Annotated in this window: 55 protein-coding genes, 1 other RNA gene and 1 pseudogene (2 of these 57 only partly in view); 7 read left to right on the top strand and 50 right to left on the bottom strand. The window is 37.7% G+C overall.

Features of this window, described 5'->3' with window-relative positions:
* Positions 1–1317, bottom strand: the 5' portion of a protein-coding gene (menE, locus tag PYW32_RS06605) for an o-succinylbenzoate--CoA ligase (RefSeq protein ID WP_016175109.1). Its footprint begins 93 nt before the window's first position; 1317 of the gene's 1410 nt are visible here — the first part of the coding sequence; it begins with the start codon at positions 1315–1317; the stop codon falls past the left edge of the window.
* A gap of 3 nt (positions 1318–1320) precedes the next feature.
* Positions 1321–2136, bottom strand: a complete 816-nt coding sequence (gene menB, locus PYW32_RS06610; RefSeq protein WP_016175108.1) for a 1,4-dihydroxy-2-naphthoyl-CoA synthase — start codon at positions 2134–2136, stop codon at positions 1321–1323.
* 138 nt (positions 2137–2274) lie between these two features.
* Here menB and PYW32_RS06615 point away from each other — a divergent pair, with 138 nt between their 5' ends.
* The gene (locus tag PYW32_RS06615; RefSeq protein WP_016175107.1) at positions 2275–2649 is read left to right on the top strand and encodes a PaaI family thioesterase; all 375 of its coding nucleotides are present in this window, start codon (positions 2275–2277) and stop codon (positions 2647–2649) included.
* Between the two features lie 2 nt (positions 2650–2651).
* Here PYW32_RS06615 and PYW32_RS06620 read toward each other — a convergent pair whose 3' ends face one another.
* From PYW32_RS06620 to PYW32_RS06695, 16 genes are all read right to left on the bottom strand, one after another.
* The gene (locus tag PYW32_RS06620; protein ID WP_016175106.1) at positions 2652–3236 is read right to left on the bottom strand and encodes a histidine phosphatase family protein; all 585 of its coding nucleotides are present in this window, start codon (positions 3234–3236) and stop codon (positions 2652–2654) included.
* Positions 3233–3625 (bottom strand): HIT family protein, encoded by a 393-nt coding sequence (locus tag PYW32_RS06625; RefSeq protein WP_016175105.1) that lies wholly within the window; start codon positions 3623–3625, stop codon positions 3233–3235. The genes PYW32_RS06620 and PYW32_RS06625 overlap by 4 nt, the downstream gene beginning before the upstream one ends.
* Positions 3626–3769: 144 nt before the next feature.
* Positions 3770–4618: a DegV family protein gene (locus tag PYW32_RS06630; RefSeq protein WP_016175104.1), complete on the bottom strand. Its 849-nt coding sequence runs from the start codon at positions 4616–4618 to the stop codon at positions 3770–3772.
* An 80-nt stretch (positions 4619–4698) separates the two neighbouring features.
* Positions 4699–5772: an LCP family protein gene (locus PYW32_RS06635; RefSeq protein WP_016175103.1), complete on the bottom strand. Its 1074-nt coding sequence runs from the start codon at positions 5770–5772 to the stop codon at positions 4699–4701.
* A gap of 116 nt (positions 5773–5888) precedes the next feature.
* Positions 5889–6722 carry a prephenate dehydratase gene (gene pheA / locus PYW32_RS06640; protein WP_016175102.1) on the bottom strand — a complete coding sequence of 278 codons (834 nt, stop codon included), beginning with the start codon at positions 6720–6722 and terminating at the stop codon, positions 5889–5891.
* Positions 6723–7229: a shikimate kinase gene (locus PYW32_RS06645; protein ID WP_016175101.1), complete on the bottom strand. Its 507-nt coding sequence runs from the start codon at positions 7227–7229 to the stop codon at positions 6723–6725. It lies immediately after the preceding gene.
* Between the two features lies 1 nt (position 7230).
* Positions 7231–8517 (bottom strand): 3-phosphoshikimate 1-carboxyvinyltransferase, encoded by a 1287-nt coding sequence (aroA, locus tag PYW32_RS06650; protein ID WP_016175100.1) that lies wholly within the window; start codon positions 8515–8517, stop codon positions 7231–7233.
* Positions 8518–8526: 9 nt separating this feature from the next.
* Positions 8527–9624: a prephenate dehydrogenase gene (locus PYW32_RS06655; protein ID WP_016175099.1), complete on the bottom strand. Its 1098-nt coding sequence runs from the start codon at positions 9622–9624 to the stop codon at positions 8527–8529.
* Positions 9625–9642: 18 nt separating this feature from the next.
* Complete coding sequence (aroC, locus tag PYW32_RS06660; RefSeq protein WP_016175098.1) at positions 9643–10809, bottom strand: chorismate synthase; 1167 nt, start codon at positions 10807–10809, stop codon at positions 9643–9645.
* Positions 10810–10824: 15 nt separating this feature from the next.
* Entirely contained in the window at positions 10825–11877 is a 1053-nt protein-coding gene (aroB, locus tag PYW32_RS06665) for a 3-dehydroquinate synthase (protein WP_016175097.1), read from the bottom strand.
* Positions 11878–11908: 31 nt separating this feature from the next.
* Positions 11909–12928, bottom strand: coding sequence for a 3-deoxy-7-phosphoheptulonate synthase (gene aroF, locus PYW32_RS06670; protein WP_016175096.1), 1020 nt, complete (start codon positions 12926–12928; stop codon positions 11909–11911).
* A 37-nt stretch (positions 12929–12965) separates the two neighbouring features.
* The gene (aroE, locus tag PYW32_RS06675) at positions 12966–13832 is read right to left on the bottom strand and encodes a shikimate dehydrogenase (RefSeq protein WP_016175095.1); all 867 of its coding nucleotides are present in this window, start codon (positions 13830–13832) and stop codon (positions 12966–12968) included.
* 359 nt (positions 13833–14191) lie between these two features.
* On the bottom strand, positions 14192–14956 hold the full coding sequence (locus tag PYW32_RS06680) for an ABC transporter ATP-binding protein (protein ID WP_016175094.1): 765 nt from the start codon (positions 14954–14956) through the stop codon (positions 14192–14194).
* The gene (locus tag PYW32_RS06685; RefSeq protein WP_016175093.1) at positions 14956–15840 is read right to left on the bottom strand and encodes an ABC transporter permease; all 885 of its coding nucleotides are present in this window, start codon (positions 15838–15840) and stop codon (positions 14956–14958) included. The genes PYW32_RS06680 and PYW32_RS06685 overlap by 1 nt, the downstream gene beginning before the upstream one ends.
* A complete protein-coding gene (trpX, locus tag PYW32_RS06690; protein WP_016175092.1) occupies positions 15837–16853 on the bottom strand; it encodes a tryptophan ABC transporter substrate-binding protein in 1017 nt (338 codons plus the stop codon). The genes PYW32_RS06685 and trpX overlap by 4 nt, the downstream gene beginning before the upstream one ends.
* Positions 16854–17184: 331 nt before the next feature.
* The gene (locus tag PYW32_RS06695) at positions 17185–17763 is read right to left on the bottom strand and encodes a hypothetical protein (RefSeq protein WP_016175091.1); all 579 of its coding nucleotides are present in this window, start codon (positions 17761–17763) and stop codon (positions 17185–17187) included.
* Positions 17764–17966: 203 nt separating this feature from the next.
* Between PYW32_RS06695 and efbA the strand changes: the two genes are divergently transcribed.
* Entirely contained in the window at positions 17967–19664 is a 1698-nt protein-coding gene (efbA, locus tag PYW32_RS06700) for a fibronectin-binding protein EfbA (protein ID WP_016175090.1), read from the top strand.
* 341 nt (positions 19665–20005) lie between these two features.
* Here efbA and PYW32_RS06705 read toward each other — a convergent pair whose 3' ends face one another.
* From PYW32_RS06705 to PYW32_RS06795, 19 genes are all read right to left on the bottom strand, one after another.
* A complete protein-coding gene (locus PYW32_RS06705) occupies positions 20006–20686 on the bottom strand; it encodes a carbonic anhydrase family protein (RefSeq protein ID WP_035010140.1) in 681 nt (226 codons plus the stop codon).
* Positions 20687–20805: 119 nt separating this feature from the next.
* On the bottom strand, positions 20806–21366 hold the full coding sequence (locus tag PYW32_RS06710; RefSeq protein ID WP_016175088.1) for a GGDEF domain-containing protein: 561 nt from the start codon (positions 21364–21366) through the stop codon (positions 20806–20808).
* Positions 21367–21408: 42 nt separating this feature from the next.
* Positions 21409–22326: a histidine kinase N-terminal 7TM domain-containing protein gene (locus PYW32_RS06715; protein WP_016175087.1), complete on the bottom strand. Its 918-nt coding sequence runs from the start codon at positions 22324–22326 to the stop codon at positions 21409–21411.
* 75 nt (positions 22327–22401) lie between these two features.
* Positions 22402–23034, bottom strand: coding sequence for an orotate phosphoribosyltransferase (gene pyrE, locus PYW32_RS06720; protein WP_016175086.1), 633 nt, complete (start codon positions 23032–23034; stop codon positions 22402–22404).
* A complete protein-coding gene (pyrF, locus tag PYW32_RS06725; protein WP_016175085.1) occupies positions 23035–23754 on the bottom strand; it encodes an orotidine-5'-phosphate decarboxylase in 720 nt (239 codons plus the stop codon).
* The gene (locus PYW32_RS06730) at positions 23751–24683 is read right to left on the bottom strand and encodes a dihydroorotate dehydrogenase (protein WP_016175084.1); all 933 of its coding nucleotides are present in this window, start codon (positions 24681–24683) and stop codon (positions 23751–23753) included. The genes pyrF and PYW32_RS06730 overlap by 4 nt, the downstream gene beginning before the upstream one ends.
* Entirely contained in the window at positions 24683–25462 is a 780-nt protein-coding gene (locus PYW32_RS06735; protein ID WP_016175083.1) for a dihydroorotate dehydrogenase electron transfer subunit, read from the bottom strand. Before PYW32_RS06735 ends, PYW32_RS06730 begins: the two co-directional genes overlap by 1 nt.
* 20 nt (positions 25463–25482) lie before the next feature.
* Positions 25483–28665 (bottom strand): carbamoyl-phosphate synthase large subunit, encoded by a 3183-nt coding sequence (carB, locus tag PYW32_RS06740; RefSeq protein ID WP_016175082.1) that lies wholly within the window; start codon positions 28663–28665, stop codon positions 25483–25485.
* 1 nt (position 28666) lies between these two features.
* Positions 28667–29746, bottom strand: a complete 1080-nt coding sequence (locus PYW32_RS06745) for a carbamoyl phosphate synthase small subunit (protein WP_016175081.1) — start codon at positions 29744–29746, stop codon at positions 28667–28669.
* Between the two features lie 2 nt (positions 29747–29748).
* On the bottom strand, positions 29749–31032 hold the full coding sequence (locus tag PYW32_RS06750) for a dihydroorotase (protein ID WP_016175080.1): 1284 nt from the start codon (positions 31030–31032) through the stop codon (positions 29749–29751).
* A gap of 13 nt (positions 31033–31045) precedes the next feature.
* Positions 31046–31972, bottom strand: a complete 927-nt coding sequence (locus tag PYW32_RS06755) for an aspartate carbamoyltransferase catalytic subunit (RefSeq protein ID WP_016175079.1) — start codon at positions 31970–31972, stop codon at positions 31046–31048.
* Positions 31973–31984: 12 nt separating this feature from the next.
* Positions 31985–33268: a solute carrier family 23 protein gene (locus PYW32_RS06760; RefSeq protein ID WP_016175078.1), complete on the bottom strand. Its 1284-nt coding sequence runs from the start codon at positions 33266–33268 to the stop codon at positions 31985–31987.
* Position 33269: 1 nt separating this feature from the next.
* Positions 33270–33806 (bottom strand): bifunctional pyr operon transcriptional regulator/uracil phosphoribosyltransferase PyrR, encoded by a 537-nt coding sequence (pyrR, locus tag PYW32_RS06765; RefSeq protein ID WP_016175077.1) that lies wholly within the window; start codon positions 33804–33806, stop codon positions 33270–33272.
* A gap of 247 nt (positions 33807–34053) precedes the next feature.
* Positions 34054–34959 carry an RluA family pseudouridine synthase gene (locus PYW32_RS06770; RefSeq protein ID WP_016175076.1) on the bottom strand — a complete coding sequence of 302 codons (906 nt, stop codon included), beginning with the start codon at positions 34957–34959 and terminating at the stop codon, positions 34054–34056.
* Position 34960: 1 nt separating this feature from the next.
* The gene (lspA, locus tag PYW32_RS06775; protein WP_281169708.1) at positions 34961–35440 is read right to left on the bottom strand and encodes a signal peptidase II; all 480 of its coding nucleotides are present in this window, start codon (positions 35438–35440) and stop codon (positions 34961–34963) included.
* The gene (locus PYW32_RS06780; protein ID WP_016175074.1) at positions 35437–36126 is read right to left on the bottom strand and encodes a CBS domain-containing protein; all 690 of its coding nucleotides are present in this window, start codon (positions 36124–36126) and stop codon (positions 35437–35439) included. The genes lspA and PYW32_RS06780 overlap by 4 nt, the downstream gene beginning before the upstream one ends.
* 112 nt (positions 36127–36238) lie before the next feature.
* Entirely contained in the window at positions 36239–36910 is a 672-nt protein-coding gene (locus PYW32_RS06785; protein WP_016175073.1) for an HI_0552 family protein, read from the bottom strand.
* Positions 36911–37014: 104 nt separating this feature from the next.
* Positions 37015–38679, bottom strand: coding sequence for a formate--tetrahydrofolate ligase (locus tag PYW32_RS06790; RefSeq protein ID WP_016175072.1), 1665 nt, complete (start codon positions 38677–38679; stop codon positions 37015–37017).
* A 94-nt stretch (positions 38680–38773) separates the two neighbouring features.
* Positions 38774–39175, bottom strand: a complete 402-nt coding sequence (locus tag PYW32_RS06795; RefSeq protein ID WP_016175071.1) for an EbsA family protein — start codon at positions 39173–39175, stop codon at positions 38774–38776.
* A 73-nt stretch (positions 39176–39248) separates the two neighbouring features.
* Here PYW32_RS06795 and PYW32_RS06800 point away from each other — a divergent pair, with 73 nt between their 5' ends.
* The gene (locus PYW32_RS06800; protein ID WP_016175070.1) at positions 39249–39665 is read left to right on the top strand and encodes a ribonuclease HI family protein; all 417 of its coding nucleotides are present in this window, start codon (positions 39249–39251) and stop codon (positions 39663–39665) included.
* Here PYW32_RS06800 and cls read toward each other — a convergent pair.
* The 4 genes from cls to PYW32_RS06820 all read right to left on the bottom strand — a co-directional run bounded on the left by cls (position 39645) and on the right by PYW32_RS06820 (position 46434).
* Positions 39645–41111 (bottom strand): cardiolipin synthase, encoded by a 1467-nt coding sequence (gene cls / locus PYW32_RS06805; protein WP_016175069.1) that lies wholly within the window; start codon positions 41109–41111, stop codon positions 39645–39647. The two genes, PYW32_RS06800 and cls, sit on opposite strands and share 21 nt — an antisense overlap.
* Before the next feature lie 29 nt (positions 41112–41140).
* Positions 41141–42277, bottom strand: coding sequence for a cation diffusion facilitator family transporter (locus PYW32_RS06810; protein ID WP_211210798.1), 1137 nt, complete (start codon positions 42275–42277; stop codon positions 41141–41143).
* A 174-nt stretch (positions 42278–42451) separates the two neighbouring features.
* Complete coding sequence (alaS, locus tag PYW32_RS06815; RefSeq protein WP_016175067.1) at positions 42452–45094, bottom strand: alanine--tRNA ligase; 2643 nt, start codon at positions 45092–45094, stop codon at positions 42452–42454.
* Positions 45095–45381: 287 nt separating this feature from the next.
* Entirely contained in the window at positions 45382–46434 is a 1053-nt protein-coding gene (locus tag PYW32_RS06820) for a DUF7278 family profilin-like fold-containing protein (RefSeq protein WP_016175066.1), read from the bottom strand.
* 70 nt (positions 46435–46504) lie between these two features.
* Here PYW32_RS06820 and PYW32_RS06825 point away from each other — a divergent pair, with 70 nt between their 5' ends.
* Positions 46505–46981, top strand: coding sequence for a DNA-deoxyinosine glycosylase (locus PYW32_RS06825; RefSeq protein WP_016175065.1), 477 nt, complete (start codon positions 46505–46507; stop codon positions 46979–46981).
* A gap of 64 nt (positions 46982–47045) precedes the next feature.
* Here PYW32_RS06825 and PYW32_RS06830 read toward each other — a convergent pair whose 3' ends face one another.
* Together PYW32_RS06830 and PYW32_RS06835 are read right to left on the bottom strand one after the other, a co-directional pair.
* Entirely contained in the window at positions 47046–48392 is a 1347-nt protein-coding gene (locus PYW32_RS06830) for a DEAD/DEAH box helicase (protein WP_016175064.1), read from the bottom strand.
* A gap of 59 nt (positions 48393–48451) precedes the next feature.
* Positions 48452–49603, bottom strand: a pseudogene (locus PYW32_RS06835) (VanZ family protein).
* Between the two features lie 314 nt (positions 49604–49917).
* Between PYW32_RS06835 and PYW32_RS06840 the strand changes: the two are divergent.
* Together PYW32_RS06840 and PYW32_RS06845 are read left to right on the top strand one after the other, a co-directional pair.
* Positions 49918–51102, top strand: coding sequence for an IS110 family RNA-guided transposase (locus PYW32_RS06840; RefSeq protein ID WP_016175061.1), 1185 nt, complete (start codon positions 49918–49920; stop codon positions 51100–51102).
* A 182-nt stretch (positions 51103–51284) separates the two neighbouring features.
* A complete protein-coding gene (locus tag PYW32_RS06845) occupies positions 51285–51611 on the top strand; it encodes a hypothetical protein (protein WP_016175060.1) in 327 nt (108 codons plus the stop codon).
* Positions 51612–51673: 62 nt separating this feature from the next.
* On the opposite strand, the gene PYW32_RS06850 is transcribed toward PYW32_RS06845, so the two are convergent.
* From PYW32_RS06850 to PYW32_RS06880, 7 genes are all read right to left on the bottom strand, one after another.
* Positions 51674–52033, bottom strand: a complete 360-nt coding sequence (locus tag PYW32_RS06850) for a hypothetical protein (protein ID WP_016175059.1) — start codon at positions 52031–52033, stop codon at positions 51674–51676.
* A gap of 81 nt (positions 52034–52114) precedes the next feature.
* A complete protein-coding gene (locus PYW32_RS06855; RefSeq protein ID WP_016175058.1) occupies positions 52115–52756 on the bottom strand; it encodes an HD domain-containing protein in 642 nt (213 codons plus the stop codon).
* Between the two features lie 154 nt (positions 52757–52910).
* A complete protein-coding gene (locus PYW32_RS06860; RefSeq protein ID WP_016175057.1) occupies positions 52911–54410 on the bottom strand; it encodes a carboxypeptidase M32 in 1500 nt (499 codons plus the stop codon).
* A 15-nt stretch (positions 54411–54425) separates the two neighbouring features.
* Complete coding sequence (locus tag PYW32_RS06865; RefSeq protein WP_016175056.1) at positions 54426–55589, bottom strand: THUMP domain-containing class I SAM-dependent RNA methyltransferase; 1164 nt, start codon at positions 55587–55589, stop codon at positions 54426–54428.
* A gap of 102 nt (positions 55590–55691) precedes the next feature.
* An RNA gene (gene rnpB / locus PYW32_RS06870) (RNase P RNA component class B) lies at positions 55692–56061 on the bottom strand.
* Positions 56062–56078: 17 nt separating this feature from the next.
* On the bottom strand, positions 56079–56495 hold the full coding sequence (gene gpsB / locus PYW32_RS06875; protein WP_016175055.1) for a cell division regulator GpsB: 417 nt from the start codon (positions 56493–56495) through the stop codon (positions 56079–56081).
* A 74-nt stretch (positions 56496–56569) separates the two neighbouring features.
* A complete protein-coding gene (locus PYW32_RS06880; protein ID WP_016175054.1) occupies positions 56570–57115 on the bottom strand; it encodes an SLOG family protein in 546 nt (181 codons plus the stop codon).
* Between the two features lie 70 nt (positions 57116–57185).
* On the opposite strand from PYW32_RS06880, the gene recU reads away from it, so the two are divergent.
* Positions 57186–57671 carry the 5' portion of a Holliday junction resolvase RecU gene (gene recU / locus PYW32_RS06885; RefSeq protein WP_016175053.1) on the top strand. It continues 135 nt past the right edge of the window, so the window shows 486 of its 621 coding nt (coding positions 1–486); the start codon lies at positions 57186–57188; its stop codon lies off the right edge, out of view.

Here is a 57671-nt window from a genome sequence, read left to right on the forward strand (position 1 = left end):
AACGATAAAATAGGCTTTTGGCTGTTTGTATTTTGCTAAACTCGCCAAATAAGGTTGTATCTCTGTACGTTGTAAGGAATCAGTAATCAGTAAATACGCAATCGGCACTTGTCCCCAAGTTGAATCTTCCTGACCAACCACAACGGCCTCTTGAATTAGTGGATGTTGCATGAGTGCTTGTTCTACTTCGGCAGGATAGATATTTTCACCACCAGAAATAATTAATTCACTCATTCGACTTAATATATATAAATACCCATCTTCATCCAAATACCCTAAATCACCTGTATGAAACCAATCGTCTTCATCCCAACTAGTGCGCTGATTTAAATAGGTTTGAACTACGCTAGGTCCCTTTAATAAAATCTCTCCCTGTTCAATCTTTAAGTCCACATTTTTTAGCGGTAAACCGGCAGAACCGATTTTTTCGCTGGCTTTTTCAGGTGGTAAAGCAATCACTTGGGAACAGGTTTCAGTCATTCCAAATGACTGAATGACTGAAAAGTTTTTTTGCTCGCATTCGTATAAAACAGCTTTGGCAATTGGCCCGCCACCTAATAAAAAATGACGGAAAGTAGATGGTTGTTGATGAATTAACGGCAAAAGATCCATTAACATTTTGCTTACAACAGATGCGATGGTTCCTCGCCCTTCAAGAATATCTGTTGCTAATTTGCTTGCATCGTATTTTTCATACAAACGAACACTCATCCCTAAAACTAACGAACGCAACATCACTGACAATCCACTAATATGATACAGTGCTGTTGGACACAACCAGCAATCATTCGCTGTAATAGCCATATTTTCTTGCGTTGCTAACGCACTGGCTTGATGATTGGCAAAGGTTTGTGGCACACCTTTTGGTTTACCGGTTGTCCCTGACGTATACATAATAGAGGCAATGTCCGTTAATTGATAGCCGTTATCCAGATAGTTTTCAGGAGCAATCTTTGCCAATTCTTTAGGAAAAGCGATTTGATGCACAATATTTAAGGGTTCTTCCGTAATCATGACAGTTGTTTGCGCATCTTGGAGTTGAAAAGTCAGTTCTGCTTTTGTTAAACGCGTATTGAGTAATTGGACATCAAGACCTAATTCCCATAGCGCTAAAATAGTAAGATACATCTCCTTAGAATTGCCACTAAAAATTGCGACACGTGAGCAATTTTTAGGAAGATGCTGCTGGAAATAATACGCATAAGCTTGAACAACTTCATTTAATGCATGAAAAGACCAGCTTTTATCTTTCCAATAAAAAGCTGGTCTTTTCGGATAAAGTTGCGCTTGTCGCTGTAACCAACTATTTGGTCTCATTTATTATGGGAATTTAGGAAACTGATCGAAATCAGGTTCACGTTTTTCTTTAAAGGCGTCGCGACCTTCTTTCGCTTCATCCATTGTGTAATACAATAGTGTCGCGTCCCCTGCTAATTGTTGAATACCAGCTAGTCCATCTGTATCTGCATTCATCGCTGCTTTAATCATACGTAAAGCTAATGGGCTTTTCTTCAACATTTCTTCGGCCCATTCCATCGTTACATCTTCCACTTCTTCTAAAGGAACCACTGTATTAATCCAGTTCATCGCTAAAGCTTCTTCTGCAGTGTATTGTTTGGTCATAAACCATACTTCTTTGGCTTTTTTATGTCCAACCACACGAGCAAGATATCCTGAACCATACCCGCCATCGAAACTACCGACGTTCGGTCCAGTTTGACCAAATTTAGCATTCTCGGCTGCAATCGTAATATCACAAACCAATTGAAGGACGTTTCCGCCACCAATTGACCAGCCTTTGACCATCGCGATGACTGGTTTTGGAATGACACGAATTAAACGTTGTAAATCTAACACATTTAAACGTGGCACTTGGTCTTCACCAACGTAGCCCCCATGTCCGCGGACTTTTTGGTCACCACCCGAACAAAAGGCTTTCTCACCGGCACCTGTTAAAATAATTACACCAATATCTTGGCGGTCACGACTAATGTTGAATGCTTCAATCATTTCTGCGACTGTTTTCGGTGTAAACGCGTTATGTCTTTCTGGTCGATTAATCGTTATTTTCGCAACTTTCCCGTATTGTTCGAAAAGAATTTCATCATAGGTTTTAATTGTTTGCCATTCTCTCATGGAACTAATTCCTCCTTTATTGCATCACTTACTCATTATACATAAGATAACAAAAAAAGAGATAATTTTTGCTTCAAAAAAACAACTAGCCATTTTTTTTACTCTCCGCTATACTAAATAAAACAAAGGAGCACGATTATGAACCTACTAGAACAGTTAAACATTCAAACAAAACAAGTAACCAAAGAAAAAGTCGTCTTATCTTTGGAAGTAACTGATCAGCATAAACAACCATTTGGTTATCTGCACGGTGGTATGAATGGTGTATTAATTGAAACTGCTTGTAGTATTGGCGCAAATCAACAATTATCAGCCGGCTTTGCAGTAGGTGTTGATTTACAAGTCAGTCATCTTCACGCCGTACAATCTGGTGAATTACAAGTCATCGCCACACCAGAAAAAATTGGTCGGCGCTTGCAATTTTGGCGTGCTGAAATTTATTTGCTAGATACGTTAGTCGCAACTGGCAAATGTACGTTAATGGTAAACACAAAAACGAGTGACTCGCATTAGAGTCACTCGTTTTTGTGAATAAACTTGCCGACCGTCTCGCCTTCTAAGACAATTGGCCGACAATTAGGAATATGTAAACGTAATGTTTCGTCTTCGGTTAAATTCATTAGATGCATCATCATTGTGCGAATACATCCTTGATGCGAAAAAATCGCCATATCATTATGCCAGTAATCATTAAAAAAAGCCTGCATACGCTGCAAAACATCAGTATAACTTTCACCACCTGGCGCTTTCGCCTGAAAACTATGCGTAAAATCTGACGGTAAGGTGGCACAAAATTCAGTTAAATCAGCTAATGATTGTCCTTCTAAGGTACCTAATGAGCGTTCTTTTAGACGGTCATCGAGAAGGATATCGTTTCTACTAGTCGCAAGATACGCTGTTTCAAATGCACGTGATAATGTGGATGCGTAGACTGTTTCAACCGACTTTAAAGAATGAAATTGTTGGAGTTGACGCGCTTGTTGTCGGCCTTTTTCAGTTAAGGGTGTATCAAATTGTCCAGTAAAGACACGCTTTTGTGGATTCTCACGATTAAATTTATTATAAGTCGATTCGCCATGTCGAATTAAAATTAGTTTCACACTGTTCCTCCTAATAAGTTTGTTAATTTTGTCAGTGAAAGTGGCTGTTGCGGGACGTGTTGATTATCCCAAAAAGCATCGTTTTGGTAACGTGGGACCACGTGGACATGAAAATGAGTGCCTTCATCCATCACTTTCCCATTATTTTGCAAGATAGACACACCCTGAACAGCAAAGTTTGTCTCTAGGATTTCAACTAGTTCTTGTTCTAATTCAATTAATTCGTGTAACACTTCTTTCGATAACAGTCGTATATTGGTATCATGCGATTTAGAAATAATCAGTAAGTGCCCTTGCTGGATTGGATCGGTATCATAAACGACATAAAAATGTGTGGTTGTTTTCAAATAGTTAGCAGGTAGAATCGTCTCGCAAAAATGACAAAGCATCCGCACACATCCTTTCTTTGAGGTCTTTTTATTATCCCAAGAAAAACTGGATTCGTCTAGATTAATGTTTAGTAGTTTACATAAATAAATTATCGTATTCTTAAACAACAAAAAAAACCTTACGTAGATACGCAAGGTTTTTCCTTATTGAGCAGAAATGGCTAAGCCAATTGCTTTTTCTCCTAAATGTGTGCCGATAACTGGACCAAAATATCCAATTTCAACAGGTACATCGGGATAACGTTCTTGTAATTTTTTCTGTTCTTCTAAAGCCATTTCTAAATTATTCGCATGAATAACATATAATTTTACAGGATGTTTGATTTCGTCTTTATGTTGACCAATGACTTCTTCGGCACGGTTAAAGGCTTTTTTACTTGAACGAATTTTTTCAAATAAAACAATTTTCCCTTCTTCAAAAGTCAAGACGGGTTTAATTTTTAATAAGCCAGCGACAACTGCTGCACCATTAGTCAGACGACCACCACGTACTAAGTTATTTAAATCATCGATGATTAAATAGGCATGCGTGTTGTCTCGAATAACATCTAAATGTACTAAAATTTCTGCTAAAGATTTCTCTTGATCGATTCCATCCACTGCCACTTCAACCATATGTCCCATCGGCATACTGGTAATCTTAGAGTCATACGGGATGATTTTGACACCGTCAATGGCATTTTCAATCGTGTGTAAGTTATTGACGAATCCTGAAATCCCTGAAGATAAGTGGATACTGATAATGGTATCGTATCCTTTTGCAGCGATTGATTCATATAATTCAAGCGCTTCGCCTAGTGCAGGTTGCGAAGTTGTTGGGAACTCCTTGCTATTTTTTAATAGTCCATAATATTCATCCGCTTCAATATCGATGCCTTCATTGTAAATTTGACCATCTAAAATAGCTGGAATCGGCATAATGAATAAATCAGGATGTTTTTGAATGCGCTCAGGTAAAAACGCTGTGCTATCTGTAACAATTGCTAATTTCATTTTCTATCCTCGTTTCAAACAATTTTCAAACGTTAGTACTAATATAGCATAAACCTATCCGTTTTTAAAAGTGCTTCTAATCATTTTGACAGAAACTGTTGAATTGCTTGGCGATTCATTTCTGAATCAACAACGAGCACACTACCTGCTTCAAATGTTTCACCGTAATACCATGAATTTTCTACAGGCACACTTAAACGATCAATGCCACCTGCACCTTTCGCAATTGAGAAGGTATTTTTTAGCAAAAAGCCCATAGATACATCGGTCGACGCATACCCCATCACTTTCCCAGCTGCATAAGGTAATTTCACCAGTGATAACGGATTTTTTAATTGACTAAAGACTGCATTCATCACTTGTTGTTGGCGACGTACACGTCCGAAATCACCTTCTTCATCCATACGGAAACGAGCATATTGTAAAAGGGTTAACCCATCCATTCGTTGAGTACCTTTTTTGATTGGAACTTCTAGGTTTTTACTCATATCTTTTTCAGCATCGATTTTTACACCACTTGGAAACAGTGTATCAATGACTTTTTCAAAGGTTTTAAAATCAACGGTCGTATAATAATTGGTATCAATGCCAAAATTTTGCGAGAGGGTGGTTCGCACAAGCTCGGCACCACCATAGGCATACGCGGCATTGATTTTATTGTCTCCTACTCCAGGGATAGTGACCAACGTATCACGCATAAAGGAAATTAATTTCGGCTTCTTCGCTGGGCCATCTAATTGTAAGACCATAATCGTATCCGCACGAGCAGTTTCTCCTTCACGGCTATCATTTCCGATTAATAAAATATTATGACTGCCATCCGCCGATTTCATCCCGTTGAATGTTTCTGGTTGTACGGTAAGATTCGCATCACTTTTTGCTACTTGTTGCCCGACAAAAAATGAAATTCCTGAATAGGCAAAAAACAAGAGAATAAATGTCACCAGACAGCGGATAAAGCGATGTTTCTTCTTTTGTTTTTTTGGTTTCTTTTTAAAAAAGCTAGATTTTGGTGGGGGCGAGCTAGCCGGTCTCGAATGACTAGCCTCATTTTCTTCCCAAGAATCCTCCCAGTCATTCTTCTTTTCAATTGTTTTCCGCGCAAATAATTGCTCGGTTGATTTTTGTTTTTTATGGCGATCCATTCGACTCATCTTTTGTTCCTCCAAAGGTTTATTCTCTTATAGCATACATGACCCTTTCAATAAAGCAATTTAAAATAAGAAAACTTAAGCTTTTTCTACAAAAAAACCTATGCTTTTGGCATAGGTTACTGGATAATTTTTACAGGATAACTCCCGATATTTCTAGTATGTCCCTTTAAAAGCTCAATTTCTTCGATGGCATTTTGAATGAGTGCTTGATTGTCATCTAATGTTAAATCCACAATGAAGAAATATTCGCCTAAACTGGTTTTTAATGGGCGTGACTCGATTTTGCTTAAATCAATGTTGCGCCAAGCAAAACACGATAAGACTTTATGCAATGCTCCAGGTAAATTATCTGGCAGTGTCATAAATAACGTATTACGTGCAGGTTTGCCTAATGAATCAAGTGTTTCGCCTTTTGTTGCAGTTAATACCCAAAAACGTGTTTGATTTAACGCGTTGTCTTGAATATCCTTTGCTAAAATTTCTAACCCATATTCCCCAGCAGCTTTATTTGAAGCAATCGCTGCGCAGTGCTCTTCTGGATGATTTGCCACATATTCTGCGGCAAATGTCGTTGAGGCAACGGCTTCTAGTGGCGTATTGGGAAAGTTCGTCTCTAAAAAACGTTGCGACTGCGCCAACGCTTGGGGATGAGACAGAATTTTAGTAATGGTTTGTTCATCGGGGTGTCCTAGCAATTGCTGACGAATTGGCAAAACGATTTCTCCAGCAACAAAAAGCTTATCTTGATGGAAAATCCGATCCACACTAGCATGTACAGAGCCTTCTAACGAGTTCTCAATAGGAACTACTGCAAAACTAATCTGATGTTCTTCTAATGCTTGAATACAAAATGGAATCGACGGATAAGCGACTAGTTCGGTTTCATCTGTGATGGTGCTGGCTGCTTGGAAGGTAAAGGAATTTTTCGGTCCTAAATAACCAACTTTCATTTACTCACCTACTTGTTTCAAAATTTCTGTGACGATTTCTTCGGGTGTTTTTCCGGTTGTTTCAATGATAATTCGCGCACTTTCTTCATATAGAGGGACACGTGGTCGATAGATTGCTTCAATCTCTGCAGGTGTTTTAGAATCCGCTAGAGGTCGAACATTTTCCTCATCATGTGTAACACGTTGAATTAATTCAGATAAGTCCGCCTTCAAATAAACCACATAAGGCATTTTTTTGAGCAATGTACGATTTTTATCTTTTAAAACAATGCCGCCACCTGTTGAAAGGACTCCTTTTAAGGTATCCACTTCGGCTAAAACAGCTGTCTCTATGTCACGAAAAGCTGCATCACCATATTGATCAAAATATTCAGCAATACTCATACCGATTTTGTCAACGATTAATTGATCAAAATCGTACTGTGGGCAACCCATTTTTTCAGCTAAAAGATTGCCTACAGTTGTTTTACCCGCACCCATAAAACCAATCAAAACAATTTGATTCATTTTATTTTGCGCCTCCTTGAATTAACGTCTGAATATCATCAAAAAATGCTGGATACGAAATTGCTACGGCTTCTGGACGTTCTAATTCAACATCCCCTTCGCTAATTAATGCTGCCACTTGTAGCATCATACCAATGCGATGATCACCCAAGCTAGAAACAGTGGCCCCGTGTAATGGCGTAGGTCCATTGATGATTAATCCGTCTTCGGTGGCAGTAATATCAGCACCCATTTTACGTAATTGATCAGCAGTTGCATCAATTCGGTTGGTTTCTTTCACTTTTAATTCTTCGGCATCTTTAATGATTGTTGTTCCTTGTGCTTGTGTCGCTAATAAAGCAATGACAGGTAATTCATCAATCAAACGTGGAATTAAATCCCCTTCAATGGTCGTAGCCTTTAAATTTGATGTGCGAATGAGCATATCTGCGGATTGATTTTGTGTATCTTCATTGAAGATTTCTAAATCTGCACCCATGTCTTGTAGCACATCAACAATTCCCGTACGAGTTGGATTAATCCCAACGTTCGTTAGTGTAATTTCACTATTTGGGGTAATGGCTCCCGCTACTAAGAAAAAGGCCGCAGACGAAATATCTCCTGGAACAGTTACAGCTTGACCAGTTAATGTTTGTGGGCCAGTGATGGAAATTTCTTTGCCAGTCACCTGAATGTCCCCACCAAATTGACGAATCATTTCTTCCGTATGGTTACGTGATACTTCTTTTTCTAAAATAGTAGATGTTCCTTTTGCTTGCATCGCCGCAAAAATAATAGCTGATTTTACTTGCGCACTGGCCATTGGCATAACGTAATGAATCGGTTGTAACTCCTTCACCCCTTCAATGGTAATTGGTGGGAATTCAGAATCGTTGTCTCCGTGCATTTGCGCGTTCATTTCACGCAAAGGCAACATCACACGATTCATCGGTCGTTTATTTAAAGAATCATCACCAAACAATGTCGTTTCAAAATCCGAACCAGCTAAAATACCCATCATTAAACGAATGGTTGTACCTGAGTTTCCAATGTCAATCGCTGTGTCTGCTGGTTTCAAACCACCAAATCCTTGTCCTTCAATCGTAATCGTTTCACCATCGTCTTCAATGGGGACTCCTAACGCTTGGAACGCGTGTAGGGTGCTCATGCAATCTTCGGCACGTAAGAAGTTTTTCACGGTTGTTTTGCCATTAGCTAGTGACCCGAACATGATGCTGCGATGTGAGATTGATTTATCTGCTGGAACACGTAACGTTCCGTTTAATTGATTTGCCTGTGATAATTTCATAGTTTCCTCCTATTTCAGACGACAAGGATAGTCGGTCTTCTCTTCAATACATTGTTTACCGGCAAGTAAATCTCCTTGATTTTTAAAGGTTAGTTGTAACACACCGATAATGTCTTCACGCGTTTCTAAAATCTTAATGTTAATGACAGAAATATCTGCTTGACCCAAAATGCTGGTAATTTCCGCAATGACCCCTGGACGGTCAGGAACATCCACCATTAAATCATAAAACGCTGGAATCGCCCCATTGCTATGAACAGGTAAGTTATCACGCGTATCTTTTGCATTTTCAAAAAATTGAAAAATCTTTGTTTGGTCTTCTGTTTTCAACCAGTCAGAAATTTCTGTCATTTGTGTTTGCCAAGTATCCATTAAAGCTAGCAACGCTTCACGGTTACTCAGTAAAATATCCGTCCACATCTGTGGATCAGCCGAAGCAATTCGTGTAATGTCTCGAAAACCACCGGCGGCTAATTGTTTGGCGCGCGGGTGCAATTGATTGAATACATCGGCTTGATTGACTAATCCAGAGGCGATGATATGCGGTAGATGGGACAACATCCCCGTAATTTGGTCGTGTTCTTCGGCAGTTAACATCACATATTTGGCACGCGCACCTTGGAATAACACTTGCAGTTCCGTTACTCGTTTAGCTACTTGTTCGTTTTGTGGGACAGTAAAAATATAGTAGGCATTTTCAAAAAGATCCCCATTAGCGGCTGATACCCCAGATTTATGTGAGCCAGCCATTGGATGCCCTCCGATAAAATCAAACGGTAATTGTTCTGCAAGTACCATAATTTCTTGTTTGGTACTCCCCGCATCTGTGACTAGTGCGGTTGGTTTTAATGGAAGAGCAGCTAATTCTTGTAAATAAGTCAACGATGTTTTAATAGGAACTGCTAGCAAGAGAATATCTGCTTTAACGGCACCTTCTTCAAACGTCGTTGGAATTTCGTCGACGATTTGTTGGTTTTTAGCAATAATTCGAGTTTCTTCAAAATAATCCCAACCAATTAAATGAACTGCTGGATGTTCTTTTTTGATTGCGATGGCTAAAGAAGCACCAATTAATCCTAAACCAATAATTAATACATTTTGTTTCATGCCTACCTCCACAACATCTTAGTAATTTTTCAAGTATTCACGGTATTCTTTCACTGCTTGAACCAATTCTTCAAATGAATCACTAGAGAATTTTTCTAAAATTTCATTTGCGACAACAGTTGCGACAACACTTTCTGCAACGACACTTGCCGCAGGAACAGCTGTACTATCCGAACGCTCGACACTTGCTTTATACGGTTGTTTAGTGTCAATATCCACACTTTGTAATGGTTTATATAAAGTTGGGATTGGTTTCATCACACCACGAACAACAATTGGTTCGCCGTTTGTCATGCCACCTTCAAAACCACCTAAATTATTGCTACGACGTGTGTAGCCATCTTCTTCATTCCATAAAATCTCATCCATAACTTTAGAACCTGGCAAGACACCCGCTTCAAAACCAACACCGAATTCAGCACCTTTAAAGGCATTGATACTAACAACTGCTTGAGCAATTTTTGCATCTAATTTTTTATCCCATTGGACGTAACTGCCAAGTCCAGCTGGTACGCCACCAACTAATACTTCAACAACCCCACCTATAGTATCGCCGTTACGTTTTGTTTGGTCGATTAATTGACGAATTTCGCTTTCAACTGTTGGATCAACGACACGAACGTCAGATGCTTCAGAAATTGCTTTGACTTCACTCACAGTAATCCCTTCTGGAATTGTTGCTTTAATGCCACCAAGCATTGTAACGTGGCCAGCTACTTCAATATCTAATTCAGATAAGATTTTTTTCGCTACAGCACCAATCGCTACACGCATAGTTGTTTCACGAGCTGATGAACGTTCTAAGACATTACGCAAATCATCATGATGGTATTTCATTCCACCCACTAAGTCAGCATGTCCGGGTCTTGGACGAGCCACACGACGTAATTTCTTTTGTTTTTCTTCGACTTCTTCAATACTCATGACTTTTGTCCAGTTTTTCCAGTCTTTGTTTTCAACGACCATCGTAACCGGTGAACCCAATGTTTTTCCGTGACGTACACCAGAAGTGATACGTACTTGGTCTGTTTCAATTAACATACGACCACCGCGACCATAACCGGCTTGGCGACGGGCTAATTCGTGATTAATATCTTCTGCTGATAAAGGCATTCCTGCTGGTAATCCTTCAATAATTGCTGTTAGTTCTGGTCCATGTGACTCTCCTGCTGTAATATAACGCATATAAGTTCCCCCTATTTATAAGTAGTCTTTCATCGTTTCAATTGGTATTGACACAATTTTTGCTTGGCCAATTTTTTCAAGTAAAATAATCTTTAATTGTGTTCCTCGTGCTTTTTTATCATGCGTAATTGCCTGATAAACAGCTTGTGGGTCGATTGTTAGTTGGGTTGGCAAATGGAATTTCTCAATCATGTGAATTAATTGTTCCGTCGTACCTGCTGGCATTTCTCCGATTTCTTCCGCATGTTTTGAAATCATCACCATTCCAACTGCGACACCTTCCCCATGACTGACCACGCCATATCCAGCGGTATTTTCAATGCCATGGCCGATTGTATGACCAAAATTCAGTGTTAGACGACTACCATTATCAAATTCATCTTCTTCTACAACTTTACGTTTGACTTTTAAAGAAGGGATAATCACTTCTTCGGCACGTTCTAGTAATTCGAACTCGTCTTTCATTGATGCTAGTAACTGCCAAAGTTCTAAATCAGCGATAGCCGCAGATTTGATAATTTCGGCAATTCCTTCACGTAATCGACGATCATCTAATGTTTTTAAAACTTCCGGATCAATTAACACGCCATCTGGTTGTGAAAAAGTACCTACTAAATTTTTGGCATTTTTCGTATTGACGGCTGTTTTGCCGCCAATACTTGAATCAACTTGGGATACCAAAGTTGTCGGAATCTGCAAGAAATGTAAGCCACGCATGTAAGTAGAAGCGACAAAACCAACTAAATCGCCGATGACGCCACCACCTAATGCGATGATGCCATCGCTACGTGTAAATCCATCTTCTGCTAATAAATCATATAAGTTGGTCGCTTGTTCTAATGATTTGCTTTGCTCCCCTGCTGGTACAACAAACATACTTACTTGAAAATCACAAGCTTTCAGTGACTCTGTGACCATTTTACCGTAAAGTGGGGCTACATTGCTATCAGTAATTACTGCGATGCGTTGAGGTTTCCATAAGCTTTGTACCCATGGTCCGCATTTTTTTAGCAAATGACGTTCAATTTGAATCTCGTATTGATGATTGGTTAAATTTACCCTTAGCATTTCTGGACACATCCCTTAACGTTAATTATTTTTACATTTCACGAATTTGTTTCATTGCATTGAAAATGACGTCTACTTCATTCATCATTTTCAAGTAGTTTTTCTCATTTAATGATTGTGGACCATCTGACCAAGCATTTGCTGGATCTGGATGAATTTCAACAATCATACCGTCTGCTCCGGCAGCAACACCCGCACGCGCCATTGGTGGTACTAAGTCCCAAACGCCAGTCCCATGACTAGGGTCTACAATAATTGGGAAGTGGCTTAATTTTTTCATAATTGGTACAGCACTTAAATCAAACGTGTTACGTGTAGCTGTCTCATACGTACGGATACCGCGTTCGATGAAGATAACGGGGCTTTTTTCTGAAATAGCGATGTATTCCGCAGCATTTAACCATTCATCGATAGTTCCTGAAATCCCACGTTTCAAGCCGATTGGTTTTCCTGTTTGACCAACAGCTGACAATAATTTGAAGTTTTGCATGTTGCGGGCACCAATTTGGATAATGTCACTGTATTCTGCTACCACGTCAATGTGGGCTTCGTCCATTACTTCTGTAATAACTTTCATATCGTATTCATCTGCAGCTTGACGAATGTATTTTAAGCCTTCTTCTTCTAGTCCTTGGAATGCGTATGGTGAAGTACGTGGTTTGTACGCACCACCACGTAAGATTTGGGCACCACCAGCTTTTGCCATACGTGCTGTTTCACGAATTTGGTCTAACCCTTCAATCGAACATGGGCCAGCCATTGTTACAAAGCTACCATCACCAATTTTCACACCATCTACATCAACAACAGTATCTTGTGGGTGGAATTCACGAGAAGTTAGTTTGTAGGTATTGCTAATGCGAACAGTTTTGTCTACACCTTGGTAGCTGCGGAAAGCCACGTCTTGAATGTTGCGTGTATCGCCGATTAAACCTAATACAACTTGTTCACTACCTTGGTTAATTTGGACATCTAAGCCACTATCTTTAATACGTTCGATGACTGCATCGACTTGTTCTTTTGTTGCACCTGGTTTCATAATTACTATCATTGTTTTATCCTTCTTTCATATCTCTCTGATTTTAGTATTAGCTATTTTCAATAACAGGTTTGATAATATCAACGGGCATTTTTTTACCTGTCCAACATTCAAATGCTTCTGCCCCTTGATACACGAGCATGCCCAAGCCATTGATTGTTTTGGCACCCACTGCTTTGGCTTGTTTTAATAAATGTGTTTCACGCGGATTGTAGATAGCATCATACACCGTCAAATCGTTACGTAGTAATGTTGCATCGTAAAGTGGTGAGGTGTCATCTGACATGCCGACGCTAGTTGCATTGACTAATAAACTTGATTCTTTCAACGCAGTGGCTAATTTATTTTGATCACTGAGTTCTGTCAGTGTGATCATACAATTGGTTTTTGCTGTAATTTCTTTGATTTTTTCTTTCATCCGTTCATAACGTGGACTTTTACGACTAAAAACATGAATGGTTTGCATCCCATCGAGTGCGGCTTGGCAAATCATCGCAGTTGCGGCACCACCAGCACCAAGTAACGTCATCGTTTCACCGCTAATTGCTACTTGATTTTCTCGTAAGCTTTCACAAAAGCCGACACCATCCGTGTTATGTCCAATTAATTTCCCATCGCGATGAATAATTGTGTTAATGGCACCGATAAGTTCGGCAGCTTCGGTGAGTTCATCCATATAGGAGACTGCCGCAATTTTATGAGGCATCGATACGTTTGCTCCTAACATATCAAAAGTTCGAATCGCTTGAATGCCATTCTCCAATTCTTCTTTCGATACATCGAAAGCAAGATACACGGCATCGGTGTTGGTTTCTTTAAACGCTAAATTGTGCATTTTTGGTGAAATACTGTGCTTGGCAGGACTGGCTAAAAAGCCGACCAACCGGGTATAACCGCTTATGGCTGTTCTTTCCACTTGCTTCCTCCTTACAATAAAAAATGTCCACTAGTAGTTTGAAAAATCTACTAGTGGACATTTTAATACTCAAAAAAAGTATGAAAATTTATACTCAGCCACCATAGATTTTCCCTATCTACGTGGCTTAAAATCAATACGAATCACTCTAGCCATCATAGATACAAACTGTCTGTTTGTACCCATGGTTTCATGAATACAAACCTATCTAAAATAGCTAAAGTAGTAATTATTCAGTTTTGGTTGTCGTGTGTTTTTCATAAAAAAATCGCTCCAAACTGATGTAAGATTGAATTTAGTATATGGGTTTAATGAGAATCTGTCAACAGTAAAATTAAAATTTGTTAAATTTCTGTGTTTTAAACGATTTCCTCAAAGAATTGCAATAAGTCAGGTAATGTTAATTCCGCTTTTTCTTTGGCATTTAAGTCTTTGACAATTTCTCCTTTTTGTAGAACAATCATCCGATTGCCATATTTCAAGGCGTCTTCCATTCGATGCGTAATCATTAGACAAGTCAATTGTTTATCTGCTACGCGACGTGCAGTAATTTCCATTAATTGTTTCGACGTTTTAGGATCTAACGCCGCCGTGTGCTCGTCAAGTAATAGTAATTCTGGCGTTTGAATGGTTGCCATTAATAAACTTAATGCTTGTCGTTGCCCTCCTGAAAGATTCCCTGCTGGCGTATCTAAATGATTCTCTAAACCATTACCGATTTCTGCACATAATGAATAGAATAATTCACGATTTTGTTTTAACTGTCGTAATTTTAAGACGCGTTTCTGCCCGCGATTTTTTGCCAACAATAAATTTTCAGCCACACTCATTCGTGGTGCAGTGCCCATTTTAGGGTCTTGAAAGACACGGGAAATGTATTGCGCACGACGTTCTTCCGAATAATTGGTCACATCTTTGTCATGAATCAATAATTTTCCTTTAGTTAAAGGCAATGTTCCTGAAATAGTATTAAACAACGTACTTTTTCCTGCACCATTGCCACCTAAGACCGTAATAAATTCACCTTGTTGAATGGAGAGATTGACTTTATTTAAAAGGATTTTTTGTTCACTTGATCCGTTGTTAATGATTTTGGTACCATTTTTTAATTCTAAGATAACCATTATTCTCCCTCTCTTTCAAATCCTGTTTTAAGATGTAGCGCTTGTTTAAATTGTGGAATCAGTAAGCACATCGTTAAGACGATTGCTGAGAAAACCTTCAAGTATGTCGTATCAAACCCTAGACGAATGACTAATAAAATCAACAACTGATAAATAATACTACCTACGACAATTGCGATTAAGCGTTCAGTGAAGGTTAATTCACCATATAAAACTTCACCGATGATAATAGAGGCTAGTCCGATAACGATGACACCTGTCCCTTTACTAACATCCGCATAACCATCATTTTGAGCAATTAAAGCACCCGCTAAAGCAATCACGCCATTAGATAATACCAAACCAATAATCTTCATACGGTCTGTTTTAATCCCCATGGAACGCGCCATGTGTTCATTGTCCCCTGTAGCAATATACGCTTGACCAAAGTCCGTATTAAAGAAGTACACCAAACAAGCAATCAACAAGAAAATGACAATTAATCCAACAAAAACTGTATCATAATGGTTGGGCAAATTTAAATTAGTGAAAAAATCTAAAATCCGTGGTTGATTTAACAACGACAAATTGGGGGTTTGCATGACAAACAACATTACAGAGTTTAAAGCTGACATGACCAAAATCCCCGATAAAATGACTGGAATTTTCCCTTTTGTGTATAATAGTCCCGTGACTAAACCTGCACACATTCCAGCTAAAACACCTAGAAACGTGGCAATAATCGGTGGAATTCCTTGTACGATAGCTGTAACACAAACAGCTCCTCCTAAAGGGAAAGATCCTTCTGTTGTCATATCTGGGAAATTTAAAATCCGATAGGTCATAAAAATACCTAATCCTAAGACACCCCATAATAATCCTTGTCCAATTGAAGAAATAATCATTCTTCGTCACCTCCAACAAATTTGGCTTGTTCTCTTAATTCTTGAGGAATATCAATTCCTAAAAAGGCTGCTTGTTTTTCATTCAAGATAACATCGCCTTGTTTAAACGTATAGACAGGTGTTGTTGCTGGATCGGCACCTTTTAAAATGGAAACAACCATTTCACCTGTCTTTTTCCCTAAAGTATATTGATCAATACCAATTGTGCCTAATCCACCTTGTTCAACCATCGTATCAACAGAAGTAATAATTGGTACTTTTTTCTTATTCGCCTCACCGACAACCGTTGGCATCGCATTGGCAATCGTATTATCTAGTGGAATATAAATAAAATCAACGGCATCACTCATGACTTGAACGGTTTGTGTAATTTCGTTTGTTGAAGGAATCGGGTATGTTTTAACTTCTAACCCCAATTCTTTTGCTGCTTGAGCTGCTTCTTCTACTTGATATTTTGAATTATCTTCTGTAGACGAATACAACATACCTACTGTTTTAGCTTCTGGTAACAATTCTTTTCCTAAACGAATTTGTTCATCAGCAGGTGCTTTATCCGATACTCCAGTAATATTTCCTCCAGGACGTTCAATATTTTCCACTAATTTTGCACCAACCGGGTCAGTAACAGCGCCTAAGACAATTGGAATATCTTTGGTAGCATTTGCTAAGGATTGCGCAGCAGGTGTGGCAATTCCAACAATGACATCTGATTTTTTATTGACTAATTGTTCACTCATCGTCGCCAATTTACTTTGATCGGCTTGGCCATTTTGATACTCAATGGTTAAATTCTCACCTTCAATATAACCCGCATCTTTTAAAGCATCTTCAATCCCATCACGAATCGCGTCAAGTGCGGGATGACTAACGAATTGTAAAATCCCGACTGTTTTCATTTCGGATACTACTCCTTGTGGTTTTTCGGCACTGGCTTTTCCTGATTGAAAAGCAAATACGCCAATTAATACGGCAAAAATGACAATTAATGTTGCGATAAGACCTTTGTTTTTCATGTTTTCTCCCCATTTCTTTTGATTGATTCGTTAAAACTAAAAGAAAAAGCAACTGCTCGCGGCAATTGCTTCAACAAAAAAAGCCGCATAGATGGATTCATCTATGCGGCGATATTTACGTTCATTTACCGACATAGATACATACTTTAGAATGTTCTCTAAAAAGTTGTATCTATGGATTGAAGGACCCATCAATACAACTATCTACGCCAGTTTTGCCATGCAGTTACTTGATATGCGTAAAATAGTTTCATGAGTGTTTCCCCCTTTTGTAATATTGAAATTAGAATACCGTAATCTCTCGTATTCGTCAACTAGTAAAATGAATTTTTTAGCTGGATTCTTTTTCCGCTTGAATATTAAACATTGGCAAACGATTTAATTCAGGAATCAAATCTTCTTCAACATCTTCTAAAGAATCAAACGTAAAGCGATTTTTCTCAACGCCATTTTGAAAAAAGATAAACGTCACTTTGTCAGGAGAGACATTGTATTTTTTCTTTAATTCGTCTGCATCATAAATAATCGGATAATAATAAAACTTACGATTGAGTTCTTCTTCTTTTTCACTTAGAAGTGTCATAGCGGCTTGATATTGTTCCCCATTTGGTTTAGTGAACATCACTGAAATGGCTTTTTTATTCTTGATTTCTTGATCGCCTTGATTGTAAGAAAATGGGATGATTTGTTTGGTTGGTAAATCATTAATAATAAGTTGGTCTACTTGTTCTGTACGAATAATGGGACTCGCCGTCAACATAACTAACGTTAAACCGCCAATTAAAACCGCTACAATCACAATTCGGATGAGTGTTTTTTTACGATTCTCATTGACTGCATAGCCAAATTCTATCCATGAGTCTTGTAGTTGAAACATGATTTGTTCTACTATTCGTTTAATCGTTTTCACTGGATACACCTGCTTCAGTAAATTATTCTTTTAACTATACTAAAATACTAGCAATTAAACAACACTATCGTCAAGTAAGTTCACAAATTACACCCGCTTTTTACAATAATCTTTGTAATTGAACCTTTGTTATCTTCATCTTTGTTTTCTTGCGTATTTTCGCTATAATGGAGAAAGACTATTTAGGAAATGAGGGATAAACGATGTCTTTTGATGGTGTATTTACCCATTTAATGGTGAAAGAGTTATCCGAAGAACTGATTCATGGACGAATCAACAAAATTCAACAACCTTACGAGAACGAAATTGTCTTAATCATTCGTTCGAAAGGACAAAATCATAAATTATTGCTATCTGCCCATCCAAGTTATGCACGTGTGCAACGAACAACGATGAATTATTTCAATCCAGAAACGCCACCTAATTTTGTTATGATGCTTCGTAAATATTTAGATGGTGCTATTTTAGAACAAATTGACCAAGTAGATAATGATCGTGTCTTACATTTTACGTTTAAAAAGCGAGATGAATTAGGCGACTTACAGCAAATTGTTTTAGTTGTTGAATTAATGGGTCGTCATAGTACCGTATTATTGTTAAATAAAGACACCGGAAAAATTTTAGATGCGATTAAACATATTGGTAGCGCGCATAACACCTATCGTTCCTTGCTACCAGGTGCAGAATATATTGCACCACCTAAACAAACAACATTGAATCCTTTTACCGCTAGTGACACACAAGTTTTTGAAAAACTATCAACCTTAGCAGAATTAACAGGCAAAGCGTTACAACAACAATTCCAAGGATTAGGAAAAGATACAGCAGATGAATTAGCTGATCGTTTGAACCAAAAACCAAATGAAAAATTACCTGTCTGGCATGACTTCTTTAAAGAATTGCAACAACCAACACCAACTTATGTCAAAGCACAAAAAGAATTTTTCACACCAATTCATTACCAATCGTTAGAAATCACTGCTGATGAAATTACTACTTATCCGTCATTAAGTGCGTTATTAGATGCGTTTTATCATGAAAAAGCAGAACGCGACCGTGTAAAGCAACAAGGAAGCGAATTACTTAAAAAAGTTGAGAATGAATACAAACGTAATCAATTAAAATTGAAAAAACGGCAACAAACGTTGGCTGATTCAGAAAATGCCGAAGAGTTTCGTCAAAAAGGTGAATTGCTTACCACTTTTATGGCACAAGTTCCTAGAGGTGTTTCTTCAGTTGAATTAAACAATTATTATGACGAAAATCGCCCCTTAGTAATCAAACTAGACCCTGCATTAACGACCAATCAAAATGCACAGAAATATTTCCAACGCTACCAAAAATTGCGTAATGCAGTAAAATTAGTTGGCGAACAGATTCGGGAAACAAAAGAAGAACTCGCTTATTTAGAATCTATTTTATCGCAATTAGAATTGGCAGGTCCAATGGATATTCATTTAATACGAGAAGAACTCGTTGAGCAAGGTTATTTAAAAAATCGTGGGACGAAAAAAAGAAAAACAGAGAAAAAATCACAACCTGAAACCTTTATTTCATCTGATGGAACGGACATTCTTGTGGGGAAAAATAATCTACAAAATGATCAGTTAACTTTACGAACAGCCCGTAAAACAGATTATTGGCTACATGCTAAAGATATTCCAGGTTCCCACGTCATTATTCGCAGCAGTGACCCTTCAGAAGCGACAATCTTAGAAGCAGCAGAAATTGCTGCATACTATTCTAAATATCGTCACTCTGCACAAGTTCCTGTCGATTTAGTACAAGTGAAGCACATTCGTAAACCGAATGGCGCAAAACCAGGCTATGTCATCTATGAAAATCAAACGACCTATTATATTACACCTCATGAAGAAAATATTTTGAAATTAAAAAAATAAGTTGGACCTCTTATTACAAATTGTAGTAAGAGGTTTTTTGTATGGGTTAAGGAGGAATGTCTGATTATTTTCTTGTATGGTTGGAGAATTTTTTATTGTTTGGTGGTTTGTTTGGTTGGTGTGTATTGATTTTTTAAGATTATTTTAAATGCAATAATAGTTTGTAGATAAACTACTTGATTGTTCATTTTGTTTTGTTCTTTGGTTCTTGGCGTTATTTTTATCTATTGCTTTTGCGATAATAGTTTCTTCGCTTGCTTCGTTTGTTTATCTCGAATGCAATAATACTTGTCCCCACTATTTTTGCAAAAAAAAAACAGCCGAAATGGCTGTTTTTTCGCTTATTCACTGTAATAAATTGGTCGATCTTTCTTCTCTTGTAATGGTCGATTATTATTTTCTAAGACTTCTTCTCGGAATTCTTCGATAAACAAACGACTCATCTCCCCGATTGTATCAAATACAAACCAGTTGACTGGTCCCTTCGTTGGTGGTGTTGTTAATGAACCAACATAATGGAAATGACTATGCTTTTCAGGTAAGAAAATTGACGGGTCAAACCATTGAATATGGTGATCAAAATCCCAAATACTATCGTCTTGATCGTTACAAATCCAATTTAATTTGTCAGTTAGGTTAAATAATACACCTACGACTAAGTTTTCTTGTTTTGCATTTGTATGCACTAAATGAAATTCTAATTCTGTTTGTGTGTCATCAATGACATGTTCACTTGGCATATGGAAATGAATATCTGTTAGATGATACTCTACGCCTTTAAATACAACATAACTTTCAGTGTTATACGGTACAAAGTGAATCGTGTTTTTAAATTCTTTCTCGGTGAATTTTTCTTTTTTGTAATGGAAAGAAAGAACTTCATCGCCGATTGCTTGTGTGTCACCATGTACAAGATGAATTGGTGATTGATAAGGATACTTTGCTCCTTCAGCATACCAATCACATAATGTATGCCAGTGTTCTGGACCGTTCGCTCCGGAATAGCTCCATTCCACGTCCATATTCCTTTTTTTCTTCAATGAATTTCCTCCTTTAATGAGTGTTTATCATCACTCACTTTTTTTATGCTAGCAAATTTCAATTAAAAAGAAAATCATTTTGCACTTGAATTTTTGTGCATTCATTGTGTGTTTTTATACAAACAAACTTGATTTCGACCTTTCTTTTTCGCTTCATACAAAGCAATATCCGCTTGTAAAAGTAAGTCTTCTAATGACGTATCCATCTCTTTGGTGGAAACGCTAATCCCAATGCTAACAGTGACATCAATTTTTTGATTGATCCAAGTAAATTCTATTTCAGAAATCTTTTGTCGGAATGCATCTGCAATTGTTTCTGCTTGTTCAATACTAATCGAAGTGAACAAAAAAGAAAATTCTTCGCCCCCGTATCGTCCGAAAACTGCTTGTTGAAAGTCTTGCATATTTTGGCGTATTTCATAAGATAACACCTGTAAAACTTTATCACCACATGGATGTCCATAGCGATCATTGATTTGTTTGAAATTATCAATATCTAAAAGTAAGGCAATATTGCCTTTTTGATGGTGATTGCTTTGCAACAATAGTTCCGCTTTTTCAAAAAAAGCTCGTCGATTATAAATATCTGTTAAATAGTCCATTGACGCTTGTGTATGCAATTCTTCCAGTAATTGCGCCTTTTCTGTAATATCGTGCAACACGATATAGTAACCACTTTGTTTGAAACTAGTGATTTCTTGGATTTACGATACTTCATAAATACAATCCATCCCATCTACCGTGACAATAATTTGTTTATTCGTCAGCAGTTGCTCCAAACGAGGAATGACTTCTCCAGAATTTACTTGATATAACTCAGGGAAAATGCGTTTTGCAGCCGCATTCGCGTCAATATAATGCTGTTTGGTATCAAAGACAATAAAACCACCTGCCATAGTATCAATCACCTGATCTTTAACAAAGGGCATCACTCGTAAAAGATTATGATTATTAGCAGAATATACCAACATAACAATGGAAACAATCGTTGCAAGTGGTGTGTAGTCAAAACGCACCGCTTCATTTTCTGCCACGACATACGCTACTGACGTAACAATTGGAAGAAAAAAGCCAATTAATAACGGGACACTCTGTTTCTTCATTAACGGATTGTCGCCAAAGAAGGCTTCAAATATTAATCCTAAAATACAAACGGTGACACAATATTGGTAGACTACATGAATATGGTACAGTGGTCCGGGCGTAATTTGTGCGTTTGCAATAATAGTATTAGAGACATATTGAACATTCTCATAAAAAAACTTCTGAAAAGGATATGTCTGCATACTGATGACCGTTATTAATGGAAAAATAAATAAAAGTGTTGTTTGGGCTTTTGATATTTTTTGATGACCAAAAAGATCACGTAAAAACAAATAACTATTTGGCAAAATAAATGGAAAGCCCATATATTGCATACGAACACCGTAAAATGCTTCTGAAACGTTCACTGACGTTAATTCCAATAAATAGCCAAATAGGTACAGAAATAACTGTAATGATAAAAAGATAAAAAAATACGAGTTCTCTGCCTTACGATATTTCAAAGAGTATAAAATCATGCCAATCGAAATAAAAATAGAAAGAAAACTTACTACTACGGGGAATTCAGCTAACCCCATCATCGTCCTTCACTTTCCTTTATAGGCTAAAATCGCGCTTAAAATTCCTGTTAAGCGCGATTTTTCCAACTATTCTTATTTGTTCCAGTTTTCTGGATCTTGTTTCCAAGCTTTTAATAATTCGACATCGTTTTCTTTAACATAATCTGATGCTAGTGCTGCTTCGATTAATGTCGAGTAATTTGTTAGGGTTGTCAAAGGAATGCCTGCTTCCTCGAAGTTAGCTACGCCCTTTGGTAATTCATACGTAAAGATAGCTGAAACACCAACTACATCAGCACCTTCACGCTTAGCAGCTTCACAAGCTTCTAAAACACTACCGCCTGTTGAAATTAAGTCTTCAATAACTACCATTTTTTGACCTTCTGTAATTCGACCTTCAATTTGGTTTCCTTTTCCATGATCTTTGGCTTTACTACGGATATAAACCATTGGTAAGTCTAAAATATCTGCTACCCAAGCTGCATGAGGAATCCCCGCAGTAGCTGTTCCAGCAATGACTTCCACATCAGGATACGTTGCTTTAATTTTATCTGCTAAACCTTGCGCAATTGCTTTACGAACAGTTGGATAACTCATAGTAATCCGGTTATCGCAGTAAATTGGACTTTTAATGCCACTTGCCCAAGTAAAAGGTTCATTGGGACTTAAAAACACTGCTTCAATATCTAATAAATCTTTTGCGATAGTAGTTTCAATTGTTGTCATTTAGCTGTTTTCTCCATTCCATTCATTTTTAATAGCATGATAGGCTGCTACTGGATCTGTTGCTTGTGTAATCGGACGACCGACGACAATCACGCTTGAACCAATTTCTCTGGCAAGTGCCGGTGTAACGACACGCTTTTGATCGCCAATCGCTGCACCACTTGGACGAATCCCAGGCGTTAAACACATAAATGCGTCTGACGTTACCTCATGGATTTTTGCAGCTTCTAATGCGGAACAAACCACGCCATCAAGCCCTGCTTTTTCTGCACATGTTGCGTAGTTTAACACGCTTTCTTCTAAGGTTGCGGAAATTAATTGTTCTTTTTGCATTTGTTCTTCACCAGTTGATGTCAATTGGGTTACAGCGATTAATTGTGGGACAGTTTCTCCTGCGGCTGTACCGCTTTCTAATCCCCGTTTCGCTGCAGCCATCATTTCAATTCCACCAGCTGCATGGACATTGGTAATTGCTACTCCTAATTTTGCTAGGCCCTTCATGGCATGCTCCACTGTATTGGGAATATCATGCAACTTTAAATCTAGGAAAATATCATGACCTAATTCTTTTAACCAGCGGACAATTTCTGGTCCTTCTTGATAAAAAATTTCCATACCTACTTTAACAAATAGTTTCTCATCTGTGGGAAATTTTGCTAAAAATTGTTCAATTTCCTTTTTTGATGGAAAATCTAATGCAATAATTGGTCTTTCGATCATTGATTTCTTCCCTCTCTTACTTCTTTAATTAGTGTTTCTAATGATGAAATACCCAATTCAGCCATACGTTTTGGTAATTCATCAATTAGTTTTGGACAAATATAGGGGTCTGTAAAATTCGCTGTCCCTACCCCTACAGCACTCGCACCAGCCAAATACATTTCTAACACATCATCGACCGTCATCACGCCTCCCATGCCGATAATTGGCAACTTGGACACATTCGCTACTTGATTAATGAGACGAATGGCAACAGGCTTAATTGCTGGACCAGATAAGCCCCCTGTTTGGTTTGCGAGAATTGGTTTACGTGTTTTCAAATCAATTCGCATACCTAACAAGGTGTTAATCATCGTAAACCCATCTGCCCCACCCTTTTCAATGGCTTGGGCAATTGGGACAATATCTGTGACGTTTGGTGATAATTTGACATAAATCGGTACTTGGGAAACAGCTTTCACAGCTTTGGTCAATTCATAAGCAACATCTGGATCAGTCCCAAATGTAATGCCACCATGTTTGACATTCGGACAAGACACATTTAATTCAATAGCTTTCACATTAGGTGCTTGCGAAATTTCGCGACACACTTCAACATAATCCTGTTGGCTAGATCCAGCAACATTGGCAATAATTGGCAAATCCGGATGTTTCGCATGTAAATCTGGTAAAATTTCTGTCAGGACGGTAGCCAATCCTGGATTTTGTAAACCAATGGCATTCAACATCCCACTAGGTGTCTCGGCAACACGTGGCGTTGGATTGCCAAAACGAATTTCAGGAGTGGTAGCTTTAATCATCACAGCCCCTAATTTGTCAATGTTATAATACGTATCATATTCTTTCCCAAAACCAAAACATCCACTTGCGGGCATAATCGGATTGGCTAACTCTAAACCAGGTAAACTGATGGCTAATGGGTTGGACATTATAATACCACCTTTCCAGCTGGGAAGATAGGGCCTTCATCACAAACTTTCACACTTTTCTGACCACTTTCATCCTCTTGTAAATGACAAACACAGGCATAACAAGCACCCATTCCACATGCCATTCTTGCTTCTAAGGATAATTGGACGTTTGCAACATTACCTAAATAGCGTTGCTCGACTGCACGCAACATCCCATTGGCACCACAAGAAAAAACAGCATCGGGTTGTTGATTTATTTCTGCTAATAAGTATCCGACATGCCCATGCACACCATAACTCCCATCATCTGTGGCAATGTAAGTGTCACCTAACGCACAAAATTCTTCTTCATAATACATGACTTCTTCTGAAGCAAAACCTAAAAAATGAACCGGTGTCACACCTCTTGCGATTAATTGCTTGGATAACTCGTAAAGCGGAGGAATGCCAATTCCTCCACCTACGATAAATGCAGTATCCCCTTCATGAAGTCCAGAGAGTTGGAAACCGTTACCTAAAGGCCCCATTACATCAATGCGATCGCCTGCTTTCATTTCCGAAAACACGCGGGTGCCATCGCCTTCTACACGATAAATGATCCGACATGTGCCTTCTTCATGGTTGATATCATTGATACTAATTGGTCTTCGTAACAACAAGTCATTTTGCGGTACACGAAGATGTAAAAATTGACCCGGAACCACCATTTGTTCAACCAAGGCTCCTTTTAACGTCATTTCATAAATTCGTGGTGCTAATAATCGTTGCGAAGTAATTTCCATTAACTCCTGTTTCATGTACTGATTTCTCCTTCTTTTTAAATCGCTTTTGTTGAGAATGCGCGTGATTCCATTACTTTTAAGATTGCATCTGCAGTATCTAATGATGTAAATAATGGGACGCCATGTTCCACTGCTTCACGACGAATCATAAAGCCATCTTGAGAAGCGTTTTGTCGATTTTTATCCATTGTGTTAATCACAGCTTGCGTGTTGCCACTGCGAATTTTATCTAGGACGGTTTCTTCATCCGTTTCACTGATTTTCGCTACTTGTTTCACATTTAATCCATGTTCTTCCAAGTATGCCGCTGTACCGCTTGTTGCAATTAAACTAAAGCCGATATCTGCAAAACGTTTCGCCAAATCTAGCGCTTCTTCTTTTGTTTCATCGGCAATCGTGAGTAAGACTGAACCAAACTCCGGAATGTGTAATCCAGACGCTTCAAAAGCTTTGTACAAGGCTTTTTCTAAATTCACATCCGACCCCATCACTTCGCCTGTCGATTTCATTTCAGGACCTAAATAGGTGTCAACTTTCAATAGTTTAGTGAAGGAGAAGACTGGTGCTTTGACATGCACTTCATTTGATGTTTTATACAAACCATCTTCATAGCCTAATTCAGTTAAACGTTCACCTAAAATAGCTTTGGTTGCAACTTGTGCCATTGGAATACCAGTTACTTTACTCAAGAAAGGTACTGTTCGACTTGCGCGTGGGTTAACTTCAATCACATAGACTTGATTATCATGAATAACAAACTGAATATTCATCATCCCCACACAGTTTAGACCTAAGGCTAGACGTTTGGTGTAATCTTCAATTGTCGCCATAATTTCATCCGAAAGATTTTGTGGCGGATACATAGCCATTGAATCACCCGAATGGACACCTGCACGTTCAATGTGTTCCATAATACCTGGGATTAGCACTGTTTTTCCATCGCAGATTGCATCTACTTCACATTCTTTACCGATTAAGTAACGATCGACTAACACAGGATGTTCAGGTGATGCTTTTACTGCATTTCGCATATAATCTTCTAAATCTTGTTGATTTTCAACGATTTCCATCGCACGCCCACCTAAAACGTAACTTGGGCGTACAAGGACAGGATAACCGATACGAGAGGCAATTGCTACTGCTTCTTCGGTATTTGTGGCTGTATCACCTGGTGGTTGTGGAATATCCAGTCCTTTTAAGGCTTGTTCAAATAAATCACGGTTTTCGGCGCGATCTAAGTCTTCAATACTCGTACCAAGAATCTTCACACCAGCTTTAACAAGTGGTTCAGCTAAATTGATTGCTGTTTGGCCACCAAATTGCACAATTACACCAATTGGTTGTTCTAAATCAATGACATTTAAGACATCTTCTAACGTTAATGGTTCAAAATAGAGTTTATCTGAAATCGAGAAGTCCGTTGAAACTGTTTCGGGATTACTATTCATAATTACAGCTTCATAACCTGCTGCTTGAATAGCTTTCACGGAATGAACAGTTGCATAGTCAAATTCGACCCCTTGACCAATACGAATTGGCCCAGAACCTAAAACTAAGACAGAAGGTTTTTCACTGCGAATACTTTCATTTTCAAACTCATACGTGCTGTAGAAATATGGCGTTGCTGACTCAAATTCGGCAGCACATGTATCGACCATTTTATAGACAGGTAAAAGATGATTGTCTGTACGTAATTGACGAACAGCGCCTTGTTCTGTCTGCCATAATTCTGCAATCTTACGGTCTGTGAAGCCATTTTGTTTGGCAGTTTTTAAAACCTCCAAATCGTTAGGTGCTTGTTGTAATGCTTGTTCGATTTCAATGATATGCAGTAATTTATCTAAGAAAAATAGATTAATTTTCGTTAAATCAGCTAATTCTTCGATGGTATAACCACGTCGAATGGCTTCTGCTAAATAGAACAAACGATCATCTTGCGCTTTGACAATCTTTTCTGTTAAGACGTCATCTGTCACTTCCGCAAACTCTGAGATTTCTAAATGATGCGTACCAATTTCTAACGAACGTACTGCTTTTAACAATGACTCTTCAATGTTTCGACCAATCGACATGACTTCGCCCGTTGCTTTCATTTGCGTGCCTAAAATACGATCGCCCGATTCAAATTTATCAAATGGCCAGCGAGGAATTTTCGCAACCACATAATCTAAAGCTGGTTCAAATTCAGCATAAGTTGTTTCGGTAACTGGATTTTTCATTTCATCTAAAGTTAAACCAACCGCAATTTTAGCAGCTAATTTCGCAATCGGATAACCCGTTGCTTTACTTGCTAACGCAGATGAACGAGACACACGTGGGTTTACTTCAATGACATAGTATTTAAAGCTATGTGGATCAAGTGCTAATTGGACGTTACAGCCACCTTCAATTTTTAATGCACGGATAATCGATAGTGACGCATCACGCAACATTTGATATTCATGATCAGACAACGTTTGGCTTGGCGCAAAAACGATTGAATCGCCTGTGTGGATGCCAACTGGGTCAAAGTTTTCCATGTTACATACAACAATTGCATTGTCGGCTGAGTCACGCATAACTTCGTATTCAATTTCTTTAAAACCGGCAATACTACGTTCAATCAAACATTGTGTCACTGGTGATAACTTCAAGCCATTTTCTGCAATATGACGTAACTCCGCTTCATTGTCACACATACCGCCACCAGTTCCACCCAAAGTGAAAGCTGGACGTACAATGATGGGATACCCAATTTCGTTGGCAAAATCGACGGCTTCCTCAACTGTCGTTACAATAACTGATTCAGGAATTGGTTGATTTAATTCTTCCATTAATTGTTTAAACAAATCACGGTCTTCCGCTTGGTCAATTGCTGATAATTTCGTTCCAAGTAATTCGATATCTAATTCTTCTAAGATACCTGATTTTGCTAGCTCCATCGCCATATTCAATCCTGTTTGTCCGCCCAATGTCGGTAAAATAGCGTCTGGTTGTTCTTTGCGTAAAATTCTTGAAACGAATTCAAAAGTGATTGGTTCAATATAAACTTTGTCCGCAATCTCTTTATCAGTCATAATTGTCGCTGGGTTTGAGTTAACTAAGACAACTTCATACCCTTCTTCTCTCAATGCAAGACATGCTTGTGTTCCTGCGTAGTCAAATTCTGCGGCTTGTCCAATGACAATTGGTCCAGAACCGATAACCATAATTTTCTTAATATCTGTACGTTTTGGCAATTTAGTTCTGCTCCTTCCATGCATCCATCATTTCTAAAAATTCATCAAATAAGTGTACTGCGTCATGTGGTCCCGGTGCTGCGTCTGGGTGATATTGCACGCTAAACGCTGGGTAGTGACGATGACGAACGCCTTCGACTGTACCATCGTTGACTTCAACGTGCGTCACAATTAATTTTTCTGGGTCAACTGAGTTTTCATCAACAGCATATCCATGATTTTGTGAAGTAAAATCAATCCGTCCAGTCGCAATTTCTCTTACTGGATGATTCAATCCACGGTGACCGAATTTCATTTTATAAGTATTCGCACCATTTGCTAGAGAAAATAATTGATGCCCTAAACAAATACCGAAGATTGGCACTTTCCCTTGAATCCCTTGAACCATTTCAATCGCTTCAGGAACACTCTTTGGATCACCAGGACCGTTAGTTAACATCACGCCATCTGGTGACAACTCTAAAATTTCTTCAGCGGTCGTATTATAAGGTAATACGGTTAAATTACAATTACGTTTTGATAATTCGCGCATAATACTATGTTTTAAACCAAAATCAATGACTACCACATTGTGCCCAGTTCCTGGACTTGGGTAAGGTTTAGCAGTTGATACTTGCTCTACTTGATTTGTTGGTAAAACGGCTGCTTTTAATTGGTCATATGCGTGACTGAATTCATCGCCACTGTCCACGATACTCGCTTTCATCGTACCGTGTTGGCGAATTTTACGAGTTAACGCACGTGTATCAATTCCAGAAATCCCTGGAATGCCTTTGCGTTTCAAAAACTCGTCTAACGCCATTTGATTTCTCCAGTTGCTTGCTCGGCGCGCATGTTCTTTTACAACAACACCTTTACAAGTTGGGACAATGGATTCATAGTCATCACGATTGACACCGTAATTGCCCACCATTGGATACGTAAAAGTAATAATTTGTCCATTAAAACTTTGATCAGTAATTGTTTCTTGGTATCCAGTCATACTTGTTGTAAAAACAATTTCTCCATACACATTTACTTCGGCGCCAAATCCTTCGCCTTCAAAATAAGTTCCATCTTCTAATATCAGCCAACGCTTCATGATTATTTACCTTCCTTTTGCCATACAAGTTTTCCATCCACAAAAGTGAATAGCGTGTCTCCAAATAATTTCCAACCAACAAATGGTGTGTTCACTGCTTTTGATAAGAATTGTTTATCGTCGACAACATATTCAGTTTCTAAGTCAAAGACTGCTAAGTCAGCTGCTGCACCAATTGTTAAGCGTCCTGTTTCTAAACCAAAAATTTCTGCTGGTTTCACAGCCATCCAATCAATGACTTGTTCTAAGGTAAAGATGCCTGTTTTTACAAAATGCGTGTAAACCATTTGGAAAGCATACTCGGAACCCACAATACCAAATGGTGATTGCAAGAATGATTGACATTTTTCTTCTAACCCATGTGGTGCATGGTCTGTTGAAATACAATCAATTGTGCCATCTAACAAGCCTGCTATCAATGCTTGTTGGTCTTCATTTGCGCGTAGTGGTGGGTTCATTTTCCAAAAACCGTTGTCTTCAGGAATATCTTCATCCACTAATACCAAGTGATGTGGGCAAACCTCTGCAGTGACATGTACACCAGCTTGTTTCGCTTCACGAATAACACGTACACTTTCTTTGGTTGAGACGTGACACACATGGTAATGTACGCCAGTTTCTTCTGCTAGTAATAAGTCACGCGCAATTTGTGAAGATTCCGTTGCACTAATGATTCCTGGTAAACCTAATTCTTCTGAACGCTTACCGGCATGCATGACCCCACCAAATAATAGCGATTCATCTTCTGTATGTGCCACAATTGCCATGTTGTTTTTTGCAGCTTCCTTCATCGCTAGATACATGGTTCCAGCAGTTTGAACACCCACACCATCATTCGTAAAGGCAAACGCACCGGCTTGTTTCAATCCTGCTTGGTCGACTAAGACTTCACTACGTAACTCTTCGGTAATTGGCGCATATTGTAATACTTTAACAACTGCGTCACGATCAATAATTTCTTGTACTTGTTCAAATTTTTCAACAGTGTCTGGCACTGGATCAAGGTTTGGCATCGCACAGACAGTCGTAAATCCACCGCGTGCGGCTGCTTTACTTCCTGTTTCAATTGTTTCTTTATAAGTAAATCCGGGTTCTCTAAAGTGAACATGAACATCGACTAGCCCTGGTGTGATTAATTGTCCTTTCGCATCGACAACTTGGTCAAAAGATTCGGTATCGAATTCTTCACCAATTGCATGGATACGCCCTTCTTTAATCCAAACAGATACTGGCGTTAATTGATTGTCATGAGAAATAATTTTCCCGTTTTTGATTAATGTATTCATCTTAAATTCCTCCTTATGATTTACCTTCTAAAATAGCTTCCAAAATAGCCATCCGTACAAAGACACCGTTTGACATTTGTGTGACAATTCTTGACTTGTAACTTTCAACAAGTGAATCCGCAATTTCCACATCACGATTAACTGGTGCGGGATGCATAATAATTGCATGCTCCTTCATTTTTGCTGCACGTTCTATCGTTAAACCATATTGTTGATGATATTCCTCTTTTGAAAAACTCTCATGTTCATCATGGCGTTCGTGTTGAACACGTAATAACATCATGACATCCACTTCTTCTACTAATTCATCTAATGGCAGATAGTGACCATAAACTTCAAATGATTTATCATACCAAGTTTCAGGACCTGAGAAATAGACTTTTGCGCCTAAGCGTTTCAACATTTGCATGTTTGATTTTGCTACACGTGAATGGGTAATATCTCCAACAATTGCTACTTTTAAGTTTTCAAATGAGCCAAATTCTTCATAGATAGTTAACAAGTCCAATAGACATTGCGTTGGATGTTGCCCACTTCCGTCACCACCGTTAATAATGCTGCATTGAATCGTCCGGCTTTGAATTAATTCGTCATAGTAATTTTCATCGCCATGGCGAATGACTGCTACATCTACACCAATTGCTGACATCGTTAAGACGGTATCATAAAGAGTTTCTCCTTTTTGTACCGAACTCATGGATTCATCAAATTCAATCACATTGATACCTAATTTTTTTTCTGCTACTTCAAAGCTTTTATGTGTACGTGTACTATTTTCAAAAAATAGATTTGTTGCAAAATATTGATTCTTGGCAGGAGTCCACTTTGCACCTCGCTTGAATTCTTGCCCGCGACGAATTAGTCCCATCACTTCTTGATCTGTTAATGCTTCTACGGTTAATAAATGTTTCAAACTAACTCGTTCTGATTTGATAATCATTCAAACTGCCTCCTACTTTTCTTCGTTACGTGCTACATTTGGTAAAATTAAGTTCAAAAAAATCCCTAAGACTGTTGCTAATGCCATTGCTGACAAGGTAAATGCACCTGATTCAACGACTAATCCGCCGATTCCGGTTACTAAAATCACTGATGCGATTAATAGATTTTTCTTACGATCAAAATCAATCTTGTTTTCAATCAAAATTTTCAATCCGCTCGCAGCGATAACTCCGAATAACACAAAACTGATACCAGAAATGACTGGTCCAGGAATACTTAAGATGACTGCGCTAATTTTCCCAACAAATCCTAAAGCAATCGCAAACACTGCGGCGCCTCCAATCACAAAGACACTGTGTACACGAGTGATCGCTAATACGCCGATATTCTCACCGTAACTTGTGACTGGTGGGCCTCCGATTAAACCTGCGACAATTTGTGCAGCCCCATCACCAGCTAATGTCTTATGCAATCCTGGATTTTCAAAGAAATTGCGTTTTGTTAATTTATTTAAAACCATTAAATGACCAATGTGTTCTGTCATCGTAACAAAAGCGATTGGCGCCATTGTAATGATGGCTCCGATTTCTAAGGTCGGAGTATATTGAACGAATGGAATTTCAAAATTTGGTAAAGCAAACCAAGCTGCTTGTTGGATAATACTCGTATCTACAATGCCAAATGCCAAAGCAATGATGTACCCACTAACGATTCCTAATAAAATTGGAATTAATCCTAAAAATCCTTTGAACCACATATTGAAGAAAATTGTTAAGCCTAACGTTAGCAGTGCCACGAGGACGTATTTAAAATCATAATCTCCTGTCGCATTAAACATTGCGCTGTTGGCAGCATTGCTTGCTAAACCTAAACCAATGACCATTACGACTGGTCCGACAACAATTGGTGGTAAGATTTTGTTCAGCCAATCCGTACCACTACGTTTGACAATCATTGATACGATGAAATACACAATCCCTGTTGTAATAGCACCTTGCGCAATGGCACCGTAACCTTTGGTGGCTAAAAGCATTTGCATGGCTGTAATAAAGGCGAAGCTACTTCCTAAATAGGCAGGAATCTTGCCTTTAGTAATCATCAAGTAAACGAGCGTGCCAATCCCTGAACTGACTAATGCAATCCCTGGATCTAAACCAACTAATTTGGGTACCAAGACAGTGGCCCCAAACATGGTGAATAAATGCTGTAAGCTTAACCCTATCCACGGTAACGCACGCGGTTTATCTTGAATATCAAGTACTGCGTCGGGATTTCGAAATACTTTTTCCTTCATGTTACGCCTCCTCGCGATCGATTAGAATACGATCAACACCATCTGTCTCTTCCATTTCAACGATGATTTCTTCCGTTAATGCTGTTGGAATATTTTTTCCTACAAAATCGGCACGAATCGGTAGTTCTCGATGACCGCGATCAACTAAGACAGCTAGTGAAATACGTTTTGGACGACCGTAATCCATCACTGCATCAAGTGCTGCGCGAATCGTTCTTCCGGTATATAATACATCATCTACTAAAATGACTTCTTTTCCTTCTAAAGAAACAGGAATATCTGACGAATGTAATTCTGCTTCACTTGTTTCTTTATGGTCATCGCGATATAACGTAATGTCTAATTCGCCAACAGGTACTTCGACATTTTCTAATTGTTGTAAACGTTGGGCGATACGCTGAGCGATATAAATTCCTCTAGTTTTGATACCAACTAATACTAGGTTTTCAATTCCACGATTTCTTTCGATAATTTCATATGTGATGCGTGTTAATGCACGTTTCATAGTTACGGCATCAATGACTTCTTTTTTTGACATATGTCATCCTCCTTACAATTTAAAACATAAAAAAAACTCCTGCCCAAGTAAGGCAGGAGTGAATGTACAACTATACACGTGTCCTATAAAAAGACACACTTAGTCTCTTCAAATAGCATTCAGTTTATCCGCAGATAACGATTCTATTTGCTCACTTCCTTCTTAGCCTCACGGGACTAACTTAAAGGATACTTTTAAGTTTTTGTTATTTTCTTAAAAATAACTATAACGTTGTTTGAAGAAAAAATCAAATGTTTTCACGTAACTTTTCCAAGTTTTTTTCAAAAAGTTCTGGTAACGGTGCTTCAAAGACCATTTGCTCCTGTGTTCGAGGATGCGTGAAGCCTAATAATTTCGCATGAAGAAATTGACCGTTGCCTTTTAATGTTTTCTTTGGACCATAGACAGGATCTCCCGCTACTGGAAAACCAATGTAGTGCATATGCACACGAATTTGATGCGTACGGCCAGTTTCTAATTGCAATTCTACTAAAGTGAATGCACCAAACCGCTCTAACACAGTAAAATGAGTAACTGCTGGTTTTCCGTCTTCGATGACCGCTTGCATTTTACGATTGGTTTTTGAACGGCCAATCGGTGCGTTAATCGTTCCTTTATCATGTGAAATATTGCCATGAACCAAAGCAACATATTTTCGCAAGGATGTTTTATCTTTTAATTGTTTTGCTAAAGCTTCGTGCGCTGCATCATTTTTAGCAATCATTAATAAACCAGACGTATCCTTATCAATTCGATGAACAATTCCTGGTCGTACCACGTCGTTAATACTTGATAAATCTTTTAAGTGGTACAACAAGGCATTCACCAACGTACCATTAGGATGTCCTGCTGAAGGATGGACAACCATCCCTTGTGGTTTATTAATCACTGCCACATCTTCGTCTTGATAAACAATATCTAACGGAATATCTTCTGCAATTAAGTCTAAAGTTACAGCTTCTGGAATCGTAATTACAAAATGATTACCATTTTTCACTTTATAATTGGCTTTTACAGGTGTTCCTTCAAGTGTTACAGCTTCTTCTTTCAACCATTGTTGAATTTGCGAACGACTATAGTCCGTTAATTTTTCAGTTAATACTTTGTCTAAACGGCCTTTTTCGTCCGTAATTGTTACTTCTAATTGTGTCATTTTACTTCCCTTTCATCTTTTCATCGAAAATTGTATAAATAAAAATCAAACCTACTCCGATGCATAAAGACATATCTGCCACATTAAAAATCGGAAAATTCATAAAATCAGTTTGGAACATATCAACCACATAACCTAAACGCACGCGATCGATAAAATTGCCGATAGCTCCTGCTAAAACAAGTGCTAAACCAATGGTGAATAGTTTGTTTTCGTTGCGGTAACGAACCAATAAATACGTCACAACCGCCACAGCAATTAGCGTAATTACTGTAAAAAATCCCATTTGTCCTTCAAAAATACTCCAAGCAGCACCTGTGTTTTGAACATACGTGAACGACAAGATATTTGGGATAATATTTTGCGTATCTCCTAAAGCAAAATTTGAAACAATCCAAAATTTTACCCATTGATCCAGTCCAATGACTAGCGCACTGAATAGAAAATAAAAAACTATCAATTTTTTCAACTCTTTTCTTATAATTTAAAAATATCTCGTGGACGAATAATTCCTAACAAGCGTCCATTAGGATTGCCATCTTTGGTAATCAAAATCGAATCTAGCATCCCATTATCATGAAACATTCGCTCAATTTCATTAATAGAGGTATATTGGGAGACAAACGCATAATTCGTTTGTTTGCCATCTTGAAGAATTAACTCTTTTGCTGTTCGATTGTCGATTTGGATTTCTCCTTTTAAACTTTCTCTGGCAAACCAATACCCCAAAGCTTTTAAAGTGATTAATCCTTCAAACTTCCCTTGATTATACAAGGGGAATTGAGAATATCGTTTTTTCGCAACGATTTGTAACAATTCTCGAATAGAAATATCTTGTTCAAACCCAGTCACATGTTTGGCAAAACGAGGTAAGACTAACTCCGGTTGTAGCAAATCCATTTCAATTTTGCGAATCCGATTGACCAACCATTGATTGGGTTCTGCAATCACAAAATTTTCACCAATTTTCTCATGAACAATTGCATTGCGTAATTGCGAAATTTGCAGTAAATCATTTTCATATTTTTTGATTGGCAAATCCGGGCGATTTGAAAGTTTTCGCACCATTTGACTAAATCCCATATTTTTGGGATTACCAAGTTCATCTTTTAACCATTTTTCAATACGATTGAAACTACTTAAAAACACATCTGCCGCTTCACCCATGAAAATCCTCCTTCGACTACCCATCCATAGACTTTCTTAGTATAGCGTAGAAACGCCTAGAGTGGAATCAATTGTTTCTTTATTATAACGAATTTATCAGAAAAAGAAAAATTCACTCTTTAAGGTCTTGTTCATTTGCTGCTAACAAACGGTATAATTTATCCAGTTCACAAAAACTTTGGACCAACAACGCTTCCACATTCGCCATGTCAGCTCGAAAAAAGAGTTTACCTAGTTGAAAAGTTTGTGTCGCTACTTTGTCTTGAAATGTTTGTTGAATGTGTTCATTTTCTAAATATTCTTTTAGAGACAGATGATCTGTTAACTCGTGTTCTTCTTGATGCCAAATATAATAATCAGTCACATCAATTGACGCACTCCATGTAGGCAATTTGGCTAATAAGCTATTGTATTGTTCTTTTGTCCCTTGTCGTTGGTCGCTTTTATAATGCTGAAACATAAGATAGACCTGAATCTGCTTTTTATTTAATAGCATACCGATACACGCATTTTCATTTTGACGTAACTTTCCACGAAAAGCACTCCAATAATGAGAACGCAGATTCCAACCATTCGTCCAACTCTCCACTTTCGGTTTCGCAAAATAATTCGTATCAATTTCTTGGTAAATGAGTTGTTGCAAAAATTTCCACTTATCCCAAACTTCTTTAAACTCACTTTTAATTTGGCTAAGTTCTGCTTCTGAATAAGTTTCTTTTAATTGTTTAAATGTAAATTGTTCGCGATCAAACAACGCAAAATCTTTTTCATCTAAATTAACCATGAGCATTCTCTCCTTGTATATTAAAAGATTCTTTTATAAAAACTGCTCTTTATATGCGCCTAAACAAAAAAAGAGAAACAGTTCACCCGTTCCTCTTACTCATTTTAAAATAGTCCGGTTGCACGACCATTTTCATCAATATCCATATTTAAAGCGGCTGGTTGTTTTGGTAAACCAGGCATGGTCATCACATCTCCTGTTAAAGCGACAATGAAGCCTGCACCAAGCTTCGGTACAAATTCACGGATCGTTACGGTAAAATCAACTGGTGCGCCTAATAACGCTGGATTATCAGAGAAAGAATATTGCGTTTTTGCCATGCAGACAGGTAACTTATCCCATCCATGTTGCGCAAATCTCTTTAATTGTGTTTGGGCTTTGGCACCAAAAGAAACAGCTTTCCCACCATAAATTTTAGAGACAATTGTTTGTACTTTTTCTTCAATTGATAAAGAATCATCGTATAAACGATGGTAATTCGCTTCTTTTGTTTCGATTGCTTCCACAACTGCTTCCGCCAAAGCCTTACCACCTAATCCACCATTTGCCCAAACAGAGGCACGACGAATTGTCACATCCTCTTCTTGACATAATGCTTCTAACTGTAAGAATTCTGCTTCGGTATCTGTCACAAATTCATTAATGGCTACCACAACTGGCAAACCGTATTGTTGAAGATTTTGAATATGACGTTGTAAATTCGCAAAACCTTTTACGACCGCTTCAACGTTCTCTGTAGCTAACTCTGATTTTGCTACACCACCATGCATTTTCAAGGCACGAATTGTTGCAACAATCACGACAGCATCTGGTGCTTTTCCTAAGTTAGGTACTTTAATGTCTAAGAACTTTTCAGCCCCTAAATCAGCACCAAAACCAGCTTCCGTCACCACATAATCACCCAAAATTAATGCCGTTTTTGTTGCAATGACACTATTACAACCATGGGCGATATTGGCAAATGGTCCACCATGAACAATCGCTGGTGTTCCTTCGATTGTTTGAACTAAATTAGGTTTAATCGCATCTTTTAACAATAATGCAAGCGCACCTTCAACTTTTAAATCGCCGACAGTTACTGGTTCTCTTTGATACGTATAACCAATTAAAATGTGGCTCAAACGCTCTTTTAAATTATGAATATCAGTTGCTAAACATAAAACAGCCATAATTTCACTGGCTACGGTAATATCAAACCCATCTTCTCGTGGCACGCCTTGTAAGGGACCTCCTAAACCAACAACTACTTGGCGCAATGCCCGATCGTTTAAATCGACAACACGTTTCCAAATCAACCGTCTTGGATCAATATTCAATTGATTGCCTTGATGAATATGGTTATCAATCAGAGCTGATAGGGCATTATTAGCTGTAGTAATGGCGTGCATGTCGCCAGTAAAATGTAAATTAATGTCTTCCATCGGCAATACTTGGGCGTAACCACCGCCTGTTGCACCACCTTTCACTCCCATTACAGGTCCCAATGAAGGTTCACGTAACGCAATAACTGCATTTTTATTAATTTGATTTAACCCATCTGCTAGTCCAATCGAAATAGTCGATTTTCCTTCACCAGCAGGAGTCGGATTAATCGCTGTGACTAAAACTAATTTCCCTAAATCTGCGTCATTGGTTAGTTGCTTCGTATCAATTTTTGCTTTGTATTTCCCATATAACTCTAAAGCATCTTCCGAAAGATGAACTTTTTTCGCGATTTCTTGAATCGGTTTTAATTCTATTTCCTGAGCAATTTCAATATCTGACTTCATACATAAACTCCTTTTAACCCTTTTTTCAATTTATTATAACTAAACTTACCATAAAAAGCACTCTAAATTTAAAGAAGGTTACAAGCCATTGCTTCTAACCTTCTTTTTGTAAATAAATAGGAATGATTTCTTTACTTTCTTCTTTAAATAATGGCAACATTTTTTTATTTACTTTAAATTCAAGCGTTTCTTTAGGCAAATCTATTTCGATTTTATTTTCTAAAAAGCGAAATTGCTTGATGTCTTGGTAAGTAAAAAAATCTTTTTTCCAAAATCGTGCATACGTCACTTGAATACCGTTCTTATCTAACATGAGCCAACGTTTTCGCGACAAATAAACCAGCACTAAAAACAAAAGGAGAAATAAAAAACTTTTAAAATGAATTTCTGCCTTCTCTAAAGCAAAAATCAAGCTAAAAAATAATGCAATGAACGCAATCGACCAGTAAATAACGGCCAAAGCATGTTCTAATTGCCACCGAATTTTGTATTTCATTCTTTTCCCCTTTCCACATGAATCGCCAATGCGTATAATAAAGTCGAAGCAATAACCAAGAAGGAGTTTTTTCATGATTAAAGCCTATATCGATGCAGCAACCAAAGGAAATCCTGGACCTAGTGGCGGCGGACTGATGCTCACTGGTGACCATTTATATATCCAAGAATCCTTTGCGTTACCCGAGTTAAGTAATCATCAAGCTGAATTTGCAAGTTTTTGTGCCTTATTGGACTACTTGCTTGCAAACGACTATCAGAATCAAACGATTATGGTTTACACCGATAGTAAGATTTTAGCGCAAACGGTTGATAAAAACTATACGAACAATCCAGATTTCCAAGATTATTTAGAGAATATTCAAGAAAAATTAACGTCTTTCCCTTTATTAATTTTACAATGGATTCCCGAAAGTAAAAACAAAGGTGCCGACAATTTAGCACGTCAAGGATTACAAAAAGCGCTAAAATTACAAAATCGGCGAAAGTAAACGTGAGAAATTTTGTTTGAATCGTAACCAATAAGATTGGTCTTTAATCATTTGTTCGGTTAGTAGCGTTGATTTTTTCATGTCTTCCTCAAAAATTTCAGATAATTCTTCGGTGATTTCGCGATTGTAGGCAAATGCACTCACTTCAAAATTCAATGCATAGCTACGAATGTCTTGGTTGGTCGTCCCAAAAGCAGCAATCGTATCATCCATGACAATCGTTTTTGCATGAATAAAGCCACCTTCATAAATATAAATTTTGACACCGCGACGTTGTAAATAATTCGCATAATATTGTGTCGCCCGATAAATAAATGGATGGTCTGGCATTGAAGGAATCATCACGCGCACATCAACACCTGAACGAACCGCAACTAAGAAAGAATTAATCATCGCATCATCTGGAATCAAATACGGTGTTTGTAACCACACACGTTTTTCTGCAGCTAATAACATTTTGGTAAAGCCGCCTTTTAAGACTTGCTCTTCTGTTTCTGGGCCATCAGCAACCACTTGCATGCTCACGTTGCCAGCTTGTTCAATTGGTGGTACAACGAAATAGCGATCTTCATATTCTAAGGCATCTTCTTCGTTTAACACAGAGGCATTCCAATCACGGATAAACACTTCTTGTAACGTAAATGAAGCCGTTCCAACCATACGCGCATGCGTATCACGCCAATAACCAAATTTCTTCGTTTCTTCTAAATATTGGTCGCCGACATTAAAACCACCTGTCCAACCAATCATGCCATCAATTACCACGATTTTTCGATGCAAATGATAATTTAATCTAGTTTTACGAATTAAATTTCGTGAAGTAATGAATGGGACTACTTTTCCGCCAGCCTCAACTAATGGTCGGAAAAATTTTTGGTTAGTTTTACCACCCCATGGATCAAAAACCACACGTACTTCCACACCTTCTTTGGCTTTTTCAATTAAAATATTCAAAAAGCGATTGCCGATTTTATCATCAAAAAAGGCGTAATATTCAACGTGTACATTGTCTTTAGCCTGACGAATGTCTTCAAACAAGCCCTCAAATTTCTTTTGCCCATCAGTATAAAAGGTGACCGCATTCCCTTTTGTTAAAGGCGATTCTTCCATATTTCTAAAATAATTTTTTAATAACTCCGATTCAGTCGTTTTAACGGTTTGGTGAAAATGACGATTATTTTCTTCGATGATTTCATTGATTTCAGCAATACGATTCTGGTGATCTTCACTAAAACGATAAATAATTTCTCCATCAATTCCTCTTCCACAAAACGCGTATAAAATAAAACCAATCCCCGGAAGAAAAACTAATGTCATCATCCACGCTAAAACACTAGCAATTGAACGTGGCTTTCGAAAAACAGTAATAAACGCCCCCACCGTATTAATGACGATGAGTCCCCATACGACTTGATAGGCAATTGCCATATCCATTGTAAATTCCATCTTATTCTCCTTATAATAAATTATTCTCCTTATAATAAATAATTATGATCTAATGTCACATCTAACTCATAAGCGCCAATTTTTTCATTTACAGCTTGTTGCAACAAATTAAGCAACTCCTTATCAGTTAGATGAAAATCATCCGGTATCACTAAATCAAACTGTAACGTTTGCTCACTTTTGACACGAAAATCATGCATACGCAGTTCTTTATCGATTTGCAAAACCATCGAACGCATCCGATGAAAGATTGCAATATAATTCGCATCACGAATATTCACTGGATCTAAATGACACACCAATTCGACATCTATGGCTTCACGAAAATCTTTTTCAATTTCGTCAATGATATAATGTGCCTTAGTCAAGGTTAATCCCGCATCTACTTCAATATGCACAGAAGCAAATCGTTTTTGTGGACCATAGTCGTGAACCAATAAATCATGATACCCTAAAATCGAGCCATATGAAGCTAACTTCTTCTCCATTGCTTGAATCTCTTTGTCAGTCGGACGACTTCCTAATAGTTCATGAATAAAATCTTTTACCATCGTATACCCACTATACAAAATATATAATGCCAATAAAAAGCCGACATAACCATCAATTCGCAGATTCGTTAACCACTCAAAAAAGGCGGAAATCAACACCGCAATCGTTGTATATACATCATTCAAACTATCTTTGCTAGTGGCTTTTAACGTTTGAGAATCAATTTTATTAGCGAAAGAAAGATACATTCTTCCTTGCCAAACCTTAATGCCAATTGAAGCAATTAAGACTAAAAATAATGCAGCAGATAATTTCACTGGTTCTGGATGCAAAATTTTCGCAAAGGAGGTTTGTAAGAATTGAAAACCTACAAACGTGATGATTAATGAAATAAATAATCCACTAATATATTCAAATCGTTCATGACCATAGGGATGTTCACTATCTGCTGGTTTGGCAGCAACTTTAAAACCTATTAACGTCAACACCGATGAAATTGTATCCGACAAACTATTCATCGCATCGGCCATAATCGAAACAGAACCTGCTGTAAAACCAATTAAAAACTTTCCAATAAAAAGAATCAGGTTAGAAAGTAGACCTAAAACACCAGCTAATTGCCCTACTTTTGTCCTTTGAGTCTCTTTATTTTCCTTCTCAATTTTTTTTAACAAAAAATTCAACATGCTCAAAGAACTCCTTTTCAATACACTTGTTGTTATTTTACCTTGAACACCCTCTTTTCTCCAAATGAAATAGTAAAATTGGGGAAAAGAACAACATTTTAACACTATTTCCATAAAAAGAACCTTATGTTCTGACATTCATCAAAACATAAGGTCACTATTTTATTTACTTGCTAACCAAGTTGCTACTTCTGCTAAAGCTGTTGGAATCCCTTCTGGATTTTTTCCACCGGCTTGTGCCATATCTGGACGACCACCGCCGCCACCGCCAACTTTCGGAGCGATTGCTTTGATTAAATCGCCAGCTTTTAGTCCTTTTTCTAAACCTTCTGGACTAACCGCAGCTAACAAGTTAACTTTCTCGTTAGCAGTTGTTGCTAGCACTAATACTTGTGATGTTGCTTTTTGCTTCCATTGATCGGCTAATTGACGTAATTGATTCATGTCTTTTACGTTTACTTGAGCCGCAATGTAACTCAAACCATTCACTTCTTTGACATCTTTGAAAATATCACCCGCTTGTTGATTGGCTAATTTACTTGCTAAAGCTTCATTTTCTTTTTGGACTTCACGGAGTTGTGTTTGCAATTGCTCTACACGAGAAACCGTTTCTTTCAATTGTGGTGCTTTCACGATTTGAGCAACTTCACGTAAACGCAATTCTTCTTGGCGTAATAATTCATACGCTTCTTTACTTGTTACAGCTTCAATACGACGTACTCCCGCACCGATTCCTGATTCAGAAACAATTTTGAAAATACCAATGTCTTCCGTATTGATGACGTGATTACCACCACATAGCTCGATTGACCAATCAGCAATGTTTACAACACGCACATCATGGCCATATTTTTCACCAAATAATGCCATCGCCCCCATTGATTTCGCTGTATCAATATCCGTTTCTACCGTCACCACTGGTAAAGCTTCCCAGATTTTCTCATTCACAATTTGTTCCATTTGTTGCAATTCTTCAGCCGTCACTTGACCAAAGTGTGTAAAGTCAAAACGTAAATGGCCAGGTGTCACTAATGAGCCTGCTTGGTTGGCATGTGAGCCTAATACTTCTTTTAATGCTTTATGCAACATATGAGTTGCCGTATGATTTTTAATGATTCGACTATGACGAGTCACATCAACCACTAATGAATACGTTGTACCTTCTTTAATCGCAGTTTCCACCTCAACGTGATGTAAGAATTGACCATTAGGCGCTTTTTTCACGTTTTCAACCGTTGCAACTAGGTTTCCTTGTTCATCTAAAATAGAACCAGTATCTGCAATTTGTCCACCCATTTCAGCATAGAATGGTGTTTGTGCAAAAATTAGTTGTGCTTTTCCAGCAGCTGCTTCAGAAACAATGGCATCTTCTTGAACAATCACTAGTAATTCACTTTCAGCTTGCAAACGCTCATAGCCAACATATTGACTGTCTACTTTAATATCGGTTAATAAAGCCGATTGTTCACCCATTGAAACTTCGTTACTACGAGCAGCACGCGCACGTTCACGTTGCGCATCCATTTCTTTTTCAAACCCAGCGTGATCGACTTTCAATCCAGCTTCTTCGGCTATTTCTTCAGTTAATTCCACTGGGAAACCATACGTATCATATAATTTAAAGATATCTTTGCCATTCAATGTATCGTTATTGTCTGCTTTTACTTGTACAATCACTTGATCTAAAATAGCTAACCCTTCATTGATTGTTTCATGGAAACGTTCCTCTTCAGTACGAATCACTTTTTCAATGAATGCTTGTTTTTCTAAAACTTCTGGATAATAACTTTCCATAATTTTACCGACAACTGGAACCAATTTGTACAAGAAAGAATCTTGAATTTGTAGTTTTTGTCCATGCATAACAGCACGACGTAATAATCGACGTAACACATAGCCACGGCCTTCATTTGAAGGTAATGCACCGTCACCAATTGCAAATGATAACGCACGAATATGGTCTGCGATTACTTTAAATGACACATCTGTAACAGGACTTGCTCCATATTTCACAGCGCCACTAATTTCTTCGATTGCATGAATAATTGGTAAAAATAAATCTGTTTCAAAGTTTGTTGGTGCATCTTGGATAATTGACACCATTCGCTCTAAGCCCATTCCCGTATCAATGTTTTTATGTGGCAATGGCTCATACGTATCATCTGGTTTGTGGTTAAATTCTGAGAAAACTAAGTTCCAAATTTCTAGGTAACGCTCATTTTCGCCACCAGGATAGTTTTCAGGATCATCTGCTGCTAAATCATTAAATTCTTCGCCACGATCATAGAAAATTTCGCTATCAGGACCACTTGGACCAGCACCAATATCCCAGAAGTTATCTTCGACTTCAACAACGTGATCTGCCGGCAAACCAACTTCTTCTAACCAAATACGTTTTGCTTCCGTATCTTTTGGATAGACTGTCACATATAATTTTTCTGGGTCAAAACCAATCCACTCTGGTGATGTTAAGAATTCCCATGCCCAATGAATCGCTTCTTTTTTAAAATAGTCACCAATTGAAAAGTTTCCTAACATTTCAAACATAGTATGGTGACGTGCGGTACGCCCCACATTTTCAATATCATTCGTACGAATTGATTTTTGCGCATTGGTAATGCGTGGATTTTCAGGGACGATTGACCCGTCAAAATATTTTTTTAAAGTTGCGACACCTGAGTTAATCCATAAAAGCGTTGGATCGTCTACAGGAACAAGTGACGCACTTGGTTCTACTGAATGTCCTTTAGATTTAAAGAAATCTAAATACATTTGACGCACTTCTGCACTAGTTAATTGTTTCATTTTTTATCTCTCCTTGTCTATTTTGAAGCAAACAAAAAGACATCTTGCAAGACAAGGACGTTTACACGCGGTACCACCTTGTTTGCAATGATGTCGTATCATTACCTCTTAAACTCGATAACGCTGAGTTGCGTTGATATTTCTATCAAATTCATCCAAAGGGAGCAATCAAAAGTAGCCTTACTTTTCTCTCAGCTGTGAAAAGTTTTCTGTGAAGTACCTATCTTATGACCATATCCTTCTCCTCACAAAGTATATGCAAACTTTCAGAAAAAGTCAATTATATTTTATTGATGTGCAATGACAATCACTTTGCGATATAAAAAGTCACACGGGTCTAAGATTTCTTCTTCTGCTAAAATTTTTCGGGAACGATAATAAGACGATAATGGCAACTTATCGAACAACGGAATCCCTACATCAGCTTGTTTTTCTAGCTTCAAACGATTCGAGTCAGTAATTTCCCAACGAGTGTGCTGGACATCAAAAAGCAAGCCAAACATATTTTCTTGGTGCATTTTTTTCGTTACTTGTTTGCCATAGTAATTGATTTCTTCATCTAGTTCTGTTCCCCAACGGAATAATTTGCGCGTACCTGCGCCCACGGCATATTCCCATTGATCTTCGTCTAACAAATCAAACATTTGTTGATGCAAGTAACGTCGCCATGTATTTAATGTACACGTTTGATGACGATAAATGCGATACGTTTCATCAGCAGGGTGCAATAAGGCATAAAAAGAATCTTTCTCAAAAATTTGGGTGGGTAATTGCCACATTAAACTTTCTTCAAAATTGGTTGGTTGTTTGAAGTGTTGGCGTAAGTTTTCTTCAATTGGGGCAAACTGCTCAACCAATCCTTGAAATTCACCAGTAATAGTATCCAATTGCCCGATAAACTTCGTCCCCGCGGGAAGTGCTTCTTTTTGAATGAGCATTGGTGGAATAGACACTTTTCTTAATGCACTGGTTGATTCATTAACAAAAATATCCCAATCTTCACCATTTTCTAACCCATAATTTGCCACAATGGTTTCAAAGTGAGTATCTACATGAATTGCTTTTTTATCCCATACGGTTACAGGTAATCCTTGTGTTCCTAAATCCCAGCCTAAAATGACTTCTTTGCTACCAGGAACTAAAACAAAACGTTCGCCGTCAATGGAACATTCAAACGTCCCACATTTCACACCGGCCAATTCAAATTCTTTATACTCAACGTCTGAGATTCGTTTTAATGGGCTGACAAAATACATTAGCACTTGATTGATGACTTGATTTTTTACTTCAATGGATAAGTTTTTCCAATTGCTCCATTCTAAGGCTTCAAAGAGATGCACGGTCTTCTCCCCTTTTCCAATCAATATTTGTTACAATCAGTATAGCACTAAATGAAAGAAGGTGACTAGAATGAATCTAGGTTTACCCCTATTTTATGATGAACAGACAAAAGTGTTAATTATTGGCAGTGCTCCAAGTGAACAATCATTGCGTGCACAACAATATTATGCCAACAAAGGAAATCAATTTTGGCGTGTACTTTTCCAAGCATTAGACGTACCTGATCCACAAGAGTACCACCAGCGCTTAAGCCTTTTAAAAGCCCATCAAATTGGTCTTTGGGATGTATATGAACGTTTTAGCCGCAAAGGTAGTATAGATCATCAATTCCAAGAAACAACGATTAATGATTTTTCACAACTTTTAGCCCACGCACCGATTAAAAAGATTATTATTAACGGAAAGAAAGCTTCTGAAGAAGTTCAAAAACATCACTTATTTCCAAATCTCCCCATTATCCATTGTTTATCGACTAGTGGAGCAAACAATGGACGAAGCATCGAGCGAATGCACCAATGGCAAGTTGCCTTGGCTGACATTGTATGATTTTTCAAAATCCCACAAAATAAAACCATCACTTCTGTCTGATTGCAGAAGCGATGGTTTTATTTTAACTATTTGAACTTTTTTTATTTTTTCTAGCGGTACGTGTTTGTTGACGACGCTCCACTTTACGTTTCGCTTTATTGCTTTTATCAATTTCCCATTGGATTTTTTTCTTGTATCCAGGTTTGATTTTTTTCTTTTTCTTCTTCACTAAACCGATTAACGTTGGGTCTAGCTCATCACGACTTTTCTCACGTTTTTTACGACGGTTACGGTCATAAGTATCCACGATTTCGCCTTGTTTAATTTCTTTTGGCTTAAAGGTTACGCCTAATGCTTCAATCTCATTAATTGCTTGTTCATCACTTGGTTCATACAAGGTAATCGCAGTTCCAGAAAGTTGATTTCGTCCAGTACGACCAACCCGATGAATAAAGAAATCTAAATCTTCCGGTACTTCCGCATTAATGACATGCGATACCCCTTCAATATCAATTCCACGAGCCGCTAAATCTGTCGCAACGACATATTGATACTCTAAGTTTTGTACTTGGCGCATCACGCGTTTACGTTCACGTGGGGTAATATCACCATGAATTTTCGCAACTTTTAGACCTTGTCCACGTAAATAATCAGTGATTTCGTCCACACGAGTCTTGGTATTTGCAAAAACAATCGCCAAATATGGATGCCCAACAGTCAATAAATCATGAATTAAGGCATTCGTATTTTTCCCTTTTGTTGAAATCAACCAGTTGTCAATTGTTTCAGAGATAACAGCTTTAGGTCGGATTTCTTCAATCAATGGATTGTCCATGTATTTTTTCAAGAAAGGACGTAGTTTTTCAGGAATTGTTGCTGAGAAGACTAACATTTGTAGTTTGTCTGGTAAACGGCCAGCAATTTGATCGACTTCTGCTAAAAATCCCATGTCTAGGGTCATGTCTGCTTCATCGACAACAAAGGCTAAAGCAGTATGAACCGCTAACGCTTGTTCATTCATCATATCTAAAATACGTCCAGGTGTACCGATAACAACATGGGGTTGTTGATTTTTCAAACGGTCTAATTGGCGCTGTTTATCTGTGCCCCCAACAAAGTTTGTTACACGAATTTCTGGTGTAGAAAATTGTGCAATTTGTTTAGCTGCTTGATAAATTTGTGTCGCTAATTCACGACTTGGTGCAGTGATAACAATTTGAACTTCATCTTTTGATGGGTCAATTTTATCCATTAAAGGGAGTAAGAATGTATGTGTTTTTCCACTTCCTGTTTGTGATTGTCCAACCACACTTTTTCCTTTTTTAATGACAGGAATTAATTTTTCCTGTACTTCAGTTGGCTCCGAGAAATTTTTATCCTCTAAAGCTTGATAAATAAATGGCTGAAATGCAAATCGTTTGAATGACATTTTAGCACCTTCTTTCCTTTTAGAATCTTTCAAAGTATAGCATATTGTTTCTAAGAATCCTATGCTGATCTTTTTTCAATCGTACTAATTGTATGTGTACGACTGATTTTTTCATAAAACAGTCGGCGATTTTTTCGAATAATCGCCCAAATAATATTGATGACAAATGTTGCTTGAACCACAAAAATCAGCAACGATAAGATAACCGAAATCACAAGTTGAAAATAGTCTTCACTTTGAATTCCTGTCGCTAATAAAAAACTGATACGCGTCAAAGTGAAATAGAACAGATAAAATAATCCGTAGCGTTTTATGAGCGCCCCTAAGGACAAACGCTTGCCATCATCTTCAACGACGCGAATACGAACCATTTTCTTCCCTAACGTTTGCCCATTTGTCAGATAAGGCAAACCGATAAAATACAGCAACACTTGTACATAATAGACAGCAAGATTATTGTCTAACGAAATCGTCTCATCTTTTGTCACCAATCGGACGAAAACAGCAAGAAGTGTAGTGAAAAAACCGATAACTAACCAATCAATTGCCCACGCAACACCACGGCGAACATACGTCACGTCAGTCCCTTTTTCGTAAGAATCATCATCGATTTCTGCTCTTGTTGGTAATAAGAAAGTGAAAATTGGGGTCATTAGGTAGCCGAATACGCCACCAAGTGTATTATGCAATAAATCATTCACATCAAATAAGCGATACGACCGTGGATAAATAAAATAGAGACCTGTTAATTGCGTCAATTCAAAAAATAGCGATAAACAAAAGGTCAAAACCACCGTTTGTTTCCATGATTTTTTAAAATAATAACGCAAGTAAACGCCAAAAGGGAACGTTAACAACACATTAAAAACTGGCTCTAAAAAAACAGATTATTTCATCGCTGCTACATAGGTTTGCGGCTGCCGAATATCTAACACAGTCTCTTTTAAAAAATTATGAACGGATGCACCTAGGGTTAATTCCATCGAGGGTCCTGTTAAGTGAGCAACTTCTTCCATTGGTGGCAATGGTAAAATCACTAAAAAGTAAGCACATAATAAATAAAAAATAAACGAATACAAAATCAGTGCCCGTGATAAAACAAAGCGACCATAACGACGGTATTGAATAAGAAAGAAAATTGTCGAGATAGCTAGCGCTAAAAACGGAAAAACCCATAGAGCAAATTTAATTGGTTCAATGGATGCAGACATAACTTCCTCCTTGTATATTATATTTAAGGTTTTAATCTTCCGATTTTTAGAGGAGAACCTTAGGAACCTTTTGTTATTTTTTATTTGGTATTTACTCAATTATTTGAGAAAATATACTTAATGGATTGAGAGGTAGATTGTTTCTTCCTTGAGTTTTCAAACTCGTAATCGAAAGACTAATCCCTCTCTCTGTTAAGCTGTTTACGAATGAGTTAGATGTTGAAGGCAAATGCCTTACTCCGTATCTAGAACAAGGTAGTGACGCTTTTCAGTTGAGTGGTAATCAATCCAAATTTTGTAAAGAAGGTGTGCTTATGTTTTATCTAGGTATTGATATTGGCAAACGAACACACGTCGCTTCCGTCATGAATGACGAAGGAAAAGTCCTACTTAAAGGTTTCTCTTTTGTGAATTCTTTGGACGGTACTCACGCTCTTTTAGAACGACTTACTTCTTTCTCTGATTCCACAGAGGACTTTCTTGTTGGTATGGAAGCCACCGGTCACTATTGGTTAGCCCTTTTCTCATTTCTTGATGAACAACAGTTTCTTGTTCACGTCATCAATCCCATTCAAACAGATGGCTGGAGAAAAGGAACTGAAATTCGTAAACGAAAAAATGATAGTATCGACTCAGTATTAATTGCTGACTTAATTCGCTACGGTTCATTCAACGAAACAGCTTTAGCGGACGAAACCATGTTCTCCTTACGTCAATTGACTCGTTATCGTTCATATCTTGTTGGCACAGCTGGCGACTTTAAACGAAAAGTCATTGCCATACTAGACCAAATCTTTCCTGAGTACGAAAAGGTGTTTTCAAAAGTTGGCATTTTTGGCAAAGCCTCCAAAGCCGTCCTATCTGAGTTTTCGTCTCCTGATGAATTCAATCAAGTTTCTGCCGAAACATTAGCTGAAACACTCCGTGTAGCGAGTCGAAGTCGTGTTGGACAAAGCAAGGCAGAGGCACTGAAAACAGCCGCCGCTCATTCTTTTGGTGTTCGTTTTGCTCAAGATGCCTTTGTTTTTCAATTACGTTCTATGATTGATCAACTCAGCTTTTTAGAAGAACAAATTAAACGAACAGAAGAAGAAATTGCACAATTAATGGCTTCTCTTCATTCGGTCATAGAAACCGTTCCTGGTATTGGAACTGTCCTTGGTGCGACGATTTTAGGTGAAATTGGTGATATTCAGAAATTTTCTACGCCTAAAAAATTAGTAGCCTACGCAGGAATCGATGCGTCTGTCTCAAAATCTGGTGAATATGAAGCCACTCACAACGTGATGAGTAAACGTGGCTCTCCCTACTTAAGAAAAGCACTGTTTCAAGCGGCACTCATTGCGTCCAGATGTGATCCAGTTTTCAAAGCCTTTTATGATAAGAAACGAGCAGAAGGAAAACACCATCTTACAGCGATTGGCGCTGTTTCAAGAAAGCTATGCTATATTATTCATGCCATTCTAACAAAGAATGAACCGTATGAAATTCGTCAGTAGTGAAAAAAATAATCTTTCTGAGGTTTATTTGTGATGCACTTATTCGTTATTTTTCAATCAGAAGATTTTATTTATTTTCACTTGACTTTATATAGTTAGTCTTTCTTCATTAACGAAAATTTTTCGCAAATATTTTTCAAACGATTTATTTTGCAGTATCATAGAATCAGGAGGTGTTTTCTATGTTAAATAGTTTTTTTGCTTTTGGTGTTCCTATTTTTCTTTTAATCTTATATATTGGGTTTGCCATTTTTAGAAAAAATTCACAGATACCGTACCTTGAATTCGCCTTGTTTATTATCGCATCTTTTCTAACCGTGTTTAGTTTTCAAGTGATTCAACAAGCATTGACCGAATTACAAGCAGCTTCACAAAAAGTCGTTGAACAAACATATGGGTATCCATTGTATTTATTGGCGATTCCTTTGGCGTTAGGACTATTATTAATTATTTTAAATGCCTATCGTGGGTATCGACACATCAAAGACTTTCGGCTACACACCAAATAATTCATCTCATAAAAAAGCAGGATAAATAGCTAATCAAATCAAGCAATTTATCCTGCTTTTTGTTATACATCAATAAACTCGTAATAATGCGCATTAATTTTACTCGGTTGGTGTACATGAGTTAAAATGTCCAGATCCAACCGTACATAATTTTCGTGTACGATGGCATACAAATTATCTTCCATCGCTTCTTCAATGTAAGGAAGTAATTCTTCCTCATCCCCGTGTCTTTCTTGACATAATCCTTCGACTTGCTCAAAAATACGTGAGTCATTTAAAACGAAATATTCCCCGTTGTACTTATAAACGGCAACGTGGTAATCGCGTGTTTCTAACTTTGCTGAGATGACAAAAAAGCATTCTTCAACATTGGTAATCACTTTAGATAATTCTCTTGGTTTCAAACTCTGCTGAAAAAACATTTGCTCGTCGCGCCCCCTTCTCTTTCATTATAAGAAAACTCCTAAAAAATGGAAAATATTCGAACTAAAAATTAAAATTGTCTAAATATTCCATTCATGATAAAACTCTTTTAAAAAGTTTTCCATAAATTCTTTCCGTCGTCTTGCTTCTTTTTTTCCAGCTTGAGTATTCATTTTTTCAGGTAATAGAAATAATTTTTCATAAAAATGATTAATAACGGTCGTCCCTTTACGATAATCCGCTTTTGAAACAAATTGTTGGGGCTGACGTTCTGGATCATGAATCGGATGATCGTGACCACCGCCATAATATGCCGTACGTAAAATACCAATCGCGCCTAATGCTTCTAAACGATCCGCATCTTGGACAATTTCTCCTTCTAAGGAAAGAGCTTGTTTGCCAGCTTCGACCTCTTTTGAAAAGGATAAGTTTTGAATAATGGTTAAAATCTCTTGTGTTGTCTCTGCTGAAAAATTGATTGACTGCAAAAATGCCGTCAATTCATCAATAGCTTGGGCAACATCCGTAACGACTTTATCGTCAATTACATCGTGCAAATAGGCACTACTCAAAACAACTTCTCGATTAACCGACAATTGATCTTGCTGGATAATCGTATCTGCTAAATGAGCAACTCGTTGTACGTGTAAAAAATCATGACCTGTTTTTTCATGTCCTAATTTTTCTTTCGTATAGTTTATGACTTGTGATAATTTATCCATCATTTATCCTTTCGTAAAAAGTAGCTGTGACATCAGTCCTTTAACAGTAAAATATCCGAACAACAGAAGATTGCTCCTAGCCTTGATAGCATCCATTCTATCTTGTTCGAATATTTTTGACTTGTTTTTACTTATGTCACAGTTCTCTCAACTATTATTCGTTAATTTGATACACATCAAAATAAATCGTACGTAAATAATCTAATAAGTATGTCGGATTTAAAGGTTCACCCGTTGCTTCTAAAATCAATTGATTTGGTTTTTTAGAAGCACCATAACGATGGATATGCGTCGTCAACCAATTTTTGATTGCTGAATAGTCATCAGATGCTAACACAGCATTCACATCAAGATCTTTTTGCATCGCATGGTACAATTGTGCTGCATACATATAACCGAGCGCATAAGAAGGGAAATAACCAAAACTACCACCTGACCAGTGGACATCTTGTAAAATTCCTTCTAAGTCATTTTCAGGGTGCACACCTAAATATTCTTCATACTTTTCATTCCAAATCTGTGGTAATTCATCCACAGTAACGTCTCCATTGAAAATCATTTTTTCAATTTCATAACGAATGATAATATGCAAAACATAGGTTAGACTATCTGCTTCAATCCGAATCAAACTTGCACGCGTCCGTTTTAATGCCTTATAAAATTCATCAAAGGTAATATCATCAAACGTACCTTCTGCACATTCTTGGAAGTAAGGGTATTGTTTTTGCCAAAAGTCACGATTACTTCCTACAATAATTTCATTAAAAAGCGATTGTGATTCGTGAATCCCCATTGAAGCTCCTTCATGAGCGGGGGTGTATTCAAATTTTTCATCAATATTTTGTTCATACATTCCGTGACCTGCTTCATGAATGACCCCAAAAATACCCATTGAAAAATCATGTTCATTCCAGCGGGTCGTCAAACGAACATCGCGATGATTAATTCCTGTCGCAAATGGATGAATCGTATTATCCAAACGCCCACGTTCCATATCATACCCTAGTTCTTGAATTACTTTGACGATAAATTTACGTTGTTGCGCTTCAGTCATTTTACGTGAAAGGAAATCAACACGTGGTTCTGTCCCTTTTTCTAGTAATGTTTGACGAATGTCTAGAATACCTTCACGTACTTTGGCAAAGACTTGGTCTAAAATTTCAGTCGTCATATTGGGTTCATACTGATTTAACAACACATCATATGCTGTTTTTTCGTCTTTTCGCCAATAAGGAATCAACGCTTTCGTTAAACGAATATTTTCTGCTAACGCCTCACGAAAGAGACTAAAATCTTTGTTTTCACGCGCATTTTGCCAAGCACTATGCGCTTTAGAAGTTGCTCGTGAATATTCTGTCATTAAAGCGTTAGGAACAGCATGATTTAATTCATATTCTTCTTTTACCAATTGAAAAGCAGCTGCTCCTACCTCAGACAACTCTTTTGGATGAGCCTCAAAGTACGTAATCGCTTCTGAAATTTTTGGTCCTACTTTTTTCTCAAAGTATTGACCATATAAATAACTGGTTACCTCACTACGATAGTCACTTGCACTATCGGGCATACCTGTTTGTGAATCCCATTCTAAAATCGCTAACGCTTGTTGTAATAAATCAATTTCTTTTAATTCTTGTAAAAACTCTTGTTCCTGCATGACCGAGCACTCCTTTTATTCCTCAACTCTTGGTTTTCTTGGTGGTCTTGTTCCCCAATATTGGAATAAGTCAGTTCTTAAAGCACCATTGTACAATTTACGTTTTTTGGTTGTCTTTTCACCATAAAATTCTTCAAATAATAAATCACTTGTTAAAATATATTTGCTCCATGTTTTTAATGGTCGGAATACTTCGCCCATCTCTTTATACAATTGACGGACACTTTCTTCTTCACCTAAACGTTCGCCGTATGGTGGGTTCGCTAAAATCACGCCATATTCTTTCTCCGTTTTAAAATCTTTTAACGCTTGTTGTTTGAACGTAATTGAATCACCTAAACCAATTTCTTCGGCATTGGCGCGAGCAATTTCGATCATTCGACCGTTAATATCTGTTCCCATAATATCTAATTCAACATCATAATCTGCTGCTTCATCAGCTTCAGCACGGACTTTTTCAAAAACATCTGGTGTGAACCAATCCCATGATTCACAGGCAAATTCACGATTGAATCCAGGAGCAATGTTATGACCGATTAATGCTGCTTCAATACAAATCGTTCCTGAACCACATACTGGATCAACAAAAGGGCGATCTGTTCGCCAATTTGTCAATTGTACAAGTGCTGCTGCCATATTTTCTTTTAATGGCGCACCGCCTTTTTCTAAACGATACCCACGTTTGAACAAACTTGGCCCCGTTGTATCCAACGTCACCATCACATGATCTTTTAATAAGGCAACTTCTAATTTAAATAAAGCACCTGTCTCTGCTAATGGGACACTAGCTGGACGATGGTAATACTCTCTTAAACGATTCACAATTGCTTTTTTCGTAATTGCTTGGCAGTCAGGCGTACTGTATAGCTTGGATTTAATTGATTTCCCAGCAACTGGAAACTCCGCATCTAATGGCAAATAATCTTCCCATGGCAAGGCTTTAACTTTTTCAAATAATTCATCAAAACTATACGCATCAAATTCACCGACCACAATCTTAATACGGTCAGCTGTACGCAACCATAGATTGGCCTTGGCAATAGTTTCCATTGTTCCTTTAAAACGTGCGCGTCCATTCTCGACTTGACAGTCAATCCCTAAGTTACGTAATTCTTTGCCAACTAATGCTTCTAAACCACTTGCAGCTGTAGCTACTAGCTCAAAGGTTTTTTCTTTCATAATCTACTCCTTGTAATTCGGTTTCTTATTTTCATAGTGTTTTCATAAATGGTGATAAAAAAAACCTCCCATTGCGGAAGGATTCCCTGATTAACTGTGATTTTCTATAAGCCATGTTTTGTCCAATTATTCTACAGGGAGCAGAATAACTTGGATAATCATCTATCTGCAATAAAATTGCCTCTTTGTCCCGTTCATTTCCGTTACAAAAAGCGCCCCTACCATTGTTTGGGTTGCTCGCTCGAGGGGTTTACCGCGTTCCACCAACAAGGTTTCCCATGTTGCTTCGTCACTGTGGCACTTTCAAGGATACTGGGGCATAGCAAAGCCTTAGCCGTTTTTTCCTGCCGTTACTTTTATTAAAGTACCCTAGCTTATGGTTTCGCTAGGCACGAACACTACAAGCATCGCAGCTTGTGCGAGCATGGACTTTCCTCAGCTTGATCAAGTCAAACCGCGATTATCTGAAAATCACAGAGTATTGATTTCTTAAAATTGACGCGTTTTTTCTAAATCATCTTCGTCATTTGTTGCTTGTGTATAATTTTCATTCACTACTTTTGTTGTTGCCACAACAGGAATTTCTTGATCTAATTTTTTACCAAACACTTCTTTTTCAAGATTTGATAAACGTTTTAAAATATCAAAGTTGGTTACTGTTTGGCTTTTCGGTGCTTCAGGTTGTGTACGAGTAGCTTTAATTTCTTGTGTCTTACTTAATTGAGCAATCTTTGCATGTAAACGATCGTTTTCTTCTTGCAATGCTAAAATTTCTTGATTGTATGCTTCATAATCTTTAATAATACCATCTAAAAACTCATCTACTTCAACTGGATCGTAACCACGCATTTTTGTCTTGAATTCTTGTTGTAAAATATCTGTTGGACTGTATGTTAAATCTGCCATACCTACACCTCATTAATTTAGATTCCGCTAATTTTAGCTCTTCGTTCCTATTCTATCCAAAAAAACCGAATAAATCAAACACTATCGTCTTCAAAAAAGGTATTTTGTAAATCGTCCATGGTAATTTGATGAATAATAAAGTCATTTTTGCTAGCGTGCTCCTGTGCTTCTTTCAAAAGAAACTGTGTTTTACCAGGATATTCATCATCATAAACCACTAAAAGACCTCCTGAATGTGTCAATAAAAACTGAGAATGATTTTTCAACTGTCCAGGATTCTGATAAGGCACATGACTTACTGCATTTACATAATTGGCTTTGATTTTTAATTCTGTTAAAACTTGTTGATTTTTTTCATTCCAGTTCTCACCAAAATCTTCAAAAGGGAAAATGATACCTAGCTTCAATTCTGGGTATTCTTTTTGTAAATCAAGTACGACTTGTCCTGCCCAAATTTCTGTTCCTAAATTCCCACCAATCAAAATCCACTCTAAACCTTCTTCGATATACTGTTGTATCGTTATTTTTAGAACTTTCTTAATAACTTTAACTTTAGGGTCTTTCTCTTGAAAAACACCGAGTTCAAAGCTACGATAACCAGAAATAACCATTGTTTGCATTCTTTCTACACACTTCCCTTTTCTTTCTTTTTCTCTTTTTGGTATAATGTGCCCTAGGAGTGTGAATAATATGGTTTTTCGATACCCCAATGGCCATCCTATGTCTTATGATGGAACGATGAAACAAAAAATGCAAGCAAAAGAAAAAACAACCACTTTCGCAAATCGCGGCATGCGATTTGAAGAAGCAATCAACGCAAGTAATGACTATTATCTCATTCGTGGACAAGCTGTCATTCACAAAAAGCCAACCCCTGTACAAATCGTCCATGTCGATTATCCACGCAGAAGTGCTGCCGTGATTAAGGAAGCCTATTTTAAAGAAGCTTCCACTACAGACTATAACGGTGTTTATCAAGGGCGTTATCTTGACTTTGAAGCAAAAGAAACAAAAAACAAAACTTCTTTTCCTTTAAAAAATTTTCACGAACATCAGATTATTCATATGCGTAATTGTTTAAAACAAAATGGTATTTGTTTTGTTTTATTATGGTTCTCAACCTTAGAGCGTTGTTTCTTTCTGGATAGCCACCAATTGATTCACTATTGGGATTCG

The sequence above is a fragment of the Enterococcus saccharolyticus subsp. saccharolyticus genome (assembly GCF_029023825.1).
GTDB classification, from domain to species: Bacteria; Bacillota; Bacilli; order Lactobacillales; family Enterococcaceae; genus Enterococcus_F; species Enterococcus_F saccharolyticus.

Excerpts from the sequence above, each read along its gene's own strand:
- menB (WP_016175108.1), bottom strand. The coding sequence starts at position 2,136 with ATGAGAGAATGGCAAACAATTAAAACCTATGATGAAATTCTTTTCGAA.
- PYW32_RS06615 (WP_016175107.1), top strand. The coding sequence starts at position 2,275 with ATGAACCTACTAGAACAGTTAAACATTCAAACAAAACAAGTAACCAAA.
- PYW32_RS06625 (WP_016175105.1), bottom strand. The coding sequence starts at position 3,625 with ATGCTTTGTCATTTTTGCGAGACGATTCTACCTGCTAACTATTTGAAA.
- PYW32_RS06630 (WP_016175104.1), bottom strand. The coding sequence starts at position 4,618 with ATGAAATTAGCAATTGTTACAGATAGCACAGCGTTTTTACCTGAGCGC.
- PYW32_RS06635 (WP_016175103.1), bottom strand. The coding sequence starts at position 5,772 with ATGAGTCGAATGGATCGCCATAAAAAACAAAAATCAACCGAGCAATTA.
- pheA (WP_016175102.1), bottom strand. The coding sequence starts at position 6,722 with ATGAAAGTTGGTTATTTAGGACCGAAAAATTCCTTTACCTTCCAAGCA.
- PYW32_RS06645 (WP_016175101.1), bottom strand. The coding sequence starts at position 7,229 with ATGAATCAAATTGTTTTGATTGGTTTTATGGGTGCGGGTAAAACAACT.
- aroA (WP_016175100.1), bottom strand. The coding sequence starts at position 8,517 with ATGAAATTATCACAGGCAAATCAATTAAACGGAACGTTACGTGTTCCA.
- PYW32_RS06655 (WP_016175099.1), bottom strand. The coding sequence starts at position 9,624 with ATGAAACAAAATGTATTAATTATTGGTTTAGGATTAATTGGTGCTTCT.
- aroC (WP_016175098.1), bottom strand. The coding sequence starts at position 10,809 with ATGCGTTATATTACAGCAGGAGAGTCACATGGACCAGAACTAACAGCA.
- aroB (WP_016175097.1), bottom strand. The coding sequence starts at position 11,877 with ATGCTAAGGGTAAATTTAACCAATCATCAATACGAGATTCAAATTGAA.
- aroF (WP_016175096.1), bottom strand. The coding sequence starts at position 12,928 with ATGATAGTAATTATGAAACCAGGTGCAACAAAAGAACAAGTCGATGCA.
- PYW32_RS06680 (WP_016175094.1), bottom strand. The coding sequence starts at position 14,956 with ATGGTTATCTTAGAATTAAAAAATGGTACCAAAATCATTAACAACGGA.
- PYW32_RS06685 (WP_016175093.1), bottom strand. The coding sequence starts at position 15,840 with ATGATTATTTCTTCAATTGGACAAGGATTATTATGGGGTGTCTTAGGA.
- trpX (WP_016175092.1), bottom strand. The coding sequence starts at position 16,853 with ATGAAAAACAAAGGTCTTATCGCAACATTAATTGTCATTTTTGCCGTA.
- efbA (WP_016175090.1), top strand. The coding sequence starts at position 17,967 with ATGTCTTTTGATGGTGTATTTACCCATTTAATGGTGAAAGAGTTATCC.
- PYW32_RS06705 (WP_035010140.1), bottom strand. The coding sequence starts at position 20,686 with ATGGACGTGGAATGGAGCTATTCCGGAGCGAACGGTCCAGAACACTGG.
- PYW32_RS06715 (WP_016175087.1), bottom strand. The coding sequence starts at position 22,326 with ATGGGGTTAGCTGAATTCCCCGTAGTAGTAAGTTTTCTTTCTATTTTT.
- pyrE (WP_016175086.1), bottom strand. The coding sequence starts at position 23,034 with ATGACAACAATTGAAACTACTATCGCAAAAGATTTATTAGATATTGAA.
- pyrF (WP_016175085.1), bottom strand. The coding sequence starts at position 23,754 with ATGATCGAAAGACCAATTATTGCATTAGATTTTCCATCAAAAAAGGAA.
- PYW32_RS06730 (WP_016175084.1), bottom strand. The coding sequence starts at position 24,683 with ATGTCCAACCCATTAGCCATCAGTTTACCTGGTTTAGAGTTAGCCAAT.
- PYW32_RS06735 (WP_016175083.1), bottom strand. The coding sequence starts at position 25,462 with ATGAAACAGGAGTTAATGGAAATTACTTCGCAACGATTATTAGCACCA.
- PYW32_RS06745 (WP_016175081.1), bottom strand. The coding sequence starts at position 29,746 with ATGAAGCGTTGGCTGATATTAGAAGATGGAACTTATTTTGAAGGCGAA.
- PYW32_RS06750 (WP_016175080.1), bottom strand. The coding sequence starts at position 31,032 with ATGAATACATTAATCAAAAACGGGAAAATTATTTCTCATGACAATCAA.
- PYW32_RS06755 (WP_016175079.1), bottom strand. The coding sequence starts at position 31,972 with ATGATTATCAAATCAGAACGAGTTAGTTTGAAACATTTATTAACCGTA.
- PYW32_RS06760 (WP_016175078.1), bottom strand. The coding sequence starts at position 33,268 with ATGAAGGAAAAAGTATTTCGAAATCCCGACGCAGTACTTGATATTCAA.
- pyrR (WP_016175077.1), bottom strand. The coding sequence starts at position 33,806 with ATGTCAAAAAAAGAAGTCATTGATGCCGTAACTATGAAACGTGCATTA.
- PYW32_RS06770 (WP_016175076.1), bottom strand. The coding sequence starts at position 34,959 with ATGACACAATTAGAAGTAACAATTACGGACGAAAAAGGCCGTTTAGAC.
- PYW32_RS06780 (WP_016175074.1), bottom strand. The coding sequence starts at position 36,126 with ATGGGTGAAGCGGCAGATGTGTTTTTAAGTAGTTTCAATCGTATTGAA.
- PYW32_RS06785 (WP_016175073.1), bottom strand. The coding sequence starts at position 36,910 with ATGGTTAATTTAGATGAAAAAGATTTTGCGTTGTTTGATCGCGAACAA.
- PYW32_RS06790 (WP_016175072.1), bottom strand. The coding sequence starts at position 38,679 with ATGAAGTCAGATATTGAAATTGCTCAGGAAATAGAATTAAAACCGATT.
- PYW32_RS06795 (WP_016175071.1), bottom strand. The coding sequence starts at position 39,175 with ATGAAATACAAAATTCGGTGGCAATTAGAACATGCTTTGGCCGTTATT.
- PYW32_RS06800 (WP_016175070.1), top strand. The coding sequence starts at position 39,249 with ATGATTAAAGCCTATATCGATGCAGCAACCAAAGGAAATCCTGGACCT.
- cls (WP_016175069.1), bottom strand. The coding sequence starts at position 41,111 with ATGGAATTTACAATGGATATGGCAATTGCCTATCAAGTCGTATGGGGA.
- alaS (WP_016175067.1), bottom strand. The coding sequence starts at position 45,094 with ATGAAACAATTAACTAGTGCAGAAGTGCGTCAAATGTATTTAGATTTC.
- PYW32_RS06825 (WP_016175065.1), top strand. The coding sequence starts at position 46,505 with ATGAATCTAGGTTTACCCCTATTTTATGATGAACAGACAAAAGTGTTA.
- PYW32_RS06830 (WP_016175064.1), bottom strand. The coding sequence starts at position 48,392 with ATGTCATTCAAACGATTTGCATTTCAGCCATTTATTTATCAAGCTTTA.
- PYW32_RS06840 (WP_016175061.1), top strand. The coding sequence starts at position 49,918 with ATGTTTTATCTAGGTATTGATATTGGCAAACGAACACACGTCGCTTCC.
- PYW32_RS06845 (WP_016175060.1), top strand. The coding sequence starts at position 51,285 with ATGTTAAATAGTTTTTTTGCTTTTGGTGTTCCTATTTTTCTTTTAATC.
- PYW32_RS06850 (WP_016175059.1), bottom strand. The coding sequence starts at position 52,033 with ATGTTTTTTCAGCAGAGTTTGAAACCAAGAGAATTATCTAAAGTGATT.
- PYW32_RS06855 (WP_016175058.1), bottom strand. The coding sequence starts at position 52,756 with ATGGATAAATTATCACAAGTCATAAACTATACGAAAGAAAAATTAGGA.
- PYW32_RS06860 (WP_016175057.1), bottom strand. The coding sequence starts at position 54,410 with ATGCAGGAACAAGAGTTTTTACAAGAATTAAAAGAAATTGATTTATTA.
- PYW32_RS06865 (WP_016175056.1), bottom strand. The coding sequence starts at position 55,589 with ATGAAAGAAAAAACCTTTGAGCTAGTAGCTACAGCTGCAAGTGGTTTA.
- gpsB (WP_016175055.1), bottom strand. The coding sequence starts at position 56,495 with ATGGCAGATTTAACATACAGTCCAACAGATATTTTACAACAAGAATTC.
- PYW32_RS06880 (WP_016175054.1), bottom strand. The coding sequence starts at position 57,115 with ATGCAAACAATGGTTATTTCTGGTTATCGTAGCTTTGAACTCGGTGTT.